This is a genomic window from Burkholderia sp. RF4-BP95, assembly GCF_001521985.1.
In the GTDB taxonomy this organism is placed as follows: domain Bacteria; phylum Pseudomonadota; class Gammaproteobacteria; order Burkholderiales; family Burkholderiaceae; genus Burkholderia; species Burkholderia diffusa.
The window spans coordinates 111656-167373 of sequence record NZ_LOSX01000053.1; the positions used below are offsets into that span (position 1 = coordinate 111656).

Here is a 55718-nt window from a genome sequence, read left to right on the forward strand (position 1 = left end):
CATCACGCACGACGTCGAGGAGGCGCTGTTCCTCGCGACGCGTCTCGTCGTGATGACGCCCGGCCCCGGCCGCATCGCGGAAACCTTCGAGCTGCCGTTCGCGCGGCGCTACGTCGAATCGCGCGATGCGCGCGCGGTGAAGTCGTCGCCGGAATTCATCGCATGGCGCGAGCGGCTGATCGCGTATCTGCATCGCGACGAGGCGGTCGCGGAGGTCACGTGATGCACGAATTCGCGCGGCAGGGCGCGTCCGTCGGGCGCGGCCGGATCAGTACTTTGCACAGGCAGGACGACATGAGCACGCAGGATTCCTGGGCGGCCGACCGAGCGGCCGGGAGGGTCGAGCAGGACGAGCGCACGACGCGGCGCAAGGCGGCGCGGCCGTCGCGCCGCTACCGCTTGCCGGGCCAGGGCAAAACCGCGGGGCTCAGCGCGGCGACGGTCGCGGCGCTGGCCGTGCTGTGGTGGAGCGCGACGCATTGGCAGTGGTTGCCGCCGCTGTTCCTGCCCGCGCCGGAAGCGGTGTGGGCGGCATTCGTCGATGCGTGGCACGGCCGCATCCAGGGCGGCCTGCCGCTGTCCGAGCATCTGCTGTGGAGTGCCGCGCGCGTGTTCGGCGCATTCCTGCTCGCCACCGCGATCGGCGTGCCGGCCGGCGTCCTGATGGGCGTGAGCCGTGTCGCGCGCGGCGTGCTGGATCCGCTGCTGGAGTTCTACCGGCCGCTGCCGCCGCTGGCGTACCTGCCGCTCGTCGTGATCTGGTTCGGCATCGACGAGACGGCGAAGCTGGTCGTGATCTTCCTCGCGTGCTTCGCGCCGATCGCAATGGCCGCACGTGCGGGCGTGCGCGCGGCGACGGTCGAGCAGGTCAACGCCGCCTATTCGCTCGGCGGCAGCTTCGCGCAGATCGTGCGCCACGTCGTGCTGCCGGCCGCGCTGCCGGAAATCCTCACCGGCCTGCGGATCGCGATCGGGTTCGGCTGGACGACGCTCGTCGCGGCCGAGATGGTCGCCGCGACAGCTGGGCTCGGGCAGATGGTGCTCAATGCGTCGAGCTTCCTGCGCACCGATATCGTCGTGATGGGCATCCTGATCATCGGCGCGATCGCGTGGCTGTTCGATCTCGCGATGCGCTGGGTCGAGCGGCGGATCGTGCCGTGGAAAGGGCGCGGATGACACGCAGCAGGCGGCGCATGCGCGCCGCCTCTGCCGGCCGCCTTCAATCCCCCATCGCGATCCCTTCCCGCCGCGGGTCGGCCCCGCCGAACCACACCGTCTGCCCCTGCACGTTCAGCCGCTGGATCCCCTGCAGACCGGAATTCATCTCGACGACCTGCACGTCGTGCCCGCGTCCCTTCAGGCCGTCGACGAGCGCGTCGGACACGCGGCCGCGCTCGAGCTGCGTCGGCCCGTTCATCGACCCGACGTTCGGCAGCGCGATTGCCTGCTGCATCGTCATCCCCCAGTCCATCACGCCGATCAGCGTCTTCGCGACGTGGTTGATGATCGCAGGGCCGCCGGCCGAGCCGACGATCATCGTCACCTGTTTCGTCTTCTTGTCGAACACGAGTTCCGGCGCCATCGACGAGCGCGGCCGCTTGCCCGGCTGCACGCGGTTCGCGACGGGCCGGCCGTTCTCGCTCGCCACGAACGAGAAATCGGTGAGCTGGTTGTTCAGCATGAAGCCGCGCACCATCAGCCGCGAACCGAACGCGTCCTCGACGCTGGTCGTCATCGACAGCGCCTGGCCGTAGCGGTCGACGATCGCGATGTCGGACGTCGACGGCATTTCGGGGCTGCGGTCGTCGGCCAGCGCGAGCGTCGCGCCCTGCGGCGTGCCGGCCTGCGCGACGCCCATGCTCGTGTCGCCGATCAGGCGCGCGCGCTGCGCGAGATAGGTCCTGTCGGCGAGGCTCGCCCAGCTGCCGCCCGGCAGCGGCGCGAAATCGGGATCGGCGACGTAGCGCGCGCGGTCCGCATACGCGAGGCGCCCGGCCTCGCTGAACAGGTGCGCGGCGAACGGTGTCGGCTCGTAGCCGAGCTCGGTCCGCACCGGCTTCTGCGCGCCGATCTGCTGCCAGTCGGGCATCGCCTCGAGGATGCCGAGCATCTGCGCGACCGCGAGGCCGCCCGACGACGGCGGCGGCATCCCGCACACCACCGAGCGCCGGTAGTCGGTGCACAGCGGCGCACGCACCTTCGCCTTGTAGCGCGCGAGATCCTGCAGCGTCAGCAGGCCCGGGTTGGTCGGGTGCTTGCGCACCTTCGCGACGATGTCGCGCGCGATCGCGCCGGTGTAGAACGCATTCGCGCCGCGGTCGGCGACCTGGCGCAGGACGGTCGCGAGCGCGGGGTTCTTCAGCACCGTGCCGGCCGCCTTCGGCGTGCCGTCCTTGTTGTAGAAGTACGCGCGCGCGGCCGGGTCGTTCATCAGGTACTTGTCGTTCGCGATCAGCATCGCCAGGCGCGGGCTGATCGTGAAGCCGTGCTCGGCGAGCCGGATCGCGGGCTGGAACAGCCGGCGCCACGGCAGCTTGCCGTGCGCGCGGTGCGCGGCGTCGAGCATGCGCAGCACGCCCGGCGTGCCGACCGAACGGCCGCCGACGACACCTTCGTAGAAACCCATCGGCTGGCCGGTCGGACCGTAGAACAGCCGGTCGGTCGCGGCGGCCGGCGCGGTCTCGCGGCCGTCGTATGCCTGCGTCGTCTTGCCGTCGGAATACAGCATGAACGCACCGCCGCCGAGCCCCGACGATTGCGGCTCGACGAGCGCGAGCACCATCTGGGTCGCGATCGCCGCGTCGATCGCGGTGCCGCCGGCCTTCAGCATGTCGTAGCCGGCCTGCGTCGCGAGCGGGTTCGCGGCCGCGATCATGAAGTGCTGCGAGGTCCAGCCTGGCTTGTCGGTCCAGCCGGACGAGCGTTCGGGCGCGTGGACGCCGGGCAGCGGCACCGCGGCGCCCGACGCGGCGGCGACCGGGACGACGGCGCCCGACGGCGCGGACGGGGACGTGCAGCCGGCGCTGAACGTAGCGAGTGCGACGAGCGCGAGCGCGGCGACGGGCGTCCAGGGACGCGAATACGGACGAATCCGGTCGAACATTGAACCCTCGGCAACGGTGAATTCGAAGGCGGCGGCGTATGCGCGGCACGCGCTCCACACGGGCGGCGCGCTATTGTCGCCGCGCGGCCGGCGGGTTGTCACCCGACAGGAAACCCTGACGCATCCCGTCGGGCCCGCCCCGGCCGGTCTTCCCGGCCTGTTCGAGGATGAACTCTATGAACGTCGCGGTCGCGCGCGTGTGGTGCCGGTTCGGCATGTAGAGCATGTACATGTGCGTGCCGAAGATGCTGAGCCGGTACGCGTCGAGCGAGGTGACGACCGTGCCGCGCCGCATGTCGTCCTGCATCACGTAGTCGGGCACGATGCCGACGCCGATCCCGGCGAGGATCGCCTGGCGCAGGAACAGGAAGTTCTCCGAAATCAGCGTGGGTTCGAGCAGCACCTCGTGGCGTTCGTCGCCGAGATACGCGGCGATCCGCAACTGCCGCCCCAGCACCGTCGCGGTGACGACCGGCGCGGCGGCCAGCGCGCCGAGGCTCGCGGGCATCCCGTGCGCGGCCGCGAACGCGGGCGACGCGCACGCGACGTAGCGCACCGCGCCCATGTCGCGCGCGACGAGGTTCTGCGGCGGCTCGGACATCACGCGGATCGCGATGTCGACTTCGTCGCGCATCAGGTCCTCCACGCGATTCTCGAACACCACGTCGAGCACGATGCCCGGATGCAGCCGCTTGAACGCGAGCAGCCACTCGGACATCACCATCTGCCCGTAGCCGCTCGGCACCGACAGCCGCACGCGGCCCTGCAGGTCCTGGCCGAGCGTCGTCACCGATTCCTGCGCGGCGAGCAGTTCGTTGCGGATGCGCCGGCCGTGCTCGTACAGCTTCAGCCCGATCTCGGTCGGCTCGATGCGGCGCGTCGTGCGGCGCACGAGTTGCTGGCCGATCGAGCGTTCGAGCTGGTTCAGCCGATAGCTGACGTTCGCGCGGCTCATCTTGAGCCGCTGCGCGGCCTTGCTCAGGTTGCCCGCATCGAGGATCTCGACGAGCAGCGTCAGCGCGTTCAGGTCCATGCCTTGTGTCTCCCGATCCGGCCCGCTTAAGGGCCGGAAGCGGTCCGAAAGCATTCAATGTCAAGTCAGACTTGACAGCTTGTAAAGGCGCGCGGGAATTGTCAATGAATCTCGATCAATCGAGAATCGAGTCATGCCCGGCAACCACGCCGGATCGTTTCCCGCCGCGCGGCACCAGGCTCGGGAGCCGGCACCGCTCGCCGGCCCGACGACCGGTTTCGCCCGCGCGGCGCACCGCACTGGAGACACGATGAATTTACCCGCTTCCCCCGAACCTTCCGGCGCCGGCACCGTCACGCGCGAACGGCGCGACAAGGTGCTCGTCGTCACGATCGACCATCCGCCCGTCAACGCGCTGTCCGCCGACGTGCGGCGCGGTCTCGCCGACGCGCTCGACGCCGCGCAGGCCGACGACGCGATTCGCGCGGTGCTGATCGTCGGCGCCGGCCGCAACTTCATCGCGGGCGCCGACATCCGCGAGTTCGGCAAGCCGCCGGTGCCGCCGTCGCTGCCGGACGTATGCGAGCGGATCGAGTCGAGCGCGAAGCCGGTCTTGGTCGCGCTGCACGGCGCGACGCTCGGCGGCGGCCTCGAGGTCGCGCTCGCCGCGCATTACCGGCTCGCGGTGCCCGGCGCGAAGCTCGGCCTGCCCGAAGTCACGCTCGGCCTGCTGCCCGGCGCGGGCGGCACGCAGCGCACGCCGCGCCTGATCGGCGCGAAGGCCGCGCTCGACCTGATGCTGACGGGGCGTCACGCCAGCGCCGACGAAGCGCTTGCGCTCGGCCTCGTCGATCGCGTCGCGCACAGCGACGACACGCTCGCCGAAGGTCTCGCCTATGCGCAGGAACTCGTGTCGCTCGGCGCACCGGCGCGGCGCACGCGCGATGCGCAGGGGCTCGCCGATCGCGCGGCCGCGCAGGCCGCGATCGACGCGGCGCGCGCCGAGCTGCCGAAGCAGTCGCGCGGCCTGTTCTCGCCGGCGAAGATCGTCGATGCGGTCGAGGCCGCGCTCACGCAGTCGTTCGACGCGGGGATGAAGCTCGAACGCAGCCTGTTCCTGCAATGCATCGACAGCCCGCAGCGCGCGGGCCTCGTGCACGCGTTCTTCGCGGAGCGCGAGGCCGCGAAGACGCCCGAGGCGCGGCGCGCGAGCGCGCGTCCGGTCGAGCGGATCGGCGTGGTCGGCGGCGGCACGATGGGCGCGGGCATCGCGGTCGCGGCGCTCGACGCCGGACTGCCCGTGACGATGATCGAACGCGACGAAGCGTCGCTCGCGCGCGGCCGCGCGCATGTCGAGAAGGTGTACGACGGCCTCGTCGCGAAGGGGCGGATGACGCCGGCCGCGCACGCGGCGCGGCTCGCGCGCTTCAAGGGCAGCACGTCGTACGACGCGCTCGCGCAGGCCGACGTGGTGATCGAGGCCGTGTTCGAGGACATGGGCGTGAAGAAGGCGGTGTTCGCCGAACTCGCGCGCGTGTGCAAGCCGGGCGCGGTGCTTGCGACCAACACGTCGTATCTCGACATCGACGAGCTGGCCGCCAGCATCGACCGGCCGTCCGACGTGATCGGCCTGCATTTCTTCTCGCCGGCCCACGTGATGAAGCTGCTCGAGATCGTCGTGCCGGCGCGCGTGAGCGCGGACGTCGTCGCGACCGCGTTCGCGCTGGCCAGGCAGCTGAAGAAGACGCCGGTGCGCGCCGGCGTGTGCGACGGCTTCATCGGCAACCGGATCCTCGCGGTCTATCGCACCGCCGCGGATTACCTGATGGAAGACGGCGCATCGCCTTATCAGATCGACCGCGCGGTGCGCGAATTCGGTTTTCCGATGGGGCCGTTCCAGGTCGTCGACCTTGCGGGCGGCGACATCGGCTGGGCGACCCGCAAGCGCCGCGCGGCGACGCGCGACCCGCGCGCCCGCTACGTGGAAATTTCCGACCGGCTGTGCGAGCGCGGCTGGTTCGGGCAGAAGACCGCGCGCGGCTACTACCTGTATCCGGACGGCGCGCGCGTCGGCACGCCGGACCCGGAAGTCGAGGCGATCGTCGCCGACGAGCGCGCGAAGAAGGGCATCGCGCCGCGCACGTTCACCGACGACGAGATCATGCGCCGCTACCTCGCTGCGATGATCAACGAAGGCGCGAACGTCGTGCACGAGAAGATCGCGCTGCGCCCGCTCGACGTCGACGCGGTGTTCCTGTACGGCTACGGCTTCCCGCGCTATCGCGGCGGCCCGATGCACTACGCGGACACGGTCGGCCTCGCGAACGTGCTCGCCGACATCCGCGCGTTCGCGAAGGAGGATCCGCTGTTCTGGAAGCCTTCGCCGCTGATCGTCGAGCTGGTCGAGCGCGGCGCGGATTTCGCGAGCCTGAACCATATCGACTGAACGCCCACGCATTCGCAACGGACTCACGATGGACCTCAATTTCACGCCCGAAGAGGAAGCGTTCCGCACCGAAGTGCAGCGCTTTCTCGCCGCCGAACTGCCCGCGCGCACCGCGCGCAAGGTGAAGAGCGGCCTGCATCTGACGCGCGACGACATGCGCGAATGGCACGCAATCCTGAATGCCCGCGGCTGGCTCGCGAGCCACTGGCCGCGCGAGTATGGCGGCCCCGGCTGGAGCGTCGCGCAGAAATTCCTGTTCGACAACGAATGCGCGCTCGCCGGCGCGCCGCGCATCGTCCCGTTCGGCGTCAACATGCTCGGGCCCGTGCTGATCAAGTACGGCGACGAAGCGCAGAAGCGCCACTGGCTGCCGCGCATTCTCGACGGCACCGACTGGTGGTGCCAGGGCTATTCGGAGCCGGGCGCCGGTTCCGATCTCGCGTCGGTGAAGACGAGCGCGGTGCGCGACGGCAATCACTACGTCGTGAACGGCCAGAAGACGTGGACCACGCTCGGCCACTACGCGAACATGATCTTCTGCCTCGTGCGCACCGCGACCGACGTGCGCAAGCAGGAGGGCATCAGCTTCCTGCTGATCGACATGGCCACGCCGGGTGTCGAAGTGCGCCCGATCATCACGCTCGACGGCGAGCACGAGGTGAACGAAGTGTTCTTCACCGACGTGCGCGTGCCCGTGGAGAACCTGGTCGGCGAAGAGAACCGCGGCTGGACCTACGCGAAATACCTGCTCACGTACGAGCGTACCAACATCGCCGGAATCGGCTTCTCGACGGCCGCGCTCGACCGGCTGCGCGCGGTCGCCGCGAAGGTGACGAAGAATGGCCGGCCGCTCGCGGACGATCCGTTCTTCGCGGCGCGCGTCGCCCGCGTCGAGATCGAGCTCGAGAACATGCGCACGACCAACCTGCGCGTGCTGGCCGCGGTCGCGGGCGGCGGCGTGCCGGGCGCGGAAAGCTCGATGCTGAAGATTCGCGGCACGCAGATCCGCCAGGAGATCACCGCGCTGATGCGCCGCGCGATGGGGCCGTACGCGCAGCCGTTCGTCGAGGAGGCGCTCGACGCCGATCACGACGGCGAGCCGGTCGGCCCGGACGGGGCCGCGAGCGCCGCGCAGCAGTACTTCAACAACCGCAAGCTGTCGATCTTCGGCGGCTCGAACGAGATCCAGAAGAACATCATCGCGAAGATGATGCTCGGGCTGTAACGAGGGACGCGACGATGGATTTCCAGCACACAGAAGACCGCCGGATGCTGGCGGACACGTTGAACCGCTTCATCGCCGAACAGTACGCGTTCCCGGTGCGCGACCGCATCGCGCAGTCGACCGACGGATTCGATCGCGCGATGTGGTGGCGCTTCGCCGAACTCGGCGCGGTCGGCGCGCTGTTTCCCGAAGCCGACGGCGGCTTCGGCGGCGCGGGTTTCGACATCGCCGTGGTGTTCGAATGCCTCGGGCGCGGGCTCGTCGTCGAGCCGTTCCTCGGCGCGCTGCTCGCGGGCCGCGCGCTGTCGCTTGCCGGCGGCGACGCGCATCGCGAACGGCTTGCCGCGCTGATCGACGGCCGCGCGAGCGCCGCGTTCGCGCACGACGAGCCGGGCTCGCACTACGAACTGACGACCGTGCGCACGCGCGCCGAGCGCGACGGCGACGGCTGGGTGCTGACGGGCGCGAAGGGCGTCGTCGACCAGGCCGCGCAGGCGGCGTTCTTCGTCGTCAGCGCGCGCGTGTCCGGTCATGACGACGATGCGGCCGGCATCGGCCTGTTCGTCGTGCCGGCCGACGCGCCGGGCGTGTCGCTGCGCGACTACAGGAAGATCGACGGCGGCCGCGCGGCCGAAGTGCGTTTCGAGCGCGTCGTGTTGCCGGCCGATGCCGCGCTCGGCGCGCCGGATGCTCTGGACGGCGATGCCGGCGCCGCGCTGCTCGAACGCGTGCTCGGCTACGGGCTGCTGGCGTTGTCGGCGGAGGCGCTCGGCGCGATGGACGTCGCGAAGGAAGCCACGCTCGAATACCTACGCACGCGCAAGCAGTTCGGGCTGCCGATCGGCAGCTTCCAGGCGCTGCAGCACCGGATGGCCGACCTGCTGCTCGAAGTCGAGCAGGCGCGCTCGGCGGTGATCAACGCGGCCGCGCAGCTCGATGCGCCACGCGCGGTGCGCGAGCGCGCGCTCGCGGCGGCGAAATACAGCATCGGCCGGATCGGCACGCTCGTCGCCGAGGAAAGCATCCAGCTGCACGGCGGGATCGGGATGACGTGGGAGCTGCCGCTGTCGCATTACGCGAAGCGGCTCGTGATGATCGATCACCAGCTCGGCGACGAGGATCATCATCTCGCGCGCTACATCGCGCTGTCGAAACAATAAAGGCATGCGACGCGAATGGAGGAGACAAGGATGACGAACGATCCGCGCGCATTGCCGCTGGCCGGCGTGAAGGTGCTTGATTTCTCGCGCGTGCTCGCGGGCCCGTGGAGCGCGATGGTGCTCGCCGATTTCGGCGCGGACGTGATCAAGGTCGAGCATCCGGTGCGCGGCGACGACACGCGCGACTGGGGGCTGCGGATCGGCGAGACCGAGACCACGTATTTCAACAGCGTGAACCGTAGCAAGCGGTCGATCTGCGTCGACCTGCAGACGGAGGACGGGCGGCGCATCGCGCGCGAGCTGGCCGCGCAGGCCGACGTGCTGATCCACAACTTCAAGTTCGGCGGTGCGGAGAAACTCGGCCTCGGCTACGACGCGCTGGCCGAACTGAATCCGCGGCTCGTGCATTGCGCGATTTCCGGCTACGACCGTTCGGGCCCGGAGGCCGCGCGGCCCGGCTACGACCTCGTCGTGCAGGGCGAGGCGGGGCTGATGGCGCTGAACGGCGAGGCCGGCCAGCCGCCGCTGAAATTCGGCGTCGCGGCGGTCGACCTGTTCACCGGCATGTATTCGGCACAGGCGATCCTCGCCGCGCTGTACGAGCGTCACGCGACGGGGCGCGGAAGGCGCATCGAGATGGCGCTGTTCGACTGCGGGTTGATGATCACCGCGTACTACGGGCTCGACGCGCTGCTGATGGGCGAGGATCCGCCGCGCTACGGCAACGCGCATCCGTCGATCGTGCCGTACGGCGTGTTCGATGCGGCCGACGGTCCGCTCGTGATCACGGTCGGCAACAACACGCAGTTCGCACGTTTCTGCGATGCGATCGAGCGGCCCGATCTCGCCGCGGACGACCGCTACAGGACCAACCTCGGCCGCTCCGAAAACCGCGCCACGCTGCTGCCGGAGATTCGCGGCGAACTCGCACGGCGGCCGCGCGCGATGCTGCTCGCGGCACTCGCCGATGCGGGCATTCCGTGCGGCGAGGTGCTCGGGCTGCACGACGCGCTGACGTCGGAGCGCGCGACCCGCGCGGGGCTCGTCACGCGGCAGCCGCATCCGGTCGCGGGCGGCGTCGACGTGCTCGCGCCGCCGTATCGCTTCGACGGCGCGCGCCTGCCGGTGCGCGGTGCGCCGCCGGTGCTCGGCGCCGATACGGACGACGTGCTCGGTCGCTGGCTCGGGCTGTCGCCGGACGACCTGGCGCGGCTGCGTGCGGATCGCGTCGTGTAGCGTGTTTCATGTATTGCCGCCGCGGCGCGGGCGGAGCAGTCGACGCGCGCCGACCATCCATAAGACACGCCTCGCGAACGACGAGGGGACATCGGAGACACCATGGAGCATTCCGTCATCGAATCGGTCACGGCGCGCCGTGACTACCAGCAGCTCGTGCGTGCGCGACGCCGCTTCAGCTTCACGCTGACGGCGCTGATGATCGCCACCTACTACGGCTTCATCCTGCTCGTCGCGCTTGCGCCGCGCGTGCTGGCGGCGCCGCTGTACCGCGGCGCGACGACCACGGTCGGGATCGTCGCGGGCGTCGCGATCATCCTGGTCGCGATCGGCCTGACCGCGTGCTACGTGCTGCGCGCGAACCGTGCGTTCGACCGCCGCGTCGACGCGATCCTGCAACGTTCGTGACGGAGGCCGACATGCGACGCATCTCGCGCGCGCTCGGCGCGCTGGCCGTTCTCGTTTTCTTCACCTCCGCCGCGCGCGCGAGCGCCGTCGCGGGGCCGATGCCCGACAAGGTCGAATTGAACCCGGTCGCGATCGCGATGTTCTTCGCGTTCGTGTTCGCGACGCTCGCGCTCACGCGCTGGGCCGCGCGCCGCACGCGCTCGACACGCGACTTCTACACGGCCGGCGGCGGCATCACCGGGCTGCAGAACGGGCTCGCGATCGCGGGCGACTACATGTCGGCCGCGTCGTTCCTCGGGCTGTCGGGGATGGTGTTCATGTTCGGCTTCGACGGGCTGATTTATTCGATCGGCTTCCTGGTCGGCTGGCCGTTCGTGATGTTCCTGATCGCCGAGCCGCTGCGCAACCTCGGCAGGTTCACGTTCGTCGACGTCGTCGCGTACCGCTTCGCGCAGCGGCCGATCCGGCTGCTGACGTCCGCGAACGCGCTGACGATCGTCGTGCTGTACCTGGTCGTGCAGATGGTCGGCGCGGGCAAGCTGATCCAGCTGCTGTTCGGGCTGTCGTACGGCACGGCCGAGCTGATCGTCGGCGTGCTGATGGTCGTGTACGTGTTCTTCGGCGGGATGACCGCGACCACCTGGGTGCAGGTGATCAAGGCCGTGCTGCTGCTGTGCGGCGCGACGCTGCTCGCGTTGCTCGCGCTCGGCGAATTCGGCTTCAGCGTCGACGAGATGTTCCGCCGCGCGGTGGCCGTGCATCCGGGCGCGCTGTCGATCATGGGGCCCGGCAAGCTGATCCGCGATCCGGCCAACGCGCTGTCGCTCGGCATCGCGCTGATGTTCGGCACGGCCGGCTTTCCGCACATCCTGATGCGCTTCTTCACGGTGCCGAACGCGAAGGAGGCGCGCAAGTCGGTGCTCTACGCGACCGGCTTCATCGGCTACTTCTACCTGCTCACGTTCGTGATCGGCTTCTCGGCGATCGTGCTGCTCGCGCAGCATCCGGAATTCTTCCGGCTCGGCGCGAACGGCACCTTCAACCTGACGCACGACCTGCTCGGCGGCTCGAACATGGTCGCGGTGAAGCTCGCCCAGGCGGTCGGCGGCAACTGGTTCTACGGCTTCATCGCGGCCGTCACGTTCGCGACGATCCTCGCGGTGGTCGCCGGGCTGACGCTCGCCGGCGCGACCACGATCTCGCACGACCTGTACGCGCAGATGTGGGCGCGCGGCAAGCCCGACGAGCGGCTGGAGATGCGCATCTCGCGCGCGGCGACGATCGGGCTGTCCGCGGTCGCGATCGCGCTGTCGATCCTGTTCGAGCACGTGAACGTCGCGTTCATGGTCGGCCTCGTCGCGGCGGTGGCCGCCAGCGCGAATTTCCCGGTGCTCGCGATGTCGATTTTCTGGCGCGGGATGACGACGCGCGGCGCGGTGCTCGGCGGCGGCCTCGGCCTTGCGTCGGCGGTGGCGCTCACGGTGCTGTCTAAGTCGGTGTGGGTCGACGTGCTGCATCACGCGCATGCGCCGGTGTTCCTCGACAACCCGGCGCTCGTGTCGGTGCCGCTCGCGTTCGTCGGGATCGTCGTCGGCTCGCTCGCGGACCGCGGCGAGCGCGCGCGGCGCGAGCGCGAAGCCTTCGCGCGGCAGGAGTTCTACGCGCAGACGGGCGTGCTGGCCGGGGAGGCCGTGCAGCATTGATTCGTCGGATGAAACGATCCGTCCGTCCGGATCGCCGGACGGATATTTTCCGGAAATCCGGAATCCCGGATTTCCTTGCCTGCCGCATTATGAGAAATACAATGAAAACAATGGCTTGAGGGGTTCCGGAAACCTGGCATCGACCTTGCGATATGAAAAGCACGGCCATCCCCCCCCGGCCTGACTATTAAACCAAGGAGACAATCGATGACCACTGCCTTCCACTCCCTCCGGACGTCCTGAGGCATCGCTTGTTGCGGCACGGCAGCCGCGCGGGCGAATGGCTCTTCCCCTGACATTCGTCCGCGCGCGTGACGCCGTTTCCACCGGCTCATCTACTTCAGCAGGAACCATCGTGAAGAAGAAACCCTTCTACAAAGTGCTCTACGTGCAGGTGATCTTCGCCATCATCGTCGGCGTGATCCTCGGCCACTTCTACCCGGCGCTCGCCACCGACATGAAACCGCTCGGCGACGGCTTCATCAAGCTGATCAAGATGGTGATCGGACCGATCATCTTCTGTACGGTCGTCACCGGCATCGCCGGCATGGAGGACATGAAGAAGGTCGGCCGCGTCGGCGGCAAGGCGCTGCTGTACTTCGAGATCGTGTCGACCTTCGCGCTGCTGCTCGGCCTCGCGGCCACGCACATCCTGCGTCCGGGCGTCGGCTTCAACATCGATCCGGCGACGCTGAACGGCAAGGAAGTCGCGTCGTACGCGGCGAAGGCGCACGGGCAGTCGACGGTCGACTTCCTGATGCACATCATCCCGAACACGATGGTCGATGCGTTCGCGCAGGGCGAAATCCTGCAGATCCTGCTGATCGCGCTGCTGTTCGGCAGCGTGCTCGCGCACCTCGGCGAGCGCGGCAAGGTCGTGACCGACTTCATCGACGGCCTGACGCGCGTGCTGTTCGGCATCGTGCACATCGTCACGAAGCTGGCGCCGATCGGCGCGTTCGGCGCGATGGCGTTCACGATCGGCAAGTACGGCGTCGGGTCGCTGGTGCCGCTGCTCAAGCTGATCGGCACGTTCTACCTGACCTCGGTCGTGTTCGTGCTGGTCGTGCTCGGCGCGATCGCGCGCGCCACGGGCTTCTCGATCATCCGCTTCGTGTCGTACATCAAGGAAGAGCTGCTGATCGTGCTCGGCACGAGCTCGTCGGAAGCGGCGCTGCCGCAGCTGATGGAAAAGCTGGAGAAGGCCGGCTGCTCGCGCTCGGTGGTTGGCCTCGTCGTGCCGACCGGCTACTCGTTCAACCTCGACGGCACCAACATCTACATGACGATGGCCGTGCTGTTCATCGCGCAGGCGACCAACATCGAACTGACGTGGATGCAGCAGCTCACACTGCTGGCGGTCGCGATGCTGACGTCGAAGGGCGCGAGCGGCGTCACGGGCGCGGGCTTCATCACGCTGGCCGCGACGCTCGCCGTCGTGCCGACGATCCCGCTGTCGGGCATGGTGCTGATCCTCGGCATCGATCGCTTCATGAGCGAATGCCGCGCGCTGACCAACATCATCGGCAACGGCGTCGCGACCGTCGTCGTGTCGGCCTGGGAAAAGGAACTCGACCGCAACAAGCTGCGCCAGGCGCTGAAGGGCGGCGGCGAGGTCACGACGACCGAGACGGCCGGCGTCTGACGTCATGAAGGAGCAGGCGGCGGCACCGCCCGCGGGCGGCGCGCCGCGCGGCGGCCCGGGCGGAGATGCGGAGCCCTATGACACAATAGGCGATCCGCATCGCCAGGAAGTCACGTCCGTGAAGCGCCGTCTGCTCATCCTCGTCGTGCTTGCCGCCGCGCTCGCGGCGGCGTGCGCGCTGACGTGGACCGTCACGTGGCGGCGCGGCGTCGCCGAGCTGCAGCGCAACGCCGCGGTGCGCGTCGACCGCACCACCAACGCGCTCAAGAGCACGCTCGACCGCTACGAGTCGCTGCCTTATCTGCTCGGCAGCCACCCGTACGTGCTCGACCTGCTCGCCGAACCGAAGCGCGCCGATTTCACCGCGCGCGCGAACCGTTATCTCGAAGACCTCAACGAACACGCGCACGCGACCGTCACCTACGTGATCGGCGCGGACGGCCTGTGCGTCGCCGCCAGCAACTGGCGCGCGCCCGACAGCTTCGTCGGGACCGGATACCAGTTTCGTCCGTATTTCATCGATGCGATGAGCGGCCAGGTCGGCCGCTTCTTCGGGATCGGCACGATCTCGCGCGATCCCGGCTACTACATCTCGCAGCCGGTGTGGCGCGACGGCAGGATCGCGGGCGTCGTCGTCGTGAAGCTCAATCTCGAATGGTTCCAGGGCGCCGACGCGTCCGAGCCGCTCGTCGTCGCGGACGATCACGGCGTCGTGTTCCTGTCGTCCGTGCCCGCGTGGAAATATCACACGCTGCATCCGTTGACGGGGCCCGTCGCCGCGTCGATCTACGAGACGCGCCAGTACGCGCAGCAGCCCGTCACGCCGCTGCCGCTGCGCGTCGAGCAGGTGCTCGACGCCGACGCGGAGATCGTGCGCCTCGGTCCCGGCCTGCGCGCGCCGCGCTTCCTCGCGAGCAAGCGGCGGATCGGCGAGCCCGACTGGCTGCTGGTGACGCTCGCGCCGATCGCGCCCATCGACGCCGACGCGCGCAACGCGACGATCGTCACCGGCTTCGGCTTCGTATCGGTCGCGTTGCTCGCGTTCTACTGGCGCATGCGCCGCGCACGCGTGCGCGAGATGATCCGCGGCCGCGCATTGCTGCAGCAGGCGTATGCGGAGCTGAACCGGCGCGTCGAGGAGCGCACGGCAGACCTGTCGGAGGCGAACGAGCAATTGCAGAAGGAGGTCGGCGATCGGATCCGCGCGGAACAGGAGTTGCGCGCCGCGCACGACGAACTGATCCAGGCGAGCAAGCTCGCCGCGCTCGGCCAGATGGCGGCCGGCATCACGCATGAACTGAACCAGCCGCTCGCGGCGCTGCGCAGCTTCTCGGACAACACGCGCGTGCTGCTCGATCGCGGCGAGCAGGCGGCCGCGCGCGAGAACCTCGAGGCGATCGCCGCGTTGACCGAGCGGATGGGCAAGATCACCAATCAGCTGAAGCTGTTCGTCGGCCGCGCGAAGCCGCGCAACGAACGGGCGCTCGTCGTGCGCGCGCTGCGCAGCGTGCTGTCGCTGCTCGGCGACCGGCTGCGCGGCGTCGCGCTCACGCTGACGCTGCAGGATGCGACCGTGTCGCCCGCGCAGGATGCCCCGCTCGACCTCGCGTGCGACTATCCGGAACTCGTCGCCCGCTGCGAGGACCTGCGCCTCGAACAGGTGCTGATCAACCTGATCGGCAACGCGCTCGACGCGGTCGCGGGCGTCGCGGCACCGGCGATCGAGGTGACGATCGCGGTGTCGGTCGCGACGCTCGCGATCGAGGTGCGCGACAACGGCTCCGGCATCGCGCCCGACTTGCTGCCGCGCCTGTTCGAGCCGTTCTTCACGACCAAGGAAATGGGGCGCGGGCTCGGGCTGGGCCTCGCGATCTCGTCGTCGATCGCGAGCGACGCGGGCGGGGCGCTGACCGCGCGCAATGCACCGTCCGGCGGCGCGCTGTTCGTCTTGACGCTGCGGCGCGCGCGCACGCATCATCCGGACTCGGTGTCCGAACCGGCGGGCTCGCACTAGGGCCGACCGGCATCAACGAGGGCCGTGCGCACCAGCGCCGCGCGGCCTGTCAGGAGCAAGTGACCAAGATGGCCAACCGGCTGCAAGTGATCTATATCGAAGACGATGCGCTCGTTCGCCGGGCGAGCGTGCAGAGCCTCCAGCTCGCGGGGTTCGACGTCGTCGGGTTCGAATCGGCCGAGGCGGCCGACAAGGCGATCGTCGCGGAAACCGCCGGCGCGATCGTCAGCGACATCCGGCTGCCCGGCGCGAGCGGGCTCGACCTGCTCGCGCAGTGCCGCGAGCGCGTGCCCGACGTGCCGGTGATCCTCGTCACCGGCCACGGCGACATCTCGATGGCCGTGCAGGCGATGCGCGACGGCGCGTACGACTTCATCGAAAAGCCGTTCGCGGCCGAGCGGCTGATCGAGACCGTGCGCCGCGCGCTCGAGCGGCGCGAGCTCGTGCTCGAGAACCATGCGCTGCGGCGCGAGCTGGCCGGGCAGAACATCGTCGCGCCGCGCATCATCGGCCGCAGCCCGGCGATCGAACAGGTGCGCAAGCTGATCGCGAACGTGGCGCCCACCGACGCATCGGTGCTGATCAACGGCGACACGGGCGCCGGCAAGGAGCTGATCGCGCGCAGCCTGCACGAGCTGTCGCCGCGTCGCGACAAGCCGTTCATCGCGGTGAACTGCGGCGCGCTGCCCGAGCCGATGTTCGAGTCGGAGATGTTCGGCTACGAGCCCGGCGCGTTCACCGGTGCCGCGAAGCGCCGCGTCGGCAAGCTCGAATACGCATCCGGCGGCACGCTGTTCCTCGACGAAATCGAAAGCATGCCGCTCGCGCTGCAGGTGAAGCTCTTGCGCGTGCTGCAGGACGGCGTGCTCGAACGGCTCGGCTCGAACCAGCCGATCCGCGTGAACTGCCGCGTCGTCGCGGCCGCGAAGGGCGACATGAGCGAACTCGTCGCGGCCGGCACGTTCCGGCGCGACCTGCTGTACCGGCTCAACGTCGTGACGATCGCGCTGCCGCCGCTCGCCGAGCGCCGCGAGGACATCGTGCCGCTGTTCGAGCACTTCATGCTCGACGCGGCCGTGCGCTACGGGCGGCCGGCCCCCGTGCTGACCGACCGGCAACGCGCGAGCCTGATGCAGCGCGACTGGCCCGGCAACGTGCGCGAGCTGCGCAACGCGGCCGACCGCTTCGTGCTCGGCGTCGCCGACATGCCGCAGGAAGCCGGCGCGGGCGGCGACGATGCGGAGAGCGACCAGACGCTGAAGGAACGCATCGAGCAATTCGAGCGCGCGGTGATCGCCGAGGCGCTGAACCAGACGGGCGGCGCGGTCGCCGCGACGGCCGACCGGCTGCATGTCGGCAAGGCGACGCTGTACGAGAAGATGAAGCGCTACGGGCTGTCGGCGAAAGGCGAAACCGAGCGCTGAAAAAGAGACGGACCGCGGAACCGGGCTGGCCGGTCGGGCGGTCCGTGGTGCGGAGCAGGGCGCGGTGGGCGGCCCGCGAGCCTTGTCGTGCGGCGCTCAGGCCGCGTTGCCGTCGAGCGCCTTCTTGAGCAGCGCGTCGAGTTCCGCGAATTGCGGGGCGCCGACGTAGCGCTTCAGGATCTTGCCGTCCTTGTCGACGACGAAGGTCGTCGGCGTGAGCTGCACGTTGCCGAACTGCTTCGCGACGCTGCCGTCGTCGAGCGCGACCTTGAACGGCAGCTGACGCGTCTGCGCGTAGTTCGCGACGTACATCGGCGGATCGTAGTTCATCGCGACCGCGACGAATTCCAGCCCCTGGCCCTTGAAACGATTGTAGGTATCGACCATCTGCGGCATTTCCTGCATGCAGGTCGCGCAGCTCGTCGCCCAGAAATTCACGAGGTAGACCTTGCCCTTCAGGTCGCCGGCCGTCGACACCTTCTGGCCCGACAGCAGCGTGAACGTGGCGTCCGGCACGGTGGACTTGCCGTTGAACGCGAAGAAGCCGGCAACGGCGATGGCCGCGACGACGACGGCCGCGACGATATAGCGGACGGGGCCGGTGCGGCGCTGGGCGGGAGGCGTGGTGTTCATCTGCGGTGCTCTCGGAGTCGGTCGATGACGCGGATCGATGCAAAGGACGTCGAAATTCGGCGCTCATTTTAGCGCGAATGCGGCGCGCGCACCGGCAGCCGCCACGCATACCGGGCGCCGGCTTCGGCGGATAATGGGCGTTTTGCCTGTCCCCATCACTGCCATGCCGAAGGAAGTCCTCCATTCGTTGCGCCCCCTTTTTCGTCCGCTGCGACACTTCGCCGCGTTCGCATGCGTGAGCGCGGCGCTGGCCGCGTGCTCGCCGTCGTATGACTGGCGCACGCTGCACAACGACGCCGGCTACACGATCGACCTGCCGGCGAAGCCGACCGTCGAGGATCAGCCGGTGGCAGTCGCCGGCGCGTCGATGCCGATGCGGATGCAGGCCGCGCACGTCGACGGCGCGGTGTTCGCGGTCGGCACGCTGACGCTGCCCGACGACCGCGACGATACGCGCCACGCGGCGCTCGAGTTCCTGCGGTCCGGGTTGTCGCGCAATCTCGAAGGCGCGCCGCAGACGGCCTCGGTGCCGGTGCCGCTCGCGGCCGGCGGCGCGGTGAACGGGCTCGAACTGCGCGTCGCGGGCGCGGCCAGCGGCGGCGACCATTCGCACAAGACGATCGTCGCACGGCTCGTGGCGCGGGGCCGGCACGCGTACCAGGCCGTCGCGATCGCCGACCGGCCGCTCGCGCAGGAGCAGCTCGACCAGTTTTTCGGTTCGTTCAAACTCGACTGACAGCGGCCGGCGAGGGCGCTTGGACGCTTCGTGACAATTGAAAGTTCATTCGCAGCTTTCGACGCTAATCGCCGGATTTTGCGGGGATTTTTCGGCTATCCACAGTGCATGTGGATAACTTTGTTGAAAAGTTGATCGAATCTCCCGCAAAGCCGCGCCGGACGGCCTTCCGGCGCATTTCACAGCTCGTGATCACTTTGAGAAAAATCAATGAAAACAAAGGGATACGAATTTTGCGATGAAAGGGCGCCCATGCAGGGTGATCCGGGGCCGGATTCGTGAAATTGTGCATAAGTCAAGTCTTGACAGCCGTATTTTGTCCTCCGAAGGCGCTCACAGCGCCGTGAGCGCACGCCGGTAGCGGATCGCTTCGGCGATCTGCGCGGCCGTCGGCAACGGGTCGCCGGCCAGGTCCGCGATCGTGCGCGCGACCTTCAGCACGCGGAAATACGCGCGCGCCGACCAGCCGAAGCGCTCGCCGGCCTCGCGCAGCAGCCGCTCGCCGTCGGCGGTCGGCCGGCACAGGTCGTCGGTTTCTCGGCCGCTCAGCATGTGATTGGTCTTGCCCTGCCGGTCGCGTTGCAGCGCACGCGCCTGGGCGACCCGTGCGGCGACCGCCGCGCTCGGCTCGCCCGGTGCCGTCGCGCGCGACGCGAGTTCGGCCGGCGACAGCGCGGGCAGGTCGATCTGGATGTCGATCCGGTCGAGCAGCGGGCCCGACAGCTTGCGCAGGTAGCGCGCGGCGGCATCGGGCGTGCAGCGGCAACGCCCGGACGGATCGCCGTGCCAACCGCACGGACACGGGTTCATCGCGGCGATCAGCTGGCACGCGGCGGGGAAGTCGGCCTGCTGCGCCGCGCGCGAGATCGTGATGCGGCCCGCTTCGAGCGGCTCGCGCAGCATTTCCAGCACGTGCCGGTCGAATTCGGGCAGCTCGTCGAGAAACAGCACGCCGAGGTGCGCGAGCGTGATCTCGCCCGGCTGAGGCGGGTTGCGGCCGCCAACCAGCGCGGCGGCGCTCGACGAATGGTGCGGCGAGCGGAACGGGCGCCGCCGCCACTGCGAGGGCGAGAAGCCGATGCGGCTCGCGGAAAGGAGCGCGGCCGACGTCAGTGCCTCGTCGTCGGTCAGCGGCGGCAGGAGGCCGGGCAGCCGCGCGGCGAGCATCGACTTGCCGGCGCCGGGCGGCCCGATCATCAGCATGTGGTGCCCGCCCGCGGCAGCGACTTCGAGCGCGCGCCGGGCGCCGCGCTGGCCGACGACGTCCGCGAGATCGGGTGCGGCGGGCGTCGGCACGCCGTCGAGGCAGGGCGCCGCGACCGGCGCGAGCCGGGCATCCGGCGTGCCGGCCAGGTGTGCGCACAGCGCGGGGAGGTCGGGTGCGCCGAACACGGTGACGCCCGGCACCAGCGCCGCCTCGGCCGCGCTGTCGAGCGGCAGGTACAGCTCGGGCGGGCGCGACAGGGCTGACACGCCGGATATCGCGACGCAATCGACGCCGGAATGGCCGCTGGAATCGAAACGGGAGCCGGGACCGGAATCGAGGTCCGCTGCGGCATGACCCGCGCGCCGGTCGCGCGCGGCGCCGCACGCCATCGCGAACGCACCGCGCATCGGCCGCAGCGCGCCGGTCAGCGACAGTTCGCCCGCGAATTCGCGGCCGGCCAGCGCGTCGGCCGGGAGCTGGCCGTTCGCGGCGAGGATGCCGAGCGCGATCGGCAGGTCGAAGCGGCCCGATTCCTTCGGCAGGTCGGCCGGGGCGAGATTGACGGTGATACGCCTGACGGGGAAATCGAATCCGCAGTTCTGCAGCGCGGCGCGCACGCGCTCGCGGCTTTCGCGGACTTCGAGATCAGGCAGGCCGACGATCGAGAACGACGGCAGCCCGTTGGCAAGATGAACTTCGACGGTGACGTCCGGCGCGCGGCCGGCCGCCGGCGCGCGACTGCGCACCACGGCGAGCGACATGGCGAGGCTCCTGTAGATGAATCGGACGGGCTACGGCCGTTCGGGGCCGCATGCCGCGGGAATCGGAGGAATCGGTGCGCGCTGCCGGCGCGGCGCGGGAAAGAACGAGGAACGACGAACTGCGAAGAGCGAGGAACAGCGAAGAACGACGAAACGGCTAGCCGACTGGCTGATTTCCGGGTGACAGGCGCGGGCCGCACGAGGCGGCCCGCGCCCGGACCAGTCGGTCGGGTGGGGCGTCAGGCCTGGGACGCTGCGAGCTTCTGCTCGAGTTCCGCGACGCGCTTCTCGAGTTCCTCGAGACGCACGCGAGTGCGGGCGAGCACATGTGCCTGCGTGTCGAACTCCTCGCGCGTGACGAGATCGAGCTTCGAGAAGCCTTGCGACAACATGGCCTTCACGTTGCGCTCGACATCCTTGGCCGGCGAGTTTTTCAGCAGATCGCTGACGCGCGACTGCAGGTCGTTGAAAACATCGCTGGGTTGCTTCATGAGATTTCCTTCCTTGCACAAAAAATGTGCATATTCAGTTGCATACGTGCCCATGATGCACGCATGACCGGAAATGGTGCGCCCGCGGCGCGATTTCCGGGCACGGCGCCCGCATGGGTGAATGGCCCGGTAAGCCGGGACGTGCGTGCACTCTAGCAACGATCCTTTCGGCGCGCCAGCAAACCGGGCCATGTTGGCCATTCGGCCGGGCTTCCGCACCTTTCAGCATCAGATGCGACCCCGTTTAAGAGCGGTTCGAGGCGGTCTTCGCACGAACATGGCATGCGAGTTGCTGAGGAGAGACCGTTACACCATTCCAACCAATTCGACGGGACCACCCAGCGAGAGGACTTCATGAAACTGATTACCGCAATCATCAAGCCGTTCAAGCTCGATGAGACGCGCGAAGCGCTCTCCGCGCTCGGCGTCTCGGGCATCACGGTCACTGAGGTGAAAGGGTTCGGGCGCCAGAAGGGGCACACCGAGTTGTACCGGGGCGCCGAATACGTGGTCGATTTCCTGCCGAAGATGAAGATCGAGGCGGCCGTGTCCGACGATCTCGTCGACCAGGCGGTCGAGGCGATCGAGCGGGCCGCCCGCACCGGCAAGATCGGCGACGGGAAGATCTTCGTCACGCCGATCGAGCAAGTGATCCGGATCCGGACCGGGGAGACCGGCGCAGACGCGCTGTAACAGACAAAGACAAGCGACAAGAGGAAACCCGAGATGCGCAAACTTCTGATGTCCCTGCTGATGGCCGGTTCGCTGATCGCGGCCGGTGTCGGCCCCGCGCTCGCCGACGACGCGGCTTCCGCCGCGGCTGCGTCCGCGCCCGCCGCAACGGCGTCCGATGCGTCGGCAGCCGCCGCTCCGGCCGCTTCGGCGCCGGCCGCCACGGACGCATCGGCGCCTGCCGCTGCCGCCGCACCCGCTTCGGGCGCCGCCTCCGACGCATCGGCCGCTGCCGCCGCGTCCGCGCCGGCCGCACCCGCCGCGCCGACCGAGCCGTTCTCCGTCGATTCGTCGAAGATCAGTGCCGGCGACACCGCGTGGATGCTGACGTCCACCGCGCTCGTGCTGTTCATGACGATCCCCGGCCTCGCGCTGTTCTACGCGGGCATGGTCCGCAAGAAGAACGTGCTCGCGACCGTGATGCAGAGCTTCGCGATCACCGCGGTGATCACGGTGCTGTGGACGGTGGTCGGCTACAGCCTCGCGTTCACGCCGGGCAACGGCTTCATCGGCGGGCTGTCGCGCGCGTTCCTGCACGGCATGAGCTACGTGAAGGGCGACAAGGCGACCACGCTGACCGTCAGCCACCTCGCGACGACGATTCCGGAATCGGTCTACTTCGTCTACCAGATGACGTTCGCGATCATCACGCCGGCCCTGATCTGCGGCGCGTTCGCCGACCGGATGAAGTTCTCGGCGATGCTCGTGTTCATGGCGCTCTGGTCGCTGATCGTCTATGTGCCGATCGCGCACATGGTGTGGGAGCCGACCGGCTGGCTGTCGGCCGACGGCGTGCTCGACTTCGCGGGCGGCACCGTCGTGCACATCAACGCCGGTATCGCGGGCCTCGTGTCGTGCCTGATGCTCGGCAAGCGCGTCGGCTTCGGTCGTGAGTCGATGGCGCCGCACAACCTCGTGCTGACGATGATCGGCGGCTCGATGCTGTGGGTGGGCTGGTTCGGCTTCAACGCGGGTTCCGCGGTCGCGGCCGACGGCCGTGCCGGCTTCGCGATGCTGACGACGCAAGTCGCGACGGCGTGCGCGGCGCTCGGCTGGATGTTTGCCGAATGGATCTCGCACGGCAAGCCGTCGGTGCTCGGCATCGTGTCGGGCGCGGTCGCGGGCCTCGTCGCGATCACCCCGGCCGCCGGCTTCGTCGGCGTGACGGGTGCGCTCGTGATCGGTATCGCGGCAGGCGTCGTGTGCTTCTGGTCGGCGACGTGGCTCAAGTCGAAGCTCGGCTACGACGATTCGCTCGACGCGTTCGGCGTGCACGGCATCGGCGGGATTCTCGGCGCGCTGCTGACGGGCGTGTTCGCGGTCAAGGACATCGGCGGCGCCGACGGCAGCCTGCTGCTGCAGGCGAAGGGCGTGCTGATCACGCTGGTGTACAGCGGCGTGCTGAGCTTCGTGCTGCTGAAGCTGATCGACCTGACGATCGGCCTGCGCGTGACCGAAGAGGAAGAGCGCGAAGGCCTCGACGTGGTGCTGCACGGCGAGCACGTCGAATAAGTCGTACGGATGACGGCGGGCCGCCGCGCAGACGGCGCCCGCCCCGAATGAGCGCAGCGACTTCGGCCCGCCCGCCCGGCGGGCTTTTTTTCTCCTGCCGCGTGCTGCCGTAGCGCATAACCCTTCACGCTATCGGGTCAATAGCCGAAAACTTCCTCCAAACCCTTGCGAAGCCGGGAACAATCCCCAAATGGGCGGGGCAATTGCTCTACAATCTTCATTCTCCCGCTCGCGAGTGATTCATGGTTCCCCACCTCGTTACCGCGTTGAACGGTCCGCTGCTCGAGCTCGAGCGGAAGATCCTCGACGCGACGCCTGCGATCGAACGCTGGTTCAGGCTCGAATGGCAGGAACACACCCCGCCGTTCTATTGTTCGGTGGACCTGCGCAACGCCGGTTTCAAGCTGGCGCCCGTCGACGCGAACCTGTTCCCCGGCGCGTTCAATAATCTGCCGTCCGAAGTGCTGCCGCTCGCCGTCCAGGCCGCGATGGCCGCGATCGAGAAGATCTGCCCGGACGCGAAGAATCTGCTCGTGATTCCCGAGCTGCCGACCCGCAACGCGTTCTACCTGGAAAACGTCGCGCGGCTCGCGACGATCATGCGCCAGGCCGGCCTGAACGTGCGCTTCGGCTCGCTCGACCCGAGCATCACCGACATGACGCCGATCACGCTGGCCGACGGCCAGAAGATCGTGCTCGAACCGCTCGAGCGTTCGCAGCGCCGTCTCGGCCTGAAGAATTTCGATCCGTGCTCGATCCTGCTGAACAACGACCTGTCGGCCGGCATTCCCGCCGTGCTGGAAAACCTGCACGAGCAGTACCTCCTGCCGCCGCTGCACGCGGGCTGGGCCGTGCGCCGCAAGTCGACGCACTTCTCGTGCTACGACGACGTCGCGAAGAAGTTCGCGAAGATGGTCGGCGTCGATCCGTGGATGGTGAATCCGTATTTCGCGCACGTCGAAGGCGTCGACTGGCAGGGCCATGAAGGCGAGCAGGCGCTCGCCGACGCGATCGACGGCGTGCTGAAGAAGATCGCGCGCAAGTATCGCGAATACGGAATCAGCGAAAAGCCGTACGTCGTCGTGAAGGCCGACGCGGGCACCGCCGGGCGCGGCGTGATGACCGTGCACGACGCGGCCGAGATCGGCCGCATGTCGAAGGCCGAGCGCGCGCAGATGGCCGAGTCGAAGGCCGGCCTCGCGGTGCGCGACGTGATCGTGCAGGAAGGCGTCTACACGTTCGAGCGCGTCGGCGACGAAGTCGCGGAGCCGGTCGTGTACATGATCGACCGCTACGTGGTCGGCGGTTTCTACCGCACGCACGGCGGGCGAGAGCGCGACCAGAACCTGAACGCGCCCGGCATGCACTACGTGCCGCTCGGATTCGAGCACACCGCGCTGCCGGATGCCGGCGCGAAGCCGGGCGCCGCGCCGCCGAACCGTTTCTACATGTACGGCGTCGTCGCGCGCCTGTCGCTGATCGCGTCGTCGATCGAACTGGAAAAGACCGATCCCGAAGCCATCCAGGTGTAACGGCTTCGCTACGTACAGGACCCGCATGGACATTCTCTTTATCGCCGACCCGCTCGAGCGCTTCAAGATCTACAAGGATTCGACCTACGCGATGATGGCGGAGGCCGCGCGGCGCGGGCATGCGGTATACGCGTGCCAGCCGCACCAGCTCGCGTGGACGGGCTCGGGCGTCGAGGCGGACGTGCAGCGCGTGACGATCGTCGGCGACACGGCCGACCTGCATCGCCATCCGTGGTACGAGACGGGCGCGCACGAATCGCGTCAGCTGACGTCGTTCGGCGCGGTGCTGATGCGCAAGGATCCGCCGTTCGACATGGAGTATGTGACGGCCACCTGGATGCTGGAGCTTGCCGAACGCGCGGGCGCACGCGTGTTCAACAAGCCCCAGTCGATCCGCGATCATTCGGAGAAGCTGGCGATCGGCGAGTTTCCGCAGTTCGTCGCGCCGACGCTCGTCACGCGCGACGCCGCGCGCTTGCGTGCGTTCCACGCCGAGCATGGCGACGTGATCGTGAAGCCGCTCGACGGCATGGGCGGGATGGGCGTGTTCCGCGTGAAGGCCGACGGGATGAATCTCGGCGCGATCATCGAGATGCTCGGCCACGACGGCACGCGCTCGCTGATGATCCAGAAGTTCATCCCCGAGATCACGGCCGGCGACAAACGCATTCTGCTGATCGCGGGCGAGCCGGTGCCGTATTCGCTCGCGCGGATTCCGCAAGGCAGCGAAGTGCGCGGCAATCTCGCCGCGGGCGGGCTCGGCGTCGCGCAGCCGCTGACGGCGCGCGACCGCGAGATCGCCGAGACGCTCGGGCCGGTGCTCGCCGCGCGCGGGCTGCTGCTGGTCGGGCTCGACGCGATCGGCGACTGGCTGACCGAGGTGAACGTGACGAGCCCGACGTGCTTCCGCGAAATCATGGAGCAGACGGGTTTCGACGTCGCCGCGATGTTCATCGACGCGCTGGAGCGGGCGGCCGCGTAGCCCGCTTTCCGCGCAAGCCCGGCGGCGGCCGCGCAGGTCCCCCGTCGCCGGAGCGGTTCGACCGGCCTGCTACAATGCCCGCTTGCCCGGTGCCGCGACCAGCGCGCCGAAGGCCCGGCGGTCGGGCCGAAACCGTTGCAAGGCTGAACATGAAACGATTCCCTCACTCGCTACGCTCGTTGCCCCGCTGTGGGGCGTCGGCCCGCCAGGGGCGGCCGGGGGCAGTCTGACATGGCCGGGATTCTGATCATCGCGCACGCACCGCTCGCCACCGCGCTGCGGGACTGCATCGCGCACATCTACGGCGGCGTGCCCGCGCGCATCGGCTGCATCGACGTGCTGGCGGACAGCGATCCCACCCAGGTGATGGCGTTCGCGCACGCGGAGCTCGCGCGGCTCAGGGAAGAAAATGGCGTCGTCGTGCTGACCGACATGTACGGCGCGACGCCCGCGAACATCGCGGGCCAGCTCGCAAAGCTCGACAACGTGCGCGTGCTGGCGGGCGTGAACCTGCCGATGCTGGTGCGGGCCGTCTGCTACCGGACCGTGCCGCTCGACAAGCTCGTCGACAAGGCGCTGTCCGGCGGCGCGAAGGGCGTCCACGAAGTGGCGGCCGGCACACCGCCGCCGCCGACCGAAGTCGGCTGCGGCCAGTGCGCGCCGATTCCGCCCGAGCCGCAACCGCGCACCGAATCGCACTGACTGCCCCGTTTTCCGTTTTAGACCGACCCGCCGACGCACGTCGCCGGCGGCCGCGACCGACCCGACCGAGAACCATGCTTCAACAAGAAACCACCATCGTCAACAAATTGGGGCTCCATGCACGCGCATCGGCCAAGCTTACGCAACTGGCCGGCAACTTCCAGTCGGAAGTCTGGATGACGCGCAACGGACGCAAGATCAACGCAAAAAGCATCATGGGCGTGATGATGTTGGCGGCGGGCATCGGCAGCACCGTGACGATCGAGACCGAAGGTCCCGACGAACGCGAGGCGATGGATGCGCTGCTCAAGCTGATCGCGGACAAGTTCGGCGAAGGTCAGTGATCCCCGCGCGGGATCGTTGTCGTTTCGAAGCAGAATGCCGCGCTTGTCGCGGCATTTTTTTCGTCCGCGGCATTGATGCGGAAATGGCAATGCTGCGCTGCACGCAGTCAGCATGGAGGTACGGAATTTATAATCGCTAACCGGGGTCATAAGCGCATCGCAGCAGTGTGCCGCGGCTTTACATGTACAGAGGAGGTGCGCGTGTCCTTCACGCTGCATGGCATTCCCGTCTCACGTGGTATCGCGATCGGGCGAGCATACCTGATCGCGCCGGCGGCGCTCGACGTCGCCCATTACCTGGTCGAGGCGAACCAGATCGACGCCGAGGTCGCGCGTTTCAGCACGGCACGCGAGGTCGTGCATCACGAACTCGAGGCGCTGCGCGCCGACCTGACCGACGACACCCCGACCGAAGTGGCCGCGTTCATCGACGTCCACGCGATGATCCTGAGCGACGCGATGCTCGTGCAGGAAACCATCGACCTGATCCGCACGCGACGCTACAACGTCGAATGGGCGCTGACCGAGCAGCTCGAACTGCTCACGCGCCACTTCGACGACATCGAGGATGAATACTTGCGCGAGCGCAAGGCCGATATCGAGCAGGTGGTCGAGCGCGTGTTGAAAGCGCTCGCCGGTGCGCCGTCGGCGTCGCAGGCGCTCGATGGCGCCGCCGCGCAAGGTCAGAGCGAGATGATCGTCGTCGCGCACGACATCGCGCCGGCCGACATGATGCAGTTCAAGTCGCAGTCGTTCCAGGCGTTCGTCACCGATCTCGGCGGCCGCACGTCGCACACGGCGATCGTCGCGCGCAGCCTCGGCATTCCCGCCGCGGTCGGCGTCCAGCATGCGAGCGCGCTGATCCGGCAGGACGACCTGATCATCGTCGACGGCGACCAGGGGATCGTGATCGTCGATCCCGCGCCGATCGTCCTCGAGGAATATTCGTACCGTCAGTCCGAGAAGCTGCTCGAGCAACGCAAGCTGCAGCGGCTGAAGTTTTCGCCGACGCAAACCCTGTGCGGCACGAAGATCGAGCTGTACGCGAACATCGAGCTGCCCGACGACGCGAAGGCGGCGGTCGAGGCCGGCGCGGTCGGCGTCGGGCTGTTCCGCTCCGAGTTCCTGTTCATGCATCAGAAGGAGATGCCCGAGGAGGAGGAGCAGTTCGCCGCGTACAAGCGCGCGGTCGAGTGGATGAAGGGCATGCCGGTGACGATCCGCACGATCGACGTCGGCGCGGACAAGCCGCTCGAGGCGCTCGACGAAGGCTACGAGACGGCGCCGAACCCGGCGCTCGGCCTGCGTGCGATCCGCTGGAGCCTGTCCGAGCCGCAGATGTTCCTCACGCAGCTGCGCGCGATCCTGCGCGCGTCCGCGTTCGGGCAGGTGAAGATCCTGATCCCGATGCTCGCGCACGCGCAGGAGATCGACCAGACGCTCGACCTGATCCGCGAGGCGAAGCGCCAGCTCGACGACGCGGGGCTTGCGTACGATCCGAACGTGCGCATCGGCGCGATGATCGAGATTCCGGCCGCGGCGATCGCGCTGCCGCTGTTCCTGAAGCGCTTCGATTTCCTGTCGATCGGCACGAACGACCTGATCCAGTACACGCTCGCGATCGACCGCGCGGACAATGCGGTCGCGCACCTGTACGACCCGCTGCATCCGGCGGTGCTGCACCTGATCGCCTACACGCTGCGCGAAGCGAAGCGGGCCGGCGTGTCGGTGTCGGTGTGCGGGGAGATGGCGGGCGATCCGGCGCTCACGCGCCTGTTGCTCGGGATGGGGCTCACCGAGTTCTCGATGCACCCGAGCCAGTTGCTGGTCGTGAAGCAGGAGATCCTGCGCGCGCACCTGAAGGCACTCGAGAAGCCCACGGCCGACGTGCTGGCCGCATTCGAGCCGGAGGAAGTGCAGGCGGCGCTCAAGCGCCTGTCGGTCGCGGAGCCGCGCGCGGACGCGGCCGCCTAGGCGGCGCGGGCCGCACCGCGGAACCGTCGCGAAGGTTGCGAAACGTCACGCATGCGCCGTTCGGCGCATGCATCCCGCGCGCGTCAGTGCCGGCCCTGGCACACGGGGCAGTCGGCCTGGCGCGCGATCTTCATCGTCGTCCATTCCATCCGCAGCGAATCGAGCATCATCAGCCGGCCGTTGAGCGTCGTGCCGATCGCGCCGATCACGCGCAGCGCTTCGGCGGCCTGCATCGCACCGATGATGCCGACCGTCGGCGCGAACACGCCCATCGTCGCGCACGCGACTTCCTCGAACGGCTGGTCTTCCGGAAACACGCACGCGTAGCAGGGCGCGGCCGGGTCGCGGAAATCGAACGTGCTGATCTGGCCGTCGAAGCGCAGCGCGGCGCCCGACACGAGCGGCACGCCGTGCGCGACGCACGCGCGGTTGATCGCATGGCGCGTCGCGAAGTTGTCGGTGCAGTCGAGCACGACGGTGGCTTGCGGCACATGTTCGTCGAGCCACGCATCGTCGACGCGCGCCGCGACCGCATGCACGGTCACTTCCGGGTTCAGCCGCGCGAGCGCGTCGCGCCCCGATTCGACCTTGCTGCGGCCGACCGATGCGGTCGCGTGGAGGATCTGCCGCTGCAGGTTCGTGAGGTCGACCGTGTCGGCGTCGACGAGCGTGATCGTGCCGACCCCGGACGCCGCGAGATACATCGCGGCCGGCGAGCCGAGACCGCCGGCGCCCACGACGATCGCATGCGCGTCGAGAAAGCGCTGCTGCGCCTCGATGCCGATTTCGTCGACGAGGATGTGGCGGGAGTAGCGGAGGAGTTGATCGTCGTTCATGGGGAAGTCGTGAGCGGGGCGGAAGCGCCGGCGTATCGATTCATTCTAGGCGCACATGAAAAACGGGCCATCGCGGTCTTCCCGCGATGGCCCGTCGGATGCCGGCCGGCGCTTACTGCGGTGCCGACGCGGGCTTCGGTGCGGCCGCCTTCGCGCCCGACGCCTTCGTGGTGGACGCGGCCTTGGCTGCAGGGCTCTTCGTCGTGCTCTCGGCGAGCAGCGACTTCGATTCCTGCACCGGCTTGCCCTCGAGCTTGTTGAGCGCCTGCTGCATCATGAAGTCGTCGGTGCTGCCGAACTCGATCGGCTTGCGATCGCGGTCCTTCTGGCGCTGCTCCGGCGTCTTCTTGTCGTTCTGCTCCTCGAGGACGCGCAGCTGGTCCATCCGGCGCTGCTCGCGTTCTTCCTGTTCCTTCTTCTCGTTCGGGTCCTGCGTGTTCGCGAGGTGGTTCGTGTAGTCGACCTCGCGCGTCACGAGCACGTCGTCCGGATCGCCGTCCGCGTACTGATCGACCGGCACGTCGGGCGTGATGCCCTTGTTCTGGATCGAACGGCCGCTCGGCGTGTAGTAGTAGGCCGTCGTCAGGCGCAGCGCGGTGTCGGCCGTCATCGGACGGACCGTCTGCACCGAGCCCTTGCCGAACGTCGTCTTGCCCATGATCTGCGCGCGCTTCGAATCCTGCAGCGCGCCGGCGACGATTTCCGACGCGGACGCCGAATACGCGTTCGTCAGCACGACCATCGGCACGGTCTTGAAGACCGGCGGCAGGCTCTTCAGCGGATCGCCGTCGAAGGACGGCAGGCGGTAGTTGTCGTAGGTGTCGCGGTAGACCTGCTTCGAATCCGGAATCTGGCCGTTGGTCGACACGACGACGGAGTCGGGCGGCAGGAACGCGCCGGCGACGCCGACCGCGCTTTGCAGCAGGCCGCCGCCGTTGTTGCGCAGGTCGAGGATCAGGCCCTTCAGATTCGGCTGCTGGCGTGCGATGTCCTGCAGCTTCGCGGCGAGATCGGGCGTCGTGCGCTCCTGGAAGCTCGTGATCCGGATGTATGCGTAGCCCGGGTCGAGCAGCTTCATCTTCACGCTCTGGACCCTGATGATCGCGCGCGTGACCGTGATCGGGAACGTGCGGTCGTCGCTCTTGCGGAAGATCGTCAGCGTGACCTTGGTGCCCGGCTCGCCGCGCATCTGCTTGACGGCCTTGTCGAGCGTCATGCCGCGCACGGGCTTGTCGTTGATGCGGGTGATCAGGTCGCCCGGACGGATGCCGGCGCGAAACGCGGGGGTATCTTCGATCGGGGAGATCACCTTGACGAGACCGTCTTCCTGCGAGATCTCGATGCCGAGACCCGCGAAGCGACCCTTGGTCTGCTCCTGCAGTTCGTCATAGTCGGTCTTGTCGAGGAACGACGAATGCGGGTCGAGGCTCGACACCATGCCCTTGATCGCCGCCGTCAGCAGCTTCTTGTCGTCGACCGGTTCGACGTACTCGCGCTTGATCTGGCCGAACACTTCCGCGAACAGGCGGAGCTGGTCGAGGGGAAGCGGCGCCGTGGCGGTCTGCTCGGCCGACGCCGAAACCTGCAGCGTGGCGAATACGCCCGTGGCGAGGCCCGCGGCAATCAGGCCGATGTTCTTCAATTTCATTCGCATAGAGAGTCTGGTGCGGTCGGGAAGCGCGTGGCGGTAGCGGGGATGTAGCGGACAAGTATAACTGTTCGTCCGATTGCCCAGTGGAACGGTGCGAATTGGCCCCGGAGCCCTGGTTCCCGGCGGGGTGCCGCCGGACGCGCAGCGGATTCGAAAGCGGATTCGACCGCACCGGGGCCGCGAAGGTTCGCGCCGCACGCCGGGTTGGGCCGGGCAGGCCGCGCGCGCGGCGGCATGCCCGGCATCGCGGGTATCAGCCCGCCTTGCCCTGCTTCGCGACGGCAGCCTGTGCCTTCGCGATCGCGTCCTGGTCGCCCAGGTAGTAGTGCTGGATCGGCTTCAGGTTCTCGTCGAGTTCATACACGAGCGGCACGCCGTTCGGGATGTTCAGGCCGACGATGTCGCTGTCCGAGATGCCGTCGAGGTACTTGATCAGCGCGCGCAGCGAGTTGCCGTGCGCGGCGATCAGCACCTGCTTGCCCGCACGGACGGCCGGCGCGATCGATTCGTTCCACAGCGGCAGCACGCGCGCGACCGTGTCCTTCAGGCATTCGGTGAGCGGCAGCTGTTCGCGCGGCACCTTCGCGTAGCGCGGGTCGGCGAACGGCGCGCGTTCGTCTGTCGGCTCGAGCGCCGGCGGCGGCGTGTCGTAGCTGCGGCGCCACACGAGCACTTGGTCGTCGCCGAACTTGGCGGCCGTTTCCGCCTTGTTCAGGCCCGACAGCGCACCGTAGTGGCGTTCGTTCAGGCGCCACGAGTGGACGACCGGCAGATACATCAGGTCCATCTTGTCCTGCACGTGCCACAACGTGCGGATCGCGCGCTTGAGTACCGACGTGTACGCGATGTCGAACGTGTAGCCTGCCTCCTTGAGCAATTCGCCGGCCTGGTAGGCCTCGTTGCGACCCTGTTCGGTCAGGTCGACGTCGACCCAGCCGGTGAAGCGGTTTTCCTTGTTCCACGTCGATTCGCCGTGGCGGATGAGAACGAGTTTGTACATGGATCTTGCGGTCGGTAGTGATAGGGAAGCGGGGCGCGTCGCGCGGTACCCGGTCCGGGTCCGCCATCGCGCAAGACGGTTATTTTATAATGGCAGGATTGTCCTTTTCCGATTTCTCTTTTTCCGGCGGCATTCCGTGACGTTCTTTACCAATTACACGAACCTGGCCCTTATCGCGATCCTGCTGGTTTCCGGCGGCCTGCTCGCATGGCCGGCCCTGCGCCGCGGCCGTGGCGGCCTGTCGGCCGCGGAGGCGACGCAGCTCATCAATCGCCGCAACGCGATCGTGATCGACCTGCGTACCGCGTCCGACTTCGCCGCCGGCCATCTGCCGTCGGCGCGTCAGGTCGCCGCCGGCGAGATCGGCGCGAAGATCGCGCAGGTCGCGAAAAACAAGAGCACCCCCGTGCTGCTCGTCTGCCAGAATGGCCAGCAGTCGCAGAAGGCGGCGCGCGAGGTCGAGGCGGCGGGCTATGCCGAGGTGCACGTGCTCGAGGGCGGCGTCGCCGCCTGGCAGCAGGCCGGGATGCCGGTCGTCAAACAAGGAGTGGCGAAGTGAGCAAGGTTTTGATGTACAGCACGCAGGTGTGTCCGTATTGCATCCAGGCCGAGCGCCTGCTGAAGCTGCGCGGCGTCGAGCAGATCGAAAAGGTGCTGATCGACCGCGATCCGGCCCGCCGTGACGAAATGATGACGCGCACGGGCCGTCGCACGGTGCCGCAGATCTACATCGGCGACACGCACGTCGGCGGTTACGACGATCTGTCGAAGCTCGACCGCGAAGGCGGCCTCTTGCCGCTTCTGCAAGCGGCCTGATTAGGGCAGAATGGCCGCCGGTCGCGCCGCGGCTGGAGCGCGCAGGATTCAACCGAGGCGGCCGGCGTGAAGCCGGGCCGCCCCGTCACCACTTTTAGGGAAACACCATGTCCGACGTCGAAAACCAACCGTTCTTCAACATCCAGCGCGTCTACCTGAAGGATATGTCGCTCGAGCAGCCGAATTCGCCGGCGATCTTCCTCGAGCAGGACATGCCGTCGGTTGAAGTCGAAGTCGACGTCAAGGCCGAACGCCTCGCGGAAAGCGTGTTCGAGGTTGTCGTGTCGGGCACCGTCACCGCGAAGGTGAAGGACAAGGTCGCGTTCCTGATCGAAGCGAAGCAGGCCGGCATTTTCGACATTCGCAACATTCCCGACGAACAGCTCGACCCGCTCGTCGGCATCGCCTGCCCGACGATCCTGTTCCCGTACCTGCGCTCGAACATCGCCGACGCGATCACGCGTGCGGGCTTCCCGCCGATCCACCTGGCGGAAATCAACTTCCAGGCGCTGTACGAGCAGCGTCTCGCGCAGCTTCAGCAGCAGGCCGGTGCGGCAGGCGCGCCGAACGGCACGACGCTGAACTGACGTTTCACTCCGGACCGGTGCTGGGTATGAAAGTAGCCGTTCTCGGCGCCGGTGCCTGGGGCACCGCGCTCGCGGGCCATCTGGCCGCGCGGCACGATACGCTTCTCTGGGCGCGCGACGCCGCGCTGATCGCCGGGCTGCAGGCCCGGCACGAAAATTCCCGCTATCTGGACGGCATCGCGCTGCCCGATGCGCTGCGCTACGACGCCGATCTCGGTGCCGCGCTCGCGCACGGCGCCGCGGACGACGCGCTGTGCGTGATCGCCGCGCCCGTGGCCGGGCTGCGCACGCTGTTCGGCGCGATGCGCGACGCAGGCTGCGTGCCTGCGCACATCGTGTGGGTCTGCAAGGGTTTCGAGGCCGACACGCACCTGCTGCCGCACCAGGTGATCGCGGCCGAGTTGCCGGAGCAGCACAGCAACGGCGTGCTGTCGGGGCCGAGCTTCGCTCGCGAGGTCGGGCTCGCGCTGCCCGTCGCGCTGACGGTCGCAAGCACCTCCGCCGAATGTCGCGAGCGCACGCTCGCCGCGTTCCATCACGGCGCGATGCGTATCTATACGGGTGACGACGTGGTCGGCGTCGAGGTCGGCGGCGCGGTGAAGAACGTGCTGGCGATCGCGACCGGCATCTCCGACGGCCTCGGGCTCGGGCTGAACGCGCGCGCCGCGCTGGTCACGCGCGGCCTCGCCGAAATGTCGCGGCTCGGCGTCGCGCTCGGCGGCCGTGCGGAAACCTTCACGGGCCTCACGGGCCTCGGCGACCTGATCCTCACCGCGACGGGCGACCTGTCGCGCAATCGCACGGTCGGCCTGCAACTGGCGGCCGGCCGCTCGCTGAACGACATCCTCGGCGCGCTCGGCCACGTGGCCGAAGGCGTGCGCTGCGCGCAGGCCGTGCTCGCGCTCGCGCGCGCGCAAGCGATCGAAATGCCGATCACCGAAGCCGTGTGCGGCGTGCTGTTCGACGGCGTCGCACCGCGCGATGCGGTCAGCGGCCTGCTGCGGCGCGACGCGCGCGCCGAATAACACTGACGAATCACACCGATTTTTGCGGCCGGGCGCGCCCGCGCAAAGCGGGCGGCGCCAAAGCGCACTACGCTTGAACAGTCTCCGGCGTTTCGGGAGGGTGTCATGCTGCAGATCGGTTCCACCACGTTCGACGCGCAACGCGTCGACATCACGACGCTCGACGTCGACGCGATCGTCAACGCCGCGAACGGTTCGCTGCTCGGCGGTGGCGGGGTCGACGGCGCGATCCATCGCGCGGCCGGCCCGGGCCTCCTGGCCGAGTGCCGCACGCTCGGCGGCTGCGAGACCGGCGACGCGAAGCTCACGCGCGGCCACGCGTTGCCGGCGAGATACGTGATTCATGCGGTCGGCCCGGTATGGCACGGCGGCGCGCGCGGCGAGCCCGAACTGCTCGCCGCATGCTACCGGCGCGCGATCGAGCTGGCCGAGGAAGTGGCGGCGACCTCGATCGCATTCCCGGCGATCAGCTGTGGCGTGTACCGCTATCCGGCCGAGGCGGCCGTCGACATCGCCGTCGGCACGATCGCCGAAATGCTGCCGCAGGCGCCGAACCTCGCACGCGTGGTATTCGCGTGTTTTTCATCCGATATCTACGACCTGTATCGCGCGCGGCTAACGCTGCGTGGCCGCGTTGCGCGATGCGGTTCGGGCAGGGTGCGCGTCAGGCGCCGCCTTCGAAGCCGGCCTGGCGCCATGCCTCGAACACGACCACGGCCACCGTATTCGACAGATTCAGGCTACGGTTGCCTGGCCGCATCGGCAGGCGCACGCGCTGTTCGTTCGGGAAGCGTTCGAGCAATTCGGCCGGCAGGCCGCGCGTTTCGGAGCCGAACACGAACCAGTCGCCGGGCACGAACGCATGGTCGTGGAAGCGGCCCGAGCCGCGGGTCGTGAACGCGAACATCCGCGCGGGATCGGGCGCTTCGGTAGCGACGAACGCGTCCCAGTCGCGGTGCACGCGCATTTCCGCGTACTCGTGATAGTCGAGGCCCGCGCGGCGCATCTTCGCGTCGTCGAGCGGAAAGCCGAGCGGCTCGATCAGATGAAGGCGCGCGCCGGTATTGGCGCACAGGCGGATCACGTTGCCGGTGTTCGGCGGAATTTCTGGGGCGACGAGGACGACGTTGAACATGGTTGGGTCTGGCTGGGCCGGCCGGGGCGGAGCAGCGTGCATTCCGTCCCGGCCGGCCGGTTCGTGACGGCCGTCGCCGCGTGCGGGCGGCCGGCCTCTCTAACTAATTAATCCCTGGCGGTGCGCAGCGCAACCAGATTCGTCACGCGCGCGGCACCCGCCGCCTTCAATGCATTCGCGGCTGCCGCGAGCGTCGCACCGGACGTCATCACGTCGTCGACGAGCGCCACGTGGCGGCCGGTGAGGTCGCCCGCCGCCGCGAACGCCGCCTGCACGTTGTCGCGCCGCGCACGCCGGTCGAGCCGCGACTGCGGCGCGGTTTCGGTCATACGTGCAAGCAGCGCCGCGTCGGCGCGCACGCCGAGCCGGCGCGCGAGCGGCCGCGCGATCGCCCACGCCTGGTTGTAGCCGCGCGCGACGAGCCGTCCGCGCGACAGCGGCACCGGTGCGATCACGTCGAAGCCGCCGGCGGCGTGCATCGCGTCCGTGTCGTCGACCCGCTGAGCGAGCCGGGCCGCGAATTCCGCACCCAGCGCGAGCCGCGCATGAAACTTCAGGCCGCGCGCGAGCCCGTCGAGCGGGGCGCGGTAATCGGCGAGCGCGAGCGTCGCATCGAACGGCGGCGGAGTCGCGCGGCATGCGTCGCACCGGTACGCGGACGCGGAACCCGCGCCATCATGCCGGCCGCGCGCTCGGCGCGGCCGCGGCTGCCCGGCACCCAGCGGCACTGCGCAGACGTCGCAGCGCAGTCGCGCTTCGTTCCAATACGCGGCGTCGCAGGCGCTGCACATCACCGTATGTGACAAATTGCCGCACAGCGCGCACCGATTCGGCAACGCGAGTGCGACGACGCGCACGGCCAGTGCACGAACCTGCGACAAAACGACGCGCATTGGGCGCGGGGCGAAACGGCGATCCATCGCGAACACTCCTGGCGGCCCCGTCTCGCTGAAGGCAGCGAGGCGAGCGAGTATACTTCGGGCTCTTCGCCAGTGTGCCTGACATGTCCCCAGCTTCGACTTCAACCGGCCGTCCGGCCAATGACGCCCGGCGTTTGCGGCGGATCTTCGATCGCCGCGCCGCCGCGTTCGACGCGGTCGCGTTCCTGCCGCGCGAGATCGCGCAGCGGATGAACGAGCGCCTCGAATACATCAAGGTGAGCCCCGCGGCCGTGCTCGACGCGGGCTGCGGGCCGGGCGACGACCTGCCGGCGCTGCGCGCGCGCTTTCCCGAAGCGCCGGTGTTCGGTGTCGACCTGTCCGGCGCGATGCTCGCGCGGGCGGGCCAGCGCGAGGTCGAGCAGACGAGCTGGCGCCGCTGGCTGCCCGCGTCGCTCGGCCGGGCGCTGGGCCAGCGCGGCCCGCGCGTCGCGCAGGCCGACTTCTCGATGCTGCCGTTCGCGGCCGGCGCGTTCGACCTGATCTGGTCGAATCTCGCGCTGCACTGGCATTCGCGTCCCGATACGGTGTTCCCTGAATGGCAGCGCGTGCTGCGCGTGAACGGCCTGCTGATGTTCAGCACGCTCGGCCCCGACACGCTGCGCGAACTGCGCGCGGCCTGCGCGGACGCCGAAGCGGCGCTCGGCATCGCGCCGCCCGCCGCTCGCGTCGTCGATTTCGTCGACATGCACGACCTCGGCGACATGCTCGTCGAGAGCGGCTTCGAGATTCCGGTGATGGACCAGGAAGTGCTGACCGTCACGTACAAGACCACCGATTCCCTGCTGGCCGACGTGCGCCGCTGGGGCGCCTATCCGTTCGACCGCGCGGTGCCGCAGCATGCGGCGCGGCGCTTTCGCGCGGCGCTCGGCGACGCGCTGGAAGCGCGCCGGCGTGCGGACGGCACGATTCCGCTGACGTTCGAAGTGATTTACGGCCACGCGTGGAAGGCCGTGCCGCGCACGACTGCCGAGGGGCACGGGATCGTGCGCATCGAAGATATCGGAAAGGGGCGTCCGAAGAATCGGTGAAGCGGTAAAGAGGGGTTTTGTTATGTCCGAAATTAGCGGCGCAAAGCGGGGTCGAATTGATGCGAAAAACGGCCGGGAAGCTTGTGGCGCTTGGCTCGCGGGCCGATAGCCGCTTGCTTGTGGATGCCATTGAACCCGCCTATAATGCGTCAGCTTGTCGTCCCGGGGTCCCCGCAATACGGGCCGACGAGCCCGATGCAGGCATGCATCGCATGCCATTCGCGTGAGGCGGCGATGGAAGCAGCGAGGGTTTTGGCGGAGACGACGAACGGTGAGCCGGTCCTCGAAGACTGGCTCATGAAACGCAACTGTTCGGTGTCGCCGCGCCAGTTCGTGCTGTTTTACGCGTCGCTCGCGGGCTTCTCGCTGGTGATCGCGGCATTGCTGATGTGGCGGGGGGCCTGGCTCGTCATGCCCTTCACCGGAATCGAATTGCTGGCGGTAGGCGTCGCGTTTGCGGTCTACGCCCGTCATGCGGTCGATTACGAGCGCATCAGGCTGTTTCCGCACCGGCTCGTGATCGAGCGGATGGATGCGGAGCGGTTCACGCAGATCGAATTCAACCCGCGCTGGGTGCGGGTCGAGCCGGGTGCGACGCCACGCGATCCGATTCGACTGGTATCGCGCGGGCAGACCGTCGTAATTGGGCAGCATCTCGCGCAGCACAAGCGTGCGCAGTTCGCCGACGAACTGCGCGTGTCGCTCAGGCGCTGCGGCTGACGAGGCGCGGGCATCGACCGGAACGGGTCGACGGCTTGCGACGGGGGAGGGTTTGAATGGAAATTTTGGGTAAGGATGCTATGAAAACAATCAAGCGAGCCCTCACGGGCGTGCTGGCATGCAGCGGATTGCTCTTTGCCGGCGCTGCTCTGGCGGTCGGTGATAGCCCGGGCGGCCCCCGCGTCAACGAGATCAACTTTCAGCCGCCGGTCACGAAGATCGCCGAGGAGCTCTACGATCTCCACACGATGATGCTGATCCTGTGTACGCTGATCTTCGTCGGCGTGTTCGGCGTGATGTTCTATTCGATCTTCGCGCACCGCAAATCCAAGGGCCACAAGGCCGCCAATTTCCATGAAAGCACGACCGTCGAAATCATCTGGACGATCGTGCCGTTCATCATCGTCGTGCTGATGGCGCTGCCGGCCACGAAGGCCGTCGTCGCGATGAAGGACACGACCAACGCCGATCTCACGATCAAGGTCACCGGCTACCAGTGGAAGTGGGGCTACGACTACGTGAAGGGCCCGGGCGAGGGCATCAGCTTCCTGTCGACGCTCAGCACCCCGCGTGACGAAGTGATGGGCAAGAAGCCGATCACCGAGACGTACCTGCAGGAAGTCGACAATCCGCTCGTCGTGCCGGTCAACAAGAAGATCCGCATCATCACGACCGCGAACGACGTCGTTCACTCGTGGTACGTGCCCGCGTTCGGCGTGAAGCAGGATGCGATTCCCGGCTTCGTGCGCGACACGTGGTTCAAGGCCGACAAGGTCGGCACGTTCCGCGGCTTCTGTACCGAACTGTGCGGCAAGGAACACGCGTTCATGCCGGTCGTGGTCGTCGTGCTGTCGGACGACGACTACGCGAAGTGGGTCACTGCGCAGAAGGCCAAGCTGGCCAGCGCTTCGGTCGATCCGAACAAGGTTTACACGATGGCCGAACTCGTCGCGCACGGCGAGGAAGTCTACAAGGCGAACTGCGCGGCCTGCCACCAGGTGAACGGCAAGGGCCTCGGCGCCTTCCCGGCGATGGACGGCAGCCAGATCGTGAACGGCCCGATCGCCGGTCACGTCGAGCGCGTGCTGCACGGCAAGGGCGCAATGCCGTCGTGGGCATCGCTGTCGGACCTCGACATCGCATCGGTCATCACGTACGAGCGCAATTCGTGGGGCAACCACAAGAACGACCTGCTGCAGCCGAAGCAAGTGGCTGACGCGCGCAACGGCAAGATGCCGGAAGACGCGGCAGGCGCGGCGGCTCCGGCCGAAGCGGTCTCGGCACCGGCGCAAGCCGCGTCCGGTGCGGAACCGGCGGCAGCATCGGCTGCGCTGTCGACGATCTACTTCGAGACCGGCAAGAGCGTGCTGCCGGCCGACGCGAAAGCGGCGATCGCCGCAGCGGCCGACTATGCGAAGGCACATCCGGACGCGAAGCTCGCGCTGTCGGGTTTCACCGACAAGTCGGGCTCGGCCGACGCGAACGCCGAACTCGCCAAGCATCGTGCACAGGCCGTGCGCGATGCGCTGAAGGCAGCAGGCGTGGCGGAAGACCACATTATTCTCAAAAAGCCGGAAACGATCACGGGCGGGGCTGACGCCAAGGAAGCCCGGCGGGTCGAGATCGGGCCGGCGGCTTGACGTGTCGCTGAGTTAGTCGACGTATTCGCATTAGGAGATTCTCATGTCTAGCATCGGGCACGACGTAGCCGCGGACCACGCGCACGACGACCACGCGCACGAAGCCCCGCACGGCTGGCGTCGCTGGCTGTTCGCCACCAACCACAAGGACATCGGTACGCTGTACCTGCTGTTCTCGTTCATCATGTTCCTGTCGGGCGGCGTGATGGCACTCGGCATCCGTGCCGAGCTGTTCGAGCCGGGCCTGCAGATCATGCGTCCGGAGTTCTTCAACGAACTCACGACGATGCACGGCCTGATCATGGTGTTCGGCGCGATCATGCCGGCGTTCGTCGGCTTCGCGAACTGGATGATTCCGCTGCAGATCGGCGCGTCCGACATGGCGTTCGCGCGGATGAACAACTTCAGCTTCTGGCTGCTGCCGGTCGCGGCCGTGCTGCTGGTCGGTTCGTTCTTCGCGCCGGGCGGCGCGACGGCCGCCGGCTGGACGCTGTACGCACCGCTGTCGACGCAGATGGGCCCGGGCATGGACTTCGCGATCTTCGCGGTCCACATCATGGGCGCTTCGTCGATCATGGGCGGGATCAACATCGTCGTGACGATCCTGAACATGCGCGCACCGGGCATGACGCTGATGAAGATGCCGATGTTCGCATGGACCTGGCTGATCACCGCGTACCTGCTGATCGCCGTGATGCCGGTTCTGGCAGGCGCGATCACGATGGTGCTGTTCGACCGCCACTTCGGCACGTCGTTCTTCAACGCGGCAGGCGGCGGCGACCCGGTGATGTATCAGCACATCTTCTGGTTCTTCGGCCACCCCGAGGTGTACATCATGATTCTGCCGGCGTTCGGGATCGTGTCGCAGGTGATCCCGGCGTTCGCACGCAAGACGCTGTTCGGCTATAGCTCGATGGTGTACGCGACGGCTTCGATCGCGATCCTGTCGTTCATGGTCTGGGCGCACCACATGTTCGCAACGGGCATGCCGGTCACCGGTCAGCTGTTCTTCATGTACGCGACGATGCTGATCGCGGTGCCGACGGGCGTGAAGGTGTTCAACTGGCTCGCGACGATGTGGCGCGGCTCGATGACGTTCGAAACCCCGATGCTGTTCGCGATCGGCTTCCTGTTCGTGTTCACGTTCGGCGGTCTGACGGGCCTGATGCTGGCGATGGCGCCGCTCGACATCCAGTACCACGGCACCTACTTCGTGGTGGCGCACTTCCACTACGTGCTCGTGGCCGGTTCGCTGTTCGCGCTGTTCGCGGGCTGGTACTACTGGGCGCCGAAGTGGACGGGCTGGATGTATAACGAGACGCGCGGCAAGATCCACTTCTGGTCGTCGATGATCTTCTTCAACCTGACGTTCTTCCCGATGCACTTCGTCGGTCTCGCGGGCATGCCGCGCCGCTATGCGGACTACCCGGCGCAGTTCACGGACTTCAACCAGGTGGCGACGATCGGTGCATTCGGCTTCGGCCTCGCGCAGGTGTACTTCCTGTTCGCGGTCGCGCTGCCGGCCTACCGTGGCGGCGGCGAGCTGGAAAAGGCGTCGGACAAGCCGTGGGATGGCGCGACGGGCCTCGAGTGGACGGTGCCGAGCCCGGCTCCCTTCCACACGTTCGAGCAACCGCCGCACGTCGAATAAGTTTCACCCAGCGTTCCGCCGTTGCCTGCCGCGCAGGCAGGCGCGGCGGGCGCGGAACCGAAGTTTCAGATGAACCGGAATCCACAAGAAAGACGAACGCCCGAGCAGATTCGCGCGGGCAACAAGCGGCTCGGCCTCACCCTGCTCGTCATCGCCGCCGTTTTTTTTGTGGGTGTCGTGATCAAGCAGTGGTGGCTGTCCACTCACTGATGCAGCAACTGACGCAGTAGCGAGGAAGTAGTCGTATGTCGAAGCCGGAAGAGGGCGCCGTCGATCGCGCGTTCAATCGTTCGATGCTGATGAAGCTCTTCGTCGTGGCCGGGCTGATGTTCGGCTTCGGCTTCGCGCTGATTCCGATGTATCGCGCGATTTGCCAGATCACCGGCATCAACAACCTGGTGCAGCGCGATGTCAGCGAACGCGAGGCGAAGAACACGCAGGTCGACTACAGCCGCACGGTGTCGGTCGAGTTCGATGCGAATGCGCGCGGCCCGCTCGGATTCAAGCCGGAGCACAACAGCCTCGACGTGCATCCCGGCGAACTGACGACGATCGTGTACGACGTGACCAACGGGCAGGGCCGGCCGATGGTGGCGCAGGCGATTCCGAGCTACGCGCCGAAGCAGGCAACGGAATTCTTCAAGAAGATCGAGTGTTTTTGCTTCACGCAACAGACGCTGGCCGCGAACGAGTCGCGCAAGATGCCGGTGGTGTTCGTGATCGATCCGAAGCTGCCGAAGGACGTGAAGACGATCACGCTGTCGTACACGTTCTTCGAGCTGAACACGCCGGCCGCGCCGGCGCCGGCGCCGCGCAAGACGGCGGCGCAGGGCGCGGCGAAGCCGGACGCATGACGATGGAGACGAGGCGGTGACAGAGACCAAGCGGAGCGGGTCGTTCGGCCAGGCGTTGCGAGCGGTGTTGTGGTCGTTCTTCGGGGTGCGCAAGCGGCGCGACCTGGAGGCCGATGCGACGCAGCTCAATCCGCTGCACGTGCTGATCGTCGCGTTGATCGCGGCCGGTGTGTTCATCGGCGTGCTGATCCTGATCGTGCGCGCGGTCGTGGGCTGAGGCCCGCGGCCACGAAAGAATGCAGTGCGTGGCGCCCGGGCGCCGCGTGCGGGAAAGCGCGGTGGCGGCACGCGCCGTGCAAGAAATACAGCCGGAGCGGTTTCCGGTACACAAATTGGACTGAAGTGGAGAATCAAGCATGAGCGGTCAAAACCAGACCCCGTACTATTTCGTGCCGCATCCGTCGCAGCATCCGATCAGCGCGGCCATCGGCCTGCTGGTCATGCTCGCGTCGGTGGCGCTGTGGATCAACGGTCACGACTGGGCTCCGTACACGGCGCTGCTTGGCCTGCTGTGGTTGCTCTTCACGCTGTATCACTGGTTCGGCGACGCGATCGCCGAGTCGGAAGGCGGTCATTACGGCAAGAACGTCGACAAGTCGTACCGCTGGAGCATGAGCTGGTTCATCTTCTCCGAAGTCATGTTCTTCGGCGCATTCTTCGGCGCGCTGTTCTATGCGCGTGAAATCGCGCTGCACCAGCTCGGCAGCCTCGACTACAAGCTGATCTGGCCAGACTTCTCCGCCGTGTGGCCGAACGAAGGCCCCGCTGCGCTCGCCGGTCACTTCAAGACGATGGGCCCGTGGCCGGTCCCGACGCTGAACACCGCATTCCTGCTGGCGTCGGGCGCGACGCTGACGGTGTCGCACCACGCGCTGCGCGACGATCACCGCAACAAGGCGATCGCCTGGCTGGCCGCGACGCTCGTGCTCGGTGTCTGCTTCCTGTTCATGCAGGGCTTCGAGTACTACCACGCGTACAACGAACTGAACCTGACGCTGAACTCGGGCGTGTACGGCTCGACGTTCTTCCTGCTGACGGGCTTCCACGGCTTCCACGTGTTCCTTGGCGGCACGATGCTCGCGGTGGTGCTGGTGCGGATGATCCGCGGCCACTTCAAGCCGGATCACCACTTCGCATTCGAAGGCGCCGCGTGGTACTGGCACTTCGTCGACGTCGTCTGGCTCGGCCTGTACGTCGTCGTCTACTGGCTGTAAATGCAGGAACGGCCCGCGCAGCGATGCGCGGGCCGTTTTCATTGGCGGGGACGGGGCAGCGGCTGGTTGCCTGCGCTCAACGCCAACCCGGCGCCGCCGCGACTCCGTCAGGCGGCGCTTTTGCTTGGTGGTGCCGTTGTGCGGCGAAATGTCACAGCGGTCGCGGCGGTCACGGCGACCGCCGGCACGAACGAATGCATCAACGCCCGATCGGCAGGCCGGTCGAATGGATCCAGCCCATCCAGTTCGCGAACAGGATGAACAGGAACAGCGAGATCGACAGCCCGACGCGGGTGGCAAGCGACCACACCATGCGTTTCGTATGGCCGCGGTCTTGCATCATGAAGTAGAGCGCTGAGCCCATGCTGGCGACGATGAGGACGAAGGCGATGGGAACGAGGATGTGCATGACGCGAACCGGACGACGGCAATTCGAAAGGAAGAGGATAATTATCGCACTTCGCTTTCGCGAATGCGCCTCGCGGGTGGCCCGATGAAGATCCGCTGGCTGCCTGCGCTGCTGATTCTCGTCGTCGTCGCGGTCACGATTCGCCTCGGGTTCTGGCAGCGCGACCGCGCGCACCAGAAGGAAGCGCTGCAGGCGAGCATCGTGCGCTACGAGCACGCGGCGCCGGTCGACGTCGGTGCGCAGCCGATTCCGCTCGCGTCGATCGAGTTCCACCGCGTGCGGGCACGGGGCCGTTTCCTGCCGGAGCAGGCGGTGTTTCTCGACAATCGGCCGTATAACGACCAGCCGGGTTTTTACGTCGTGATGCCGTTTAAACTCTCGGGCGGCGGCGTCGTGCTGGTGAACCGCGGCTGGCTGCCGCGCAACATCGCCGATCGCACGGCGATCGAGCCGTTTTCGACGCCGGACGGCGACATCGAGATCGAAGGCATCGCGCGCGCCGATGCGTCGCGCGCGTTCGAGCTTGGCGAAGGCGGCTCGGCCGCGCACCAGAAGATCCGGCAGAACCTGGACGTCGCCGCGTATGCGAAGGAAACGGGGCTGCCGCTGCAGCCGTTCGTGATCCAGCAGACGAGCGACGACGGCGACAAGCTCGTGCGCGACTGGCCGGCGGCGACGACCGGCGTCGAGCGCAATTACGGTTACATGTTTCAGTGGTGGGCCATGGCGGCGGCCGCGCTCGGTTTCGGCCTGTACGCCGCGCGGCGTGCGGCGAAGAAGTCGGCCGGCGCGTGAGCGCCATGCCAGGACGCGGCGCAAGCGCCGCGGGTTCGTTTCGAGAGGTCTGATTTGTCCATGCAATCTTCCCGTCAGGGTCCGGCCGCAGCGCCGATCTCGCCCGCGGCCCGCAAGCGCGGCCGCTGGATGCTCGTGCTGCTGGGTCTCGTGTGCGCAGCGCCGATCATCGCGTCGTACTTCACCTATTACGTGATCAAGCCGAAGGGCGGTTCGACCAACTACGGCACGCTGATCGAGCCGCAGCGGCCGATCCCGGCCGACCTGCAGGTGACCGACGAAACCGGCAAGACGGTGCCGCTGTCGTCGCTGCGCGGCGTGTGGCTGTTCGTGATGACCGACCGCAGCGCGTGCGACGACGCCTGCGCGCAAAAGCTCTACTTCATGCGCCAGATCCGCGTCACGCAGGCGGGCGAGCGGCACCGGATCACGATGGTGTGGCTGCGCAGCGATGCGGGCGCGGTACCGCCGAAGGTGCTGGAGGCCTACCCGGACACGCGCCGGCTGGTCGCCGATCCGGCCGCGGTCGCCGCGTGGCTGCCGGCAGAAGCCGGCACCACGGACAGCGACCACATCTACATGGTCGATCCGAACGGCAACCTGATGATGCGTTTCCCGAAGAACCCGAACCCCAGCAAGATCAAGACGGACGTCACGAAGCTGCTGAAGTGGTCGAGCATCGGCTAAGGCGAGACGGCGAGGCAACCATTCGATGTCGTATCTACTGCAACTCGGCCTGATCGGCCTCTGCATCGCGCTGCTGCCGCTGTCGTACGTGTGGGTGAAGGCCGACGACGACAAGTTCCGCAAGCTGGTGTGGGTCACCACGTTCCTGACCCTCGACCTGGTGATGTTCGGCGGCTTCACGCGGCTGACCGATTCGGGCCTCGGCTGCCCGGACTGGCCCGGCTGCTACGGCACGTCGTCGCCGTTCATCGCGCACGCCGCGATCACCGCCGCGCACCAGGCGATGCCGACCGGCCCCGTCAGCATGACGAAGGCGTGGATCGAGATGATCCACCGCTATTTCGCGATGGCGATCGGCGTGCTGATCATCGCGCAGGTCGTGATTGCGTGGTCCGCGCGGCTGCGCCGCCGCCCGCTGCACGTGTCGCCGTGGTGGCCGACGAGCCTGCTGCTGCTGATCGTCGTGCAGGGCGTGTTCGGCGCGTGGACGGTCACGATGAAGCTGCAGCCGGTGATCGTCACGACCCACCTGCTGCTCGGCCTCACGCTGCTCGGCACGCTCGGCTGGCTCGCGGCGCGGCAGACGCCGCTGCCGTCGCATGACCCGGAGGCCGGCCGCTACCGCGCGGCCGCGCTCGCGGCGCTGGTGCTGCTGGTCGTGCAGATCGCGCTCGGCGGCTGGGTGAGCACCAACTACGCGGTGCTCGCGTGTACCGACTTCCCCACCTGCAACGGCCAGTGGATTCCGCCGATGAACTTCGAGCAGGGCTTCCATCTGTGGCGCGCGCTCGGCATGACGAAGGATGGCGATGCGATCACGCAGGACGCGCTGGTCGCGATCCACTGGACCCACCGCACGTTCGCGTTCGTCGTCGTCGCGTACCTGGTCGCGTTCGCGCTGAAGATGCGCCGCTTCGAATCGTTGCGCCGGCCCGCGAACGGCGTGCTGCTGGTGGTCCTGCTGCAGTTCCTGACGGGCCTGACCAACATCGTGCTGCAGTGGCCGCTGCCGGTCGCCGTCGCGCACAACGGCGGCGCCGCGATCCTGCTGCTGCTCGTCGTCATGTTAAACTTTCGCATCCTTTCAAGCCGCCCCGGCCGTGTCGTGCAGCCCGCGCGCGACGCCGCCCCGGCGTGACCGTCCCCATGCAAAGCACCCTTTCCCAATCGCCCGGTAGCCGGTTCTCGCAGTACATGGCGCTGACGAAGCCGCGTGTCACGCAGCTCGCGGTGTTCTGTGCGGTGATCGGCATGTTTCTCGCGACGCCGGGCATGGTGCCGTGGCATGTGCTGATCGGCGGCACCGTCGGCATCTGGCTGCTGGCCGGCGCGGCGTTCGCGATCAACTGCCTCGTCGAACAGAAAATCGACGCGATGATGCGGCGCACCGCATGGCGTCCGTCCGCGCGCGGCGAGATCACGACCCCGCAGATCCTGCTGTTCTCGGCCGTGCTCGGCAGCGTCGGCGCATGGACGCTCTATACGTTCACGAATCCGCTGACGATGTGGCTGACGATCGCGACGTTCGTCGGCTACGCGGTGATCTACACGCTGCTGCTCAAGCCGATGACGCCGCAGAACATCGTGATCGGCGGCGCATCGGGCGCGATGCCGCCGGCGCTCGGCTGGGCAGCGGTCACCGGCGCGGTACCGGGCGACGCATGGATCCTCGTGCTGATCATCTTCGTGTGGACGCCGCCGCATTTCTGGGTGCTCGCGCTGTATCGCCGCAAGGATTACGAAAACGCGGGCCTGCCGATGCTGCCCGTCACGCACGGCGAGAAATTCACGCGGCTGCACATCCTGCTGTACACGGTGATCCTGTTCGCGGTCACGCTGATGCCGTTCATCTCCGGGATGAGCGGGGCCGTCTACCTGACGAGCGCGGTGTTGCTCGGCGCGGTGTTCCTCGCGTATGCATGGAAGATCCACCGCGACTATTCGGACGAACTCGCCCGCAAGGCTTTCCGTTACTCGATCGTCTACCTGTCGCTGCTGTTCGCCGCGCTGCTCGTCGATCACTATGCACGCCCGCTGCTCGGCGTGTAACCGCACGGTTTGAACGCAATGCTCCATTCATGGTTCGGGCGCCGCGCGCGCCAAGGCTGGATGCTCGCGTGCGCATTCGCGGCAGCCACGCTGCTCGCCGGCTGCGACAACGCGCCGAAATTCCAGAATCTCGACATCACCGGCAACACGCAGTTCGGCAGCGATTTCTCGCTGCCCGACACGACGGGCAAGGTGCGCACGCTCGCCGACTTCAAGGGCCGTGCGGTCGTGATGTTCTTCGGCTATACGCACTGTCCGGACGTCTGCCCGACGACGATGGCCGAACTGTCCGAGGCACTGAAGCAGCTCGGGCCCGATGCCGCGAAACGCGTGCAGGTGCTGTTCGTCACCGTCGATCCGGAGCGCGACACGCCCGCGCTGCTCGGCCAGTACGTGCCCGCGTTCGATCCGTCGTTCATCGGCCTGCGGCCGGCCGACGAAGCGGCGCTCAAGAAGGTCACGAAGGATTTCCGCGTGTACTACGCGAAGGTGCCCGGCAAGACGCCCGGCAGCTACACGATGGATCACACCGCCGCGAGCTACGTGTTCGACCGCGACGGCAAGCTGCGCCTGTTCGTGCGCGACGGCCAGGGCCCCGGCCCGTGGGTCCACGACCTGAAGCTGCTGGTCGACTGAGCGGCGTGCGCCGCATGTTCGCCCGGGCGTTCGCCCGGCGAAACGCGTGACGGCCGCGACGCGCCGTCACGCATTCCTCCCGTTTCCCTTCAATCTGCATTCGCCGCCTCGCGAGGCGGCGTGCGTGCGCGTATTCGCGCGCCGGCGCGCGTTACGGCAGTGCCGGCACGTTGAAGCCCTGCGCGGCACGCGTGATCCGGAATTCCGTCACGCGGTACGTCGCGAGCCCTTCGGTCACGAACGGATCGGTCTCGAGGATCGCGTCCAGTTCGTCGCGGTCGATGCGGGCCGCGAGGATCACGCCGCCTTCGCGCGGCACCTTCGGCCCCGCCGCGATGAAGATGCCGCGCTCGAACAGCGGCTGCAGATACGCACGGTGGCGTTCGAGCGCATCGTCGATGCGCTCGAGCGACGCGTTGTAGTGGATGTCGATGACGTACATGGATGGCCCTGGAATGTCGCCGGCGCGTCGTGCGCCGGTCAGCCGGTCTTTTTAGCACAGCGGCCGTCGCGTGTCGTGCCGGCCGTCGCGCGTGTATTCAAGTTGTAAGTCTCGCTGCCGTAAATACGGGGGCAACCGTTTGCGCGCGACCGGCCGTTCGCGCGTATGCGGGAATCGACTTCGACAACGAGGCACGCAGATGAGCAGAATGAGTTTGAATCGCAAGCTGTGGCTCGCGCTTGCGCTGGTATGGATCGGCTTGCTCGGCGTCGGCGCATGGAGCGCATACGAGACGCGCGCGACGATGCTCGCCGAACGCAAGGCCGGCATCGCCAATCTGGTCGACTCGGCGACCGGCATCGTCAACGCATATCACGCGCTCGCGCAGAGCGGCACGCTGCCCGAGGCGGACGCGAAGCGCGACGCGCTCGCGAGCCTGGCCGCGATGCGCTACGGCGAGTCGGGCTATGTGTTCGTGATGGATTCGAAACCCGTCGTGCTGATGCACCCGACGCTGCCGAAGCTGGTCGGCACCCAGGTCGGCGACTATCTCGACCCGGACGGCAAGCCGCTGTTCGTCACGATCCTGAACGCGGCGAAGGCGACCGGCAGCGGCTTCGCCGAGTATCGCGGGCGGCTGCCGCACAGCGAGACCGCGGTGCCGAAGATCAGCTACGTCACGCGCTTCGCGCCGTGGGACTGGAACATCTCGAGCGGCGTGTTCCTCAAGGACATCGATACCGTCTATTACCGGACGCTGTTCGGCCACCTCGCGGTCGTGTTCGTGATCGGTTTCGTGATCAGCGCGGCGATGCTCGTGATCATTCGCAACGTTCGCGGCAGCCTCGGCGGCGAGCCGGACGAAGCGGCCGCGCTGGCGACGCGCATCGCGCAGGGCGACCTCACGCGGCCGGTGCCGGTGCGTACGGGCGACGACACGAGCATGATGGCGGCGATGCGCGACATGCAGGCGCGCCTGCAGGCGACGATCGGCGGAATCCGCCAGTCGGCCGAGTCGATTGCGTCGGCGAGCCGCGAGATTGCGTCCGGCAACGACGACCTGTCGCAGCGCACCGAGGAGCAGGCCGCATCGCTCGAGGAAACGGCCGCGAGCATGGAGCAGCTGACCGCGACGGTGAAGCAGAACGCCGACAACGCGCGGCAGGCGAGCGGGCTTGCGAACAACGCATCGGAGATCGCGCGGGCGGGCAACGACGTCGTCAGTCGCGTGATCGGCACGATGGGCGAGATCGACGACAGCTCGCGCAAGATCGCCGACATCATCGGCGTGATCGAGGGCATCGCGTTCCAGACCAACATCCTCGCGCTGAACGCGGCGGTCGAGGCCGCGCGGGCCGGCGAGCAGGGGCGCGGCTTCGCGGTGGTCGCGGGCGAGGTGCGATCGCTCGCGCAGCGCAGCGCGACGGCGGCGAAGGAGATCCGCGAACTGATCGTCGATTCGGTCGAGCGCGTGCGCAACGGCTCGACGCTGGTCGGCCAGGCCGGCACGACGATGGGCGAGATCCTGCAGGCGGTCGCGCGCGTGACCGACATCATGGGCGAGATCGCGGCGGCGTCCGAAGAGCAGGCGAGCGGCATCACGCAGGTCGGGCGCGCGGTCACGCAGATGGATCAGGTCACGCAGCAGAACGCGGCGCTCGTCGAGGAGGCCACCGCGGCCGCGGCGTCGCTGCAGGAGCAGGCCGGGCGGCTGCGCGACGCGATCGGCGCGTTCCGGGTCGCCGATGCCGGTGCCCGCGTGCACTGAACGCAACTAACGGCCGAGCCGCGCATCGTCTGCCGGCACTGCCGCGGTGCATACCCATATGAGCGGGATGTATTTCACTTCCGGCCGATCCTGTGACACCATTTGCCCCTTCCTGCGAGTTCGGGGATACCCGTATCGCGCCCCATTTTTAGTTAGCAAGCAAGCGAGAAACAGATGAAGCGTCGCAGTCTCCTGAAGGTATTTTCCGTGCTGGCCACCGGTGCCGCGCTGACGCTGTCGGCGGGCGCGCACGCCGAGGACAAGGTCATCAAGGTCGGCACGGTCGCCGGCCCGGATGCGGAAGTGTGGCAGCTCGTGCAGAAGGTCGCGAAGGAGAAGGAAGGCCTGAACGTGAAGGTCATCGAGTTCAACGACTACGTGCAGCCGAACGCGGCGCTCGATGCGGGCGACCTCGACGCGAACAGCTTCCAGCACCAGCCCTACCTCGACAGCCAGGTGAAGCAGCGCGGCTACAAGATCGTCAGCGCGGGCCTGACCTACATCTCGCCGATCGGTGTGTACTCGAAGAAGTTCAAGGCGCTGAAGGACCTGCCGCAAGGCGCGAAGCTCGCGGTGCCGAACGATCCGTCGAACGAGAACCGCGCGCTGCTGCTGCTGCAGACGCAAGGCGTGATCAAGCTGAAGGCCGGCGCCGGCACGGGCGGCAACAACGCGACGGTGCTCGACATCGCCGAGAACCCGAAGAAGCTGAAGATCTCCGAGCTCGACGCCGCGCAACTGCCGCGCGTGCTGTCGGATGTCGACGCCGCCGTGATCAACACGAACTACGCGCTCGCCGCGAACCTGCAGCCGACCAAGGACGCGATCGCGCTCGAATCGCTGACGAGCCCGTATGCGAACCTGATCGCAGTGCGCGCGAAGGACAAGGATCAGCCGTGGGTGAAGAAGCTGGTGAAGGCGTACCAGTCGGCGGAAGTACGGGAATTCATCAAGAAGCAGTTCAAGGGCTCGATGGTCGCGTCGTTCTGACCGCCGCACACTGGTCGGACCGCTGAAACGAAAGGGCCTGCATCGCGCAGGCCCTTTTTCGTTGGCGCCGCTGGCAGACCATTGCGCGGCGCCCGGCGTTCAGCGCCGGCTCACATTTCGCCGCGCCGCGAGCAGATCGCCATGATCTGCTGGATCGCGTAGTTGTCGCGCACGCCCGGCAATGACTGCACGACGCACTCGTGAAAGCGCCGTTCGCGCGGCAGCAGCATCGCGTTGTTGCGGTACAGCGCGTCGCACGAGCGCTGGATCAGTTGCGCGGCCGCGCCGTTGCGGCTCTCGCGCAGCGCGCCCAGCATGCAGTCGTCGTATTGCGCGCTGCCGTCGGTCAGCGCGAATGCCGCGCCTGGCAGCACCAGCGCGACGGCCGCGCACGCGATCGCGTGGAGTCCCCGTTTCATGTGCCCTCCGATGGTGTGGATTGGGTCGGCGGACAGCATAACGTAAAGCTGTGAACGCGGCAGACGCGTTGCGCCGGGGCCGGCGCGGAGCGCCGCCGGCCGGGCTTCCCGAGCGTTTCGCGGCGGTGCGGCGGCCGCATGCGCAGCCCGCTTGGCCGAAAGCGCGGAGTCAGGCGGTGGTCTGCGGAAATGGTATCCTCGTGCGTTCGCCGCCGCGCGCCTTCCCGGGGCCCGCGCGGGGCCGCTGCCGCCCGCGCCGTCATCCGGTTGCGCGCGCATCGGCACCTGCATGACGGCGGCGGGAATCCATCATCCAGAACCGACACAAATACGGGGGAGACTCACCCATGAAGCGTTTCAAGACTTTCGCGATCCGTTCGATCACGGCCGGCGTCGCCGCATTCGCGCTGGCAGGCGCCGCGCACGCCCAGACGGTCAAGGTGCTGTCGATCGTCGACCACCCGGCGCTCGATGCGATCCGCGACGGCGTGCGCGCCGAACTGAAGGCGGAAGGCTACGGCGACGACAAGCTCAAGTGGGAATACCAGAGCGCGCAGGGCAACACGGGCACGGCCGCGCAGATCGCGCGCAAGTTCGTCGGCGACCAGCCCGACGTGATCGTCGCGATCGCGACGCCGGCCGCGCAGGCGGTGGTTGCGTCGACGAAGAGCGTGCCGGTCGTCTATTCGGGCGTGACCGATCCGGTCGCAGCCCAGCTCGTGAAGGGCTGGGGCGCGTCGGGCACCAACGTGACGGGCGTGTCCGACAAGCTGCCGCTCGACCGCCAGGTCGCGCTGATCAAGCGCGTCGTGCCGAAGGCGAAGACGGTCGGCATGGTCTACAACCCGGGCGAGGCGAACTCGGTCGTGGTCGTGAAGGAGCTCAAGGAGCTTCTCGCGAAGCAGGGGATGACGCTGAAGGAAGCGGCCGCGCCGCGCACCGTCGACATCGGCCCGGCCGCGAAGAGCCTGATCGGCAAGGTCGACGTGATCTACACGAACACCGACAACAACGTCGTGTCCGCGTACGAAGCGCTCGTGAAGGTCGCGAACGAAGCGAAGATCCCGCTCGTCGCCGGCGACACCGACAGCGTGAAGCGCGGCGGCATCGCGGCGCTCGGCATCAACTACGGCGACCTCGGCCGGCAGACCGGCAAGGTCGTCGCGCGCATCCTGAAGGGCGAGAAGCCGGGCGCGATCGCGTCGGAGACGAGCAGCAACCTCGAATTGTTCGCGAACACGGGCGCGGCCGCGAAGCAGGGCGTGACGCTGTCGCCGGATCTGCTCAAGGAAGCGAAGACGGTCATCAAGTAAGCCGCGGCCCGAGCGCCGCGCTTGCAGGCCCGATCCGGGCCCGAACGAAACCGCCGGGCGGGCGGCTCCCACCCGGGGCCGCGCGTCCGCTTCGCCCGGCCGGGCACGTCCGGCCGGGAAGCAACAGGATTTCCCCATCATGTCTCTGTTCTCGTTTCTGGGCGCGCTGGAGATCGGCCTGATCTTCAGTCTCGTCGCCCTCGGGGTGCTGATTTCATTCCGCATCCTCAACTTCCCCGACCTGACCGTCGACGGCAGCTTTCCGCTCGGCGGCGCCGTCGCCGCGACGCTGATATCCGCCGGCCACGACCCGTTCACGTCGACGGTGATCGCGATCGTCGCGGGCGCGCTGGCCGGCTTCGTCACCGGCTGGCTCAACGTGCGCCTGAAGATCATGGACCTGCTCGCCAGCATCCTGATGATGATCGCGCTTTATTCGGTGAACCTGCGGATCATGGGCCGGCCGAACGTGCCGCTCATCACCGAGCCGACGATCTTCACCGTGCTGCAGCCCGACTGGATGCCCGACTACGTGCTGCGCCCGGCGCTGCTCGCGATCGTCGTCGTGGTCGCGAAGCTCGGCCTCGACTGGTTCTTCTCGTCGCAGCTCGGCCTCGCGATGCGCGCGACCGGCGCGAACCCGCGGATGGCGCGCGCGCAGGGCATCGCGACGGGCCGCGCGACGCTCGCCGGGATGGCGCTGTCGAACGCGCTCGTCGCGCTCGCCGGTGCGCTGTTCGCGCAGACGCAGGGCGGCGCCGACATCTCGATGGGGATCGGCACGATCGTGATCGGGCTGGCCGCGGTGATCATCGGCGAGACGCTGCTGCCCGCGCGCCGGCTCATGCTGACGACGCTCGCCGTCGTGCTCGGCGCGATCGTCTACCGCTTCTTCATCGCGCTTGCGCTGAACAGCGAATTCATCGGCCTGAAGGCGCAGGACCTGAACCTCGTGACGGCCGCGCTCGTCACGATCGCGCTGGTGCTGCCGGCGACGCGCAAGAAGCTGTTCGCGCGCAAGAACGGAGGGGCCTGACATGCTGTCCGCACACGACCTGAAACTCACGTTCAACCCCGGCACGCCGATCGAGACGCGCGCGTTGCGCGGGCTGTCGCTCGAGATTCCCGACGGCCAGTTCGTCGCGGTGATCGGCTCGAACGGCGCCGGCAAGTCGACTTTCCTCAACGCGATCAGCGGCGACCAGCGCGTCGATGCGGGACGCATCGCGATCGACGGCACGGACGTCACGCGCCAGCCGGCGTGGGACCGCGCGCACCTCGTCGCGCGCGTGTTCCAGGATCCGATGGCCGGCACCTGCGAGGCGCTGACGATCGAGGAAAACATGGCGCTCGCGATGGCGCGCGGCGCCCGGCGCGGCTTTCGGGCGGCGCTCGACCGGCCGTCGCGCGAGCTGTTCCGCGACAAGCTGCGTCTGCTGAACCTCGGGCTGGAAAACCGGCTGACCGATCGGATCGGGCTGCTGTCGGGCGGTCAGCGGCAGGCGGTGAGCCTGTTGATGGCGTCGCTGCGGCCGTCGCGGATCCTGCTGCTCGACGAGCACACGGCCGCGCTCGATCCGAAGACGGCCGCGTTCGTGCTGGAGCTGACCGCGCGCATCGTCGCCGAGAGCAAGCTGACGACGATGATGGTCACGCACAGCATGCGCCAGGCGCTCGACTACGGCGACCGCACGGTGATGCTGCACCAGGGGCAGGTCGTGCTCGACGTGTCGGGCGACCAGCGCCGCGGGCTCGACGTGCCGGACATGCTGCAGATGTTCGAGAAGGTGCGGCACGAGCAGCTCGACGACGACGCGTTGCTGCTCGGCTGACGCGCGGCGGGCGGGCCGGCGCGGTGCGGGGTGCCGCATCGTGCCGGTTCGCCCGGCGGTTGGCGTGTCGGCCCGGCGATTCGGCGACACGATCCGGCCCGCCCGCTCCGGTGCGGCGTGACATGAACGGTCGCGCTGGATTTCCCGTCGTTTTTCCTCTGACGAAAAACCGGTTTCGCCCCGGTACTGTGCGACGCCCGCGCATTGCCATATACTGTATATCCATACAGTTGTGGGTGGCGTCATGCTCGCATCCTCCATTTCTCCCGAATCCCTTCATCCGTCGCTCTGGCGCGGCTCGCAGCTCGCGCGCGGCGGTTCGCGCACGATCGACACG

At 67.9% G+C, this 55718-nt stretch carries 55 protein-coding genes and 1 pseudogene (2 of these 56 running past the window's edge); 43 read left to right on the top strand and 13 right to left on the bottom strand.

Translation table 11 applies throughout. The features are described 5' to 3' along the window. A protein-coding gene (locus WS46_RS18940) for a taurine ABC transporter ATP-binding protein (RefSeq protein ID WP_059691423.1) crosses the window boundary here: on the top strand, positions 1-223 show its final stretch. 575 nt of this gene lie to the left of the window's left edge; the window shows 223 of its 798 coding nt (coding positions 576-798); its start codon lies off the left edge, out of view; its stop codon occupies positions 221-223. Beyond that, complete coding sequence (locus WS46_RS18945; protein ID WP_059691424.1) at positions 223-1176, top strand: ABC transporter permease subunit; 954 nt, start codon at positions 223-225, stop codon at positions 1174-1176. The genes WS46_RS18940 and WS46_RS18945 overlap by 1 nt, the downstream gene beginning before the upstream one ends. 43 nt (positions 1177-1219) lie before the next feature. Here WS46_RS18945 and ggt read toward each other — a convergent pair whose 3' ends face one another. Together ggt and WS46_RS18955 are read right to left on the bottom strand one after the other, a co-directional pair. Next, positions 1220-3103: a gamma-glutamyltransferase gene (ggt, locus tag WS46_RS18950; RefSeq protein WP_059691425.1), complete on the bottom strand. Its 1884-nt coding sequence runs from the start codon at positions 3101-3103 to the stop codon at positions 1220-1222. Between the two features lie 70 nt (positions 3104-3173). After that, positions 3174-4136 carry a LysR family transcriptional regulator gene (locus WS46_RS18955; RefSeq protein WP_059691426.1) on the bottom strand — a complete coding sequence of 321 codons (963 nt, stop codon included), beginning with the start codon at positions 4134-4136 and terminating at the stop codon, positions 3174-3176. 250 nt (positions 4137-4386) lie between these two features. Between WS46_RS18955 and WS46_RS18960 the strand changes: the two genes are divergently transcribed. The 9 genes from WS46_RS18960 to WS46_RS19000 all read left to right on the top strand — a co-directional run bounded on the left by WS46_RS18960 (position 4387) and on the right by WS46_RS19000 (position 17337). Beyond that, positions 4387-6522 (top strand): 3-hydroxyacyl-CoA dehydrogenase NAD-binding domain-containing protein, encoded by a 2136-nt coding sequence (locus tag WS46_RS18960; protein WP_059691472.1) that lies wholly within the window; start codon positions 4387-4389, stop codon positions 6520-6522. Positions 6523-6550: 28 nt separating this feature from the next. After that, entirely contained in the window at positions 6551-7747 is a 1197-nt protein-coding gene (locus WS46_RS18965) for an acyl-CoA dehydrogenase family protein (protein WP_059691427.1), read from the top strand. Between the two features lie 14 nt (positions 7748-7761). Continuing rightward, entirely contained in the window at positions 7762-8907 is a 1146-nt protein-coding gene (locus WS46_RS18970) for an acyl-CoA dehydrogenase family protein (RefSeq protein WP_059691428.1), read from the top strand. A 30-nt stretch (positions 8908-8937) separates the two neighbouring features. Further along, positions 8938-10143: a CaiB/BaiF CoA-transferase family protein gene (locus WS46_RS18975; protein WP_059691429.1), complete on the top strand. Its 1206-nt coding sequence runs from the start codon at positions 8938-8940 to the stop codon at positions 10141-10143. 102 nt (positions 10144-10245) lie between these two features. Next, complete coding sequence (locus WS46_RS18980) at positions 10246-10551, top strand: DUF485 domain-containing protein (RefSeq protein ID WP_059524028.1); 306 nt, start codon at positions 10246-10248, stop codon at positions 10549-10551. An 11-nt stretch (positions 10552-10562) separates the two neighbouring features. Beyond that, positions 10563-12254, top strand: coding sequence for a cation/acetate symporter ActP (gene actP / locus WS46_RS18985; RefSeq protein WP_059524047.1), 1692 nt, complete (start codon positions 10563-10565; stop codon positions 12252-12254). 355 nt (positions 12255-12609) lie between these two features. Then, positions 12610-13899 (top strand): dicarboxylate/amino acid:cation symporter, encoded by a 1290-nt coding sequence (locus WS46_RS18990; protein WP_059526276.1) that lies wholly within the window; start codon positions 12610-12612, stop codon positions 13897-13899. 4 nt (positions 13900-13903) lie between these two features. Continuing rightward, positions 13904-15913: an ATP-binding protein gene (locus WS46_RS18995; protein WP_059526272.1), complete on the top strand. Its 2010-nt coding sequence runs from the start codon at positions 13904-13906 to the stop codon at positions 15911-15913. 68 nt (positions 15914-15981) lie between these two features. Further along, positions 15982-17337, top strand: a complete 1356-nt coding sequence (locus tag WS46_RS19000; protein WP_059465914.1) for a sigma-54 dependent transcriptional regulator — start codon at positions 15982-15984, stop codon at positions 17335-17337. A gap of 96 nt (positions 17338-17433) precedes the next feature. Here WS46_RS19000 and WS46_RS19005 read toward each other — a convergent pair whose 3' ends face one another. Beyond that, a complete protein-coding gene (locus tag WS46_RS19005) occupies positions 17434-17970 on the bottom strand; it encodes a peroxiredoxin (RefSeq protein ID WP_059526269.1) in 537 nt (178 codons plus the stop codon). Between the two features lie 163 nt (positions 17971-18133). Between WS46_RS19005 and WS46_RS19010 the strand changes: the two genes are divergently transcribed. Then, entirely contained in the window at positions 18134-18706 is a 573-nt protein-coding gene (locus WS46_RS19010; protein WP_059691430.1) for a hypothetical protein, read from the top strand. A gap of 333 nt (positions 18707-19039) precedes the next feature. Here the strand turns inward: WS46_RS19010 and WS46_RS19015 are convergent, their stop codons facing one another. Together WS46_RS19015 and WS46_RS19020 are read right to left on the bottom strand one after the other, a co-directional pair. After that, the gene (locus WS46_RS19015) at positions 19040-20674 is read right to left on the bottom strand and encodes a YifB family Mg chelatase-like AAA ATPase (RefSeq protein WP_059691431.1); all 1635 of its coding nucleotides are present in this window, start codon (positions 20672-20674) and stop codon (positions 19040-19042) included. A 239-nt stretch (positions 20675-20913) separates the two neighbouring features. Continuing rightward, positions 20914-21165 (bottom strand): accessory factor UbiK family protein, encoded by a 252-nt coding sequence (locus tag WS46_RS19020; protein ID WP_059526259.1) that lies wholly within the window; start codon positions 21163-21165, stop codon positions 20914-20916. A 354-nt stretch (positions 21166-21519) separates the two neighbouring features. Between WS46_RS19020 and WS46_RS19025 the strand changes: the two genes are divergently transcribed. From WS46_RS19025 to ptsP, 7 genes are all read left to right on the top strand, one after another. After that, positions 21520-21858 carry a P-II family nitrogen regulator gene (locus WS46_RS19025; RefSeq protein WP_006398175.1) on the top strand — a complete coding sequence of 113 codons (339 nt, stop codon included), beginning with the start codon at positions 21520-21522 and terminating at the stop codon, positions 21856-21858. 33 nt (positions 21859-21891) lie between these two features. After that, positions 21892-23409: an ammonium transporter gene (locus WS46_RS19030; RefSeq protein WP_059526256.1), complete on the top strand. Its 1518-nt coding sequence runs from the start codon at positions 21892-21894 to the stop codon at positions 23407-23409. Between the two features lie 242 nt (positions 23410-23651). After that, the gene (gshA, locus tag WS46_RS19035) at positions 23652-24941 is read left to right on the top strand and encodes a glutamate--cysteine ligase (protein ID WP_059526253.1); all 1290 of its coding nucleotides are present in this window, start codon (positions 23652-23654) and stop codon (positions 24939-24941) included. A 25-nt stretch (positions 24942-24966) separates the two neighbouring features. Further along, positions 24967-25923 carry a glutathione synthase gene (gene gshB, locus WS46_RS19040; RefSeq protein ID WP_059526250.1) on the top strand — a complete coding sequence of 319 codons (957 nt, stop codon included), beginning with the start codon at positions 24967-24969 and terminating at the stop codon, positions 25921-25923. A 231-nt stretch (positions 25924-26154) separates the two neighbouring features. After that, on the top strand, positions 26155-26625 hold the full coding sequence (locus WS46_RS19045; protein ID WP_059526247.1) for a PTS sugar transporter subunit IIA: 471 nt from the start codon (positions 26155-26157) through the stop codon (positions 26623-26625). Positions 26626-26699: 74 nt separating this feature from the next. Next, entirely contained in the window at positions 26700-26969 is a 270-nt protein-coding gene (locus WS46_RS19050; RefSeq protein WP_006477716.1) for an HPr family phosphocarrier protein, read from the top strand. 201 nt (positions 26970-27170) lie between these two features. Further along, positions 27171-28943 carry a phosphoenolpyruvate--protein phosphotransferase gene (gene ptsP, locus WS46_RS19055; RefSeq protein ID WP_059526298.1) on the top strand — a complete coding sequence of 591 codons (1773 nt, stop codon included), beginning with the start codon at positions 27171-27173 and terminating at the stop codon, positions 28941-28943. Positions 28944-29026: 83 nt separating this feature from the next. Here the strand turns inward: ptsP and WS46_RS19060 are convergent, their stop codons facing one another. The 3 genes from WS46_RS19060 to gpmA all read right to left on the bottom strand — a co-directional run bounded on the left by WS46_RS19060 (position 29027) and on the right by gpmA (position 32430). Continuing rightward, on the bottom strand, positions 29027-29779 hold the full coding sequence (locus tag WS46_RS19060; RefSeq protein ID WP_059691432.1) for a molybdopterin-synthase adenylyltransferase MoeB: 753 nt from the start codon (positions 29777-29779) through the stop codon (positions 29027-29029). A 112-nt stretch (positions 29780-29891) separates the two neighbouring features. Next, a complete protein-coding gene (locus WS46_RS19065) occupies positions 29892-31433 on the bottom strand; it encodes a S41 family peptidase (RefSeq protein WP_059526241.1) in 1542 nt (513 codons plus the stop codon). 250 nt (positions 31434-31683) lie between these two features. Then, complete coding sequence (gene gpmA, locus WS46_RS19070) at positions 31684-32430, bottom strand: 2,3-diphosphoglycerate-dependent phosphoglycerate mutase (RefSeq protein ID WP_059526237.1); 747 nt, start codon at positions 32428-32430, stop codon at positions 31684-31686. A 136-nt stretch (positions 32431-32566) separates the two neighbouring features. Here gpmA and WS46_RS19075 point away from each other — a divergent pair, with 136 nt between their 5' ends. The 5 genes and pseudogenes from WS46_RS19075 to WS46_RS34200 all read left to right on the top strand — a co-directional run. After that, the gene (locus WS46_RS19075) at positions 32567-32989 is read left to right on the top strand and encodes a rhodanese-like domain-containing protein (RefSeq protein WP_059691433.1); all 423 of its coding nucleotides are present in this window, start codon (positions 32567-32569) and stop codon (positions 32987-32989) included. After that, the gene (gene grxC, locus WS46_RS19080; RefSeq protein ID WP_006752069.1) at positions 32986-33246 is read left to right on the top strand and encodes a glutaredoxin 3; all 261 of its coding nucleotides are present in this window, start codon (positions 32986-32988) and stop codon (positions 33244-33246) included. Before WS46_RS19075 ends, grxC begins: the two co-directional genes overlap by 4 nt. A gap of 107 nt (positions 33247-33353) precedes the next feature. After that, positions 33354-33833: a protein-export chaperone SecB gene (gene secB, locus WS46_RS19085; RefSeq protein ID WP_011658008.1), complete on the top strand. Its 480-nt coding sequence runs from the start codon at positions 33354-33356 to the stop codon at positions 33831-33833. 26 nt (positions 33834-33859) lie between these two features. Continuing rightward, positions 33860-34858, top strand: coding sequence for an NAD(P)H-dependent glycerol-3-phosphate dehydrogenase (locus tag WS46_RS19090; protein ID WP_059526231.1), 999 nt, complete (start codon positions 33860-33862; stop codon positions 34856-34858). 105 nt (positions 34859-34963) lie between these two features. Next, positions 34964-35476 (top strand): annotated as a pseudogene (locus WS46_RS34200) (O-acetyl-ADP-ribose deacetylase); the annotation flags it as partial. Positions 35477-35522: 46 nt separating this feature from the next. Here the strand turns inward: WS46_RS34200 and trmL are convergent. Then, positions 35523-35993: a tRNA (uridine(34)/cytosine(34)/5-carboxymethylaminomethyluridine(34)-2'-O)-methyltransferase TrmL gene (trmL, locus tag WS46_RS19095; RefSeq protein ID WP_059691434.1), complete on the bottom strand. Its 471-nt coding sequence runs from the start codon at positions 35991-35993 to the stop codon at positions 35523-35525. A 107-nt stretch (positions 35994-36100) separates the two neighbouring features. Continuing rightward, positions 36101-36913, bottom strand: a complete 813-nt coding sequence (locus WS46_RS19100) for a ComF family protein (protein ID WP_059691435.1) — start codon at positions 36911-36913, stop codon at positions 36101-36103. Positions 36914-36996: 83 nt separating this feature from the next. On the opposite strand from WS46_RS19100, the gene WS46_RS19105 reads away from it, so the two are divergent. From WS46_RS19105 to WS46_RS19140, 8 genes are all read left to right on the top strand, one after another. Then, positions 36997-37962 (top strand): methyltransferase domain-containing protein, encoded by a 966-nt coding sequence (locus WS46_RS19105; protein ID WP_059691436.1) that lies wholly within the window; start codon positions 36997-36999, stop codon positions 37960-37962. 195 nt (positions 37963-38157) lie between these two features. Continuing rightward, positions 38158-38682 (top strand): DUF2244 domain-containing protein, encoded by a 525-nt coding sequence (locus tag WS46_RS19110; RefSeq protein WP_059599867.1) that lies wholly within the window; start codon positions 38158-38160, stop codon positions 38680-38682. Positions 38683-38738: 56 nt separating this feature from the next. Next, positions 38739-40322: a cytochrome c oxidase subunit II gene (gene coxB / locus WS46_RS19115; protein ID WP_059691437.1), complete on the top strand. Its 1584-nt coding sequence runs from the start codon at positions 38739-38741 to the stop codon at positions 40320-40322. 43 nt (positions 40323-40365) lie between these two features. Continuing rightward, positions 40366-41973 (top strand): cytochrome c oxidase subunit I, encoded by a 1608-nt coding sequence (gene ctaD, locus WS46_RS19120; RefSeq protein ID WP_059526209.1) that lies wholly within the window; start codon positions 40366-40368, stop codon positions 41971-41973. Positions 41974-42042: 69 nt separating this feature from the next. Next, positions 42043-42183: a cytochrome oxidase small assembly protein gene (locus WS46_RS36105; protein WP_006752059.1), complete on the top strand. Its 141-nt coding sequence runs from the start codon at positions 42043-42045 to the stop codon at positions 42181-42183. A 35-nt stretch (positions 42184-42218) separates the two neighbouring features. Beyond that, on the top strand, positions 42219-42827 hold the full coding sequence (locus WS46_RS19130) for a cytochrome c oxidase assembly protein (protein ID WP_059507798.1): 609 nt from the start codon (positions 42219-42221) through the stop codon (positions 42825-42827). 16 nt (positions 42828-42843) lie between these two features. Further along, on the top strand, positions 42844-43044 hold the full coding sequence (locus WS46_RS19135; protein WP_006760730.1) for a DUF2970 domain-containing protein: 201 nt from the start codon (positions 42844-42846) through the stop codon (positions 43042-43044). Between the two features lie 139 nt (positions 43045-43183). After that, entirely contained in the window at positions 43184-44041 is an 858-nt protein-coding gene (locus tag WS46_RS19140; protein WP_059464449.1) for a cytochrome c oxidase subunit 3, read from the top strand. Between the two features lie 199 nt (positions 44042-44240). On the opposite strand, the gene WS46_RS19145 is transcribed toward WS46_RS19140, so the two are convergent. Next, positions 44241-44450 (bottom strand): twin transmembrane helix small protein, encoded by a 210-nt coding sequence (locus WS46_RS19145; protein ID WP_044848213.1) that lies wholly within the window; start codon positions 44448-44450, stop codon positions 44241-44243. A gap of 84 nt (positions 44451-44534) precedes the next feature. Here WS46_RS19145 and WS46_RS19150 point away from each other — a divergent pair, with 84 nt between their 5' ends. From WS46_RS19150 to WS46_RS19170, 5 genes are read left to right on the top strand one after another with little or no spacing between them, the layout of a single operon-like run. Continuing rightward, entirely contained in the window at positions 44535-45245 is a 711-nt protein-coding gene (locus WS46_RS19150) for an SURF1 family protein (RefSeq protein WP_059526295.1), read from the top strand. Positions 45246-45305: 60 nt separating this feature from the next. After that, complete coding sequence (locus tag WS46_RS19155; protein ID WP_059691438.1) at positions 45306-45932, top strand: hypothetical protein; 627 nt, start codon at positions 45306-45308, stop codon at positions 45930-45932. Positions 45933-45957: 25 nt separating this feature from the next. After that, positions 45958-47070 (top strand): heme A synthase, encoded by a 1113-nt coding sequence (locus tag WS46_RS19160; RefSeq protein WP_059691439.1) that lies wholly within the window; start codon positions 45958-45960, stop codon positions 47068-47070. An 8-nt stretch (positions 47071-47078) separates the two neighbouring features. Continuing rightward, entirely contained in the window at positions 47079-47981 is a 903-nt protein-coding gene (gene cyoE, locus WS46_RS19165; RefSeq protein ID WP_006477738.1) for a heme o synthase, read from the top strand. A gap of 18 nt (positions 47982-47999) precedes the next feature. After that, positions 48000-48617 (top strand): SCO family protein, encoded by a 618-nt coding sequence (locus WS46_RS19170; protein WP_059599875.1) that lies wholly within the window; start codon positions 48000-48002, stop codon positions 48615-48617. A 151-nt stretch (positions 48618-48768) separates the two neighbouring features. Here the strand turns inward: WS46_RS19170 and WS46_RS19175 are convergent, their stop codons facing one another. Beyond that, positions 48769-49059 (bottom strand): YciI family protein, encoded by a 291-nt coding sequence (locus tag WS46_RS19175; RefSeq protein ID WP_044848209.1) that lies wholly within the window; start codon positions 49057-49059, stop codon positions 48769-48771. A 199-nt stretch (positions 49060-49258) separates the two neighbouring features. On the opposite strand from WS46_RS19175, the gene WS46_RS19180 reads away from it, so the two are divergent. Together WS46_RS19180 and WS46_RS19185 are read left to right on the top strand one after the other, a co-directional pair. Further along, positions 49259-50827 (top strand): methyl-accepting chemotaxis protein, encoded by a 1569-nt coding sequence (locus tag WS46_RS19180; protein WP_059691440.1) that lies wholly within the window; start codon positions 49259-49261, stop codon positions 50825-50827. A gap of 174 nt (positions 50828-51001) precedes the next feature. Further along, positions 51002-51817 carry a MetQ/NlpA family ABC transporter substrate-binding protein gene (locus WS46_RS19185; protein ID WP_059691441.1) on the top strand — a complete coding sequence of 272 codons (816 nt, stop codon included), beginning with the start codon at positions 51002-51004 and terminating at the stop codon, positions 51815-51817. A gap of 110 nt (positions 51818-51927) precedes the next feature. On the opposite strand, the gene WS46_RS19190 is transcribed toward WS46_RS19185, so the two are convergent. After that, positions 51928-52236 carry a VF_A0006 family four-cysteine protein gene (locus tag WS46_RS19190; RefSeq protein ID WP_059526188.1) on the bottom strand — a complete coding sequence of 103 codons (309 nt, stop codon included), beginning with the start codon at positions 52234-52236 and terminating at the stop codon, positions 51928-51930. A 347-nt stretch (positions 52237-52583) separates the two neighbouring features. Between WS46_RS19190 and WS46_RS19195 the strand changes: the two genes are divergently transcribed. From WS46_RS19195 to imuA, 4 genes are all read left to right on the top strand, one after another. Next, complete coding sequence (locus tag WS46_RS19195; protein WP_059691442.1) at positions 52584-53549, top strand: ABC transporter substrate-binding protein; 966 nt, start codon at positions 52584-52586, stop codon at positions 53547-53549. Between the two features lie 139 nt (positions 53550-53688). Beyond that, positions 53689-54585 (top strand): ABC transporter permease, encoded by an 897-nt coding sequence (locus WS46_RS19200; protein ID WP_059691443.1) that lies wholly within the window; start codon positions 53689-53691, stop codon positions 54583-54585. A gap of 1 nt (position 54586) precedes the next feature. Next, positions 54587-55381 carry an ABC transporter ATP-binding protein gene (locus tag WS46_RS19205; RefSeq protein ID WP_059691444.1) on the top strand — a complete coding sequence of 265 codons (795 nt, stop codon included), beginning with the start codon at positions 54587-54589 and terminating at the stop codon, positions 55379-55381. A gap of 244 nt (positions 55382-55625) precedes the next feature. Continuing rightward, a protein-coding gene (gene imuA, locus WS46_RS19210) for a translesion DNA synthesis-associated protein ImuA (protein ID WP_059526176.1) crosses the window boundary here: on the top strand, positions 55626-55718 show its 5' portion. The gene runs 615 nt beyond the window's last position; 93 of the gene's 708 nt are visible here — the first part of the coding sequence; the start codon lies at positions 55626-55628; the stop codon falls past the right edge of the window.

Excerpts from the sequence above, each read along its gene's own strand:
- WS46_RS19020 (WP_059526259.1), bottom strand. The coding sequence starts at position 21,165 with ATGAAGCAACCCAGCGATGTTTTCAACGACCTGCAGTCGCGCGTCAGC.
- ggt (WP_059691425.1), bottom strand. The coding sequence starts at position 3,103 with ATGTTCGACCGGATTCGTCCGTATTCGCGTCCCTGGACGCCCGTCGCC.
- WS46_RS19200 (WP_059691443.1), top strand. The coding sequence starts at position 53,689 with ATGTCTCTGTTCTCGTTTCTGGGCGCGCTGGAGATCGGCCTGATCTTC.
- WS46_RS19190 (WP_059526188.1), bottom strand. The coding sequence starts at position 52,236 with ATGAAACGGGGACTCCACGCGATCGCGTGCGCGGCCGTCGCGCTGGTG.
- WS46_RS19000 (WP_059465914.1), top strand. The coding sequence starts at position 15,982 with ATGGCCAACCGGCTGCAAGTGATCTATATCGAAGACGATGCGCTCGTT.
- WS46_RS19160 (WP_059691439.1), top strand. The coding sequence starts at position 45,958 with ATGTCGTATCTACTGCAACTCGGCCTGATCGGCCTCTGCATCGCGCTG.
- WS46_RS19185 (WP_059691441.1), top strand. The coding sequence starts at position 51,002 with ATGAAGCGTCGCAGTCTCCTGAAGGTATTTTCCGTGCTGGCCACCGGT.
- WS46_RS36105 (WP_006752059.1), top strand. The coding sequence starts at position 42,043 with ATGAACCGGAATCCACAAGAAAGACGAACGCCCGAGCAGATTCGCGCG.
- gshA (WP_059526253.1), top strand. The coding sequence starts at position 23,652 with ATGGTTCCCCACCTCGTTACCGCGTTGAACGGTCCGCTGCTCGAGCTC.
- WS46_RS19005 (WP_059526269.1), bottom strand. The coding sequence starts at position 17,970 with ATGAACACCACGCCTCCCGCCCAGCGCCGCACCGGCCCCGTCCGCTAT.
- WS46_RS19050 (WP_006477716.1), top strand. The coding sequence starts at position 26,700 with ATGCTTCAACAAGAAACCACCATCGTCAACAAATTGGGGCTCCATGCA.
- WS46_RS19065 (WP_059526241.1), bottom strand. The coding sequence starts at position 31,433 with ATGCGAATGAAATTGAAGAACATCGGCCTGATTGCCGCGGGCCTCGCC.
- WS46_RS18960 (WP_059691472.1), top strand. The coding sequence starts at position 4,387 with ATGAATTTACCCGCTTCCCCCGAACCTTCCGGCGCCGGCACCGTCACG.
- gshB (WP_059526250.1), top strand. The coding sequence starts at position 24,967 with ATGGACATTCTCTTTATCGCCGACCCGCTCGAGCGCTTCAAGATCTAC.
- WS46_RS19045 (WP_059526247.1), top strand. The coding sequence starts at position 26,155 with ATGGCCGGGATTCTGATCATCGCGCACGCACCGCTCGCCACCGCGCTG.
- WS46_RS19145 (WP_044848213.1), bottom strand. The coding sequence starts at position 44,450 with ATGCACATCCTCGTTCCCATCGCCTTCGTCCTCATCGTCGCCAGCATG.
- WS46_RS18945 (WP_059691424.1), top strand. The coding sequence starts at position 223 with ATGCACGAATTCGCGCGGCAGGGCGCGTCCGTCGGGCGCGGCCGGATC.
- WS46_RS19195 (WP_059691442.1), top strand. The coding sequence starts at position 52,584 with ATGAAGCGTTTCAAGACTTTCGCGATCCGTTCGATCACGGCCGGCGTC.
- WS46_RS19015 (WP_059691431.1), bottom strand. The coding sequence starts at position 20,674 with ATGTCGCTCGCCGTGGTGCGCAGTCGCGCGCCGGCGGCCGGCCGCGCG.
- WS46_RS19110 (WP_059599867.1), top strand. The coding sequence starts at position 38,158 with ATGCAGGCATGCATCGCATGCCATTCGCGTGAGGCGGCGATGGAAGCA.
- WS46_RS19060 (WP_059691432.1), bottom strand. The coding sequence starts at position 29,779 with ATGAACGACGATCAACTCCTCCGCTACTCCCGCCACATCCTCGTCGAC.
- gpmA (WP_059526237.1), bottom strand. The coding sequence starts at position 32,430 with ATGTACAAACTCGTTCTCATCCGCCACGGCGAATCGACGTGGAACAAG.
- WS46_RS19010 (WP_059691430.1), top strand. The coding sequence starts at position 18,134 with ATGCCGAAGGAAGTCCTCCATTCGTTGCGCCCCCTTTTTCGTCCGCTG.
- WS46_RS19090 (WP_059526231.1), top strand. The coding sequence starts at position 33,860 with ATGAAAGTAGCCGTTCTCGGCGCCGGTGCCTGGGGCACCGCGCTCGCG.
- WS46_RS19180 (WP_059691440.1), top strand. The coding sequence starts at position 49,259 with ATGAGCAGAATGAGTTTGAATCGCAAGCTGTGGCTCGCGCTTGCGCTG.
- ctaD (WP_059526209.1), top strand. The coding sequence starts at position 40,366 with ATGTCTAGCATCGGGCACGACGTAGCCGCGGACCACGCGCACGACGAC.
- WS46_RS18955 (WP_059691426.1), bottom strand. The coding sequence starts at position 4,136 with ATGGACCTGAACGCGCTGACGCTGCTCGTCGAGATCCTCGATGCGGGC.
- WS46_RS18995 (WP_059526272.1), top strand. The coding sequence starts at position 13,904 with ATGAAGGAGCAGGCGGCGGCACCGCCCGCGGGCGGCGCGCCGCGCGGC.
- WS46_RS19140 (WP_059464449.1), top strand. The coding sequence starts at position 43,184 with ATGAGCGGTCAAAACCAGACCCCGTACTATTTCGTGCCGCATCCGTCG.
- cyoE (WP_006477738.1), top strand. The coding sequence starts at position 47,079 with ATGCAAAGCACCCTTTCCCAATCGCCCGGTAGCCGGTTCTCGCAGTAC.
- WS46_RS19130 (WP_059507798.1), top strand. The coding sequence starts at position 42,219 with ATGTCGAAGCCGGAAGAGGGCGCCGTCGATCGCGCGTTCAATCGTTCG.
- actP (WP_059524047.1), top strand. The coding sequence starts at position 10,563 with ATGCGACGCATCTCGCGCGCGCTCGGCGCGCTGGCCGTTCTCGTTTTC.
- secB (WP_011658008.1), top strand. The coding sequence starts at position 33,354 with ATGTCCGACGTCGAAAACCAACCGTTCTTCAACATCCAGCGCGTCTAC.
- WS46_RS19030 (WP_059526256.1), top strand. The coding sequence starts at position 21,892 with ATGCGCAAACTTCTGATGTCCCTGCTGATGGCCGGTTCGCTGATCGCG.
- WS46_RS18970 (WP_059691428.1), top strand. The coding sequence starts at position 7,762 with ATGGATTTCCAGCACACAGAAGACCGCCGGATGCTGGCGGACACGTTG.
- WS46_RS19205 (WP_059691444.1), top strand. The coding sequence starts at position 54,587 with ATGCTGTCCGCACACGACCTGAAACTCACGTTCAACCCCGGCACGCCG.
- WS46_RS19155 (WP_059691438.1), top strand. The coding sequence starts at position 45,306 with ATGCAATCTTCCCGTCAGGGTCCGGCCGCAGCGCCGATCTCGCCCGCG.
- WS46_RS18980 (WP_059524028.1), top strand. The coding sequence starts at position 10,246 with ATGGAGCATTCCGTCATCGAATCGGTCACGGCGCGCCGTGACTACCAG.
- WS46_RS18975 (WP_059691429.1), top strand. The coding sequence starts at position 8,938 with ATGACGAACGATCCGCGCGCATTGCCGCTGGCCGGCGTGAAGGTGCTT.
- WS46_RS18965 (WP_059691427.1), top strand. The coding sequence starts at position 6,551 with ATGGACCTCAATTTCACGCCCGAAGAGGAAGCGTTCCGCACCGAAGTG.
- WS46_RS19105 (WP_059691436.1), top strand. The coding sequence starts at position 36,997 with ATGTCCCCAGCTTCGACTTCAACCGGCCGTCCGGCCAATGACGCCCGG.
- trmL (WP_059691434.1), bottom strand. The coding sequence starts at position 35,993 with ATGTTCAACGTCGTCCTCGTCGCCCCAGAAATTCCGCCGAACACCGGC.
- WS46_RS19175 (WP_044848209.1), bottom strand. The coding sequence starts at position 49,059 with ATGTACGTCATCGACATCCACTACAACGCGTCGCTCGAGCGCATCGAC.
- WS46_RS19025 (WP_006398175.1), top strand. The coding sequence starts at position 21,520 with ATGAAACTGATTACCGCAATCATCAAGCCGTTCAAGCTCGATGAGACG.
- WS46_RS19100 (WP_059691435.1), bottom strand. The coding sequence starts at position 36,913 with ATGGATCGCCGTTTCGCCCCGCGCCCAATGCGCGTCGTTTTGTCGCAG.
- WS46_RS19170 (WP_059599875.1), top strand. The coding sequence starts at position 48,000 with ATGCTCCATTCATGGTTCGGGCGCCGCGCGCGCCAAGGCTGGATGCTC.
- coxB (WP_059691437.1), top strand. The coding sequence starts at position 38,739 with ATGGAAATTTTGGGTAAGGATGCTATGAAAACAATCAAGCGAGCCCTC.
- WS46_RS19150 (WP_059526295.1), top strand. The coding sequence starts at position 44,535 with ATGAAGATCCGCTGGCTGCCTGCGCTGCTGATTCTCGTCGTCGTCGCG.